Origin of the sequence: Bradyrhizobium sp. 61 (assembly GCF_023073075.1) — a bacterium.
In the GTDB taxonomy this organism is placed as follows: Bacteria; Pseudomonadota; Alphaproteobacteria; order Rhizobiales; family Xanthobacteraceae; genus Bradyrhizobium; species Bradyrhizobium barranii.
This window is the reverse complement of sequence record NZ_JADPIU010000082.1, coordinates 512,819-553,980: the sequence shown is the minus strand read 5'-3', so window position 1 is coordinate 553,980 and position 41,162 is coordinate 512,819. Positions and strand designations below refer to the sequence as shown.

Here is a 41,162-nt window from a genome sequence, read left to right as displayed (position 1 = left end):
GTCAGCCCTCCAAGAGCCGACCACCCATGAATCATTGAAAAATTGATTCGGGAATCCTATAAATCGCGATGAAATCAACAATCTGCCAAAGTAGTGCTAGGACGTGGACTCATTAGCGCGCCGAGCCATAGCCTGATTGAAGCGAGTTGGATGAAGGCGAGATAGTTGGCGGCAAGCTTGTCATAACGCGTCGCCACCCGACGGCATTTCTTGATCCTGTTGAAGAAGCGCTCAGTGCTGATGCACGCGGACGATCGACGTGTCGCAGACGCATTCTTTACGTGGAGTAGCAAGCACCCAGCGTGTCGATGATGCGGCCCCAGAGACCAGCCCGCCACCAACGGATGATTCTCCTCTTCTGCGCCCGGATTTATTCCGACTTCGTCGTTGCCCTCTTCATAGTGCTGTCGCGAAGCGATCGGTGGCGCGCACCAGTTGATCGAGGATGCCTGGCTCCGACCAGGCATGACCTGCCCCCTCAACCAGATGGAATGCGGCATCAGGCCACGCCCTATGCAGCGCGTACGCATATCGGGCTGGACAGGGCATGTCGTAGCGGCCGTGAACAATGGCTCCCGGGATACCGCGGAGGCGGTGAGCGTTGCGCAGAAGTTGCCCTTCCTCCAGCCAGCAATCGTGAACGAAATAGTGGTTCTCCAATCGCGCAAACGCGAGCGCAAATTGGTCGTCGCCAAACGATGTCGAGAATGCTGGATTAGGCAGCAGCGTGATCGTTTCGCCCTCCCAAATAGCCCAAGCCCTGGCTGCCTCGAGCTGGGTGGCTCGATCGTCGCCCGTCAGCCGGCTGCGATACGCCGCAATCATGTCGCCTCGCTCGCTCAGGGGTATCGGTGCCTGGAACTTTTCCCACTTCTCCGGAAAGATCTCTGAAACGCCGAACTGATAGTACCATTGCAGCTCCGCCTTGGTGACGGTGTAGACGCCACGGAGAACAAGCTCGCTGACGCGGTCGGGATGCGTTTCTGCATAGGCTAACGCGAGAGTCGATCCCCACGAGCCACCGAACACGAGCCATTTGTCGACGCCTGCAAGTTCACGCAAGCGCTCGATGTCCGATACCAAATGCCAAGTCGTATTCGCTTCAAGCCCCGCATACGGAGTTGATTGCCCACATCCTCGCTGATCGAAGAGCATGACATCATATCGATTGGGATCAAACAGACGCCTATGTTCAGGGGACAAACCTCCGCCCGGTCCGCCGTGCAGGAAGACCGCCGGCTTCGCGCCCGGCGTCCCCACCCGTTCGTAATAAACCCGGTGACCTTCTCCAACGTCGAGGGTGCCAGCGCTATAGGGCTCGATGGGTGGGTACATGGACCTCAACTGACTCATACGGCCTCCGTTTGGCACCACGAGGTTCGATTAGCACGCCGCGATCATGGTGGTTTCGGTTATAGGAGCAAAGCGGACGAAGCCACCAGTCACATGTCGCACCGGGTTTATAGGTACGCGGCCTAATTCGCCTTGATGCCGGCCTCGCTGATGAGCTTGCCCCATTTCGTGCTCTCGCTCTGAATGAAGCGGCCGAACTGCTCCGGCGAGGTCGGCGCGGGCTCTGCGCCGAGGGTCCGGATTTTCTCGGCCACCACCGGGTCTTTCAGGGCCTTTGTGAAAGCCTCGTTCAGCCTGCTGATGACGTCCGCGGGCGTGCCTGAGGGAGCAACGAGCCCGAACCAGCCTACGGATTCAAAGCCCGCAATACCGCTCTCGGCAAGGGTTGGCACATCGGGCAGGGATGGGAGGCGACGTACCGAGGAGACGCCGACGGCGTTGAGCTTGCCTTCGAGAATCAGTTGCCTCGATGCGGGGATATCCAGCACCGCGAAGGGGACGTGTCCCGCAAGGACATCAACCGCTGCCGGCGCCGTCCCACGATACGGAACGAGCTCCATGCTGATCCCCGCCTTCTGCGTGAACAGCGCGGCCGTCAGATGCATCGCGGTCGAATTGCCGCCATGCCCGATCGACAGCGCGCCCGGCTTCGCCTTGGCGAGCGCGATCGTCTCTGCGGCATTGCGCGCGGGCACGTCCGCGGACGCGACCAGCACAAAGGGAATTTCCGCCAGCAGGGTGATCGGCGCGAGATCCTTTGGGTCGAACGGCATCGACGAATTGAGGTGCGGGTTCACCGTCAGTGCGCCCGCCGGCGCAACGCCGAGCGTGTAGCCGTCGGGCCTGGCCTGGGCCACCGCGGCCATGCCGATATTGCCCCCTGCCCCGGCGCGGTTCTCGATCACCAGGCTCTGCTTGAGCTCCGCGGTGACCAGCGGCTCGAGCGCACGGATGACGGTGTCGGCGCTGCCGCCGGGCGGAAAGGTCACGATGATCTTGATCAATTGCTCCGGATAGGCTGCGCGGCCGGCTTCCAGCGGCAACACGGCGAAAGTCGCGGCCGTCAACACGGCCAGAATGCGGCGCTTTGCAACGTGAAACACGTTATCCTCCCCCATGACGTATTCTTGTTTGTAGGCACGACCAGGCTGCCGTGCCGTTGGCAGCCTGCTATTCGATCACGACGCAGCACCAGTGATGCGCGCAAGCAAGCCTTGCGGATCTTCTGGCGCGACCTGCCCACGCCACGCGATGTGCTGGTCGGGTCGCGCCAGCACCAGCTTCTCGGCATAGGCCCCGTTCGCCTCATCCGGCGCGATGTCGACCAACGCAAGCGGCATGCCGCGCTGTTCTGCGGCAGAGAGCAGCCGCGTCACGTCAATCGCCGGGTCGAACCGCAGCAATGTGTAGCCCGCTCCGAAAGCGTCGTAGAGCGATCGTCCGTCGCGGAGGAACACATGCGGCGCCCTAACGCCCGGCACGGTGGAGGGCGTAAAGCTTCCCATCGCGTAGGCCGGCGGGGTTTCGCCGTCATAGGCGATGATCGGCGAGGCATCGTAGTAGTAGCCGAAGTTGAGGCCTGCGCAGCAATATTGCTGCACGTTGAGATCGTAGGCCGCCCTAGCAAGCGAAGCACGCGCCGCGTGGCCGCGCGGCGTGTCATCCTCGATCTCCGCGGACACGCCGCCGCGCTGCGCCATCATCTTCATCGCATGGTCCATGGCAAAGCGGGACACCTGATCGGTGATGGGCTGGCGCTCCGCCTCATAGGCATCGAGGATCGAAGCCGGCGCCCATCCGTTCAGATGCGCCGACAATTGCCAGCAGAGATCGACGGCATCAGCAATGCCCGCATTCATGCCGTAGCCCGCATAGGGCATCCACAGATGCGCGGCGTCGCCGCAGATGAAGACCCTGCGGTCGCGGAAACGATCGGCCACCAGCCGGCGCCCGACCCAGTCTTCCTTGCTGAGGATCTTGTACTCGAACCGCTCGTCGACGCCGAGGATGGCGCGGATCGACCAGTCGCGATCGATCGAGTCGAATTCGGGCTCATCGGGCTTGAGATGATTATGGATCAGCCAGCGGTCGTGGCCATCAATTGCAACCGTGGTGCCGGAACGTCGCGGGTTGAGCGAGAGCACCATCCAGGCCGGCTTGTGCGCGCCCATCAACTCCTTCAGTTGCGGCGCCTCGATGAAGGTTGATTGCACCCGCTGGATCACCGGCGTGCCGGACAGGCTGGCGCCGATCGATTTGCGAACCAGCGAGCGGCTGCCGTCGCAGCCGACCACGAAGTCGGCTTCGATGCGGAGAGAATTTCCGCTGTCGAGGTTGCGACCTAGCGCGACCACACGATCGTCGTCCTGCTCGATATCGGTGATTTCCGTGCGCGCTAAAATGGTGATGCGCGGCTGAGCGGCGGCGTGGCTGAACAGGATCGGCTCAAGATAGATTTGGTTGATCCGGTGCGGCGGCTCGGGCGTCGGCCACCAGGTGTCGGGCCCGCCGGTGGCGCTGTAGCGGCGCGCGCGCGAGGGAATGTCGATACGACACAGCTCGATGCCGGTCGCCGTGGTCCGGTAGGAGCAATCGTTCGGGAAGTCCGCGGGCAGGCCCGCGTCGCGCAGCTTTGCGGCGACGCCGAGCCGGCGGAAGATTTCCATCGAGCGCGCCGAGACGTGATTGCATTTGACGCTGGGCGGATCGCCGGCGTGGCGGATCTCCGCGACGACGACGTCGATCCCGCGCGAGGCCAGATCCATGGCCGCGGTCAATCCCACGGGCCCGGCGCCCACGACCAGCACCTGTGTCCTCATGCTCGTTTCCATCCCCTCGCATCATCGCGGATTCGCTGCCCGCGCAGCATGCATTTTATTGCAGGCTCTCTTATGCGATAAGTCGGAAAGAACTCATCAATTCATGAGCTTTTCCGATGAATGTCACCTTGCGACAATTGCGGGCCTTCACTGGCGTGTATCGCACGCGCAGCATCACGCGGGCCGCCCGAGAGCTGGGCATCACGCAATCGGCGGCGAGCCTCCTGATCCAGCAGCTCGAAGTGCAGCTCGGCGTCAAGCTGTTCGACCGCTCCACGCGTTCGGTGCAGCCGACGCTGGCCGCCGACGAGGCGTTTCACGCCGCCGAACGCATGTTGAGCGATGCGCTGGGCCTGTCACGGCGCATGCATGACCTCGCGCAGGCGCGCGCAGGCCGCGTCGCGTTCGTCGCGTCGGCGGGTGCCGCTTCGGCACTGCTGCCGCAGGTTCTCGCGAAATTCCGCGCAGGCCATCCCGAGATCGACATCGACATGCGCGACGTCGCCGCCGACGACCTCGTTCCGCGCCTGATCGCAACCGATGCCGAGTTCGCGATCGGCAGCGTCGAGGGTGACTTCGCGGAGATGACGATCGAGACGCTGACCCGCGGGCGGCTGAGCGCGATCGGCCGTCGCACCGCCGACTTCGCCGCACGGCGCGCGCTGACATGGGACGAGCTGGCGCAGCTTCCGACCATCGCGATGCGGCGCGAGACGCGGATCCGCATGCAGATCGATCACGCCCTCGGCGCGCAGGGCAAGCACCTTTCTCCAACCTATGAGGTGACGCTGATCAACACCGCGCTCGCCATGACAGCCCAGGGGCTCGGCCTCGCCATCCTCCCCGCGACGATGCTGCCCGCCGACCAGTTCCCGACACTAATCGCAAGACCCTTGATACGCCCGGCGATCACCCGCCCGGTGTCGCTGCTGCAGCGTCAGGGACGCACGCTGTCGCCGGCAGCGCAGGCGTTTGTGGCGACGGCTCGGATGGTGCTGGCGGGGCCGTGATCAACGCCGCAGGCCGCTGCTCGGGCTACTCCGCGAGATTATGCTGCTGCCAGCGCAACAGATAGGCCTGCAATCGCCAGATCAACGCGGACAGCGCAACGCCGACCAGCATCAGCACGACGACGGCGACCATCATTCCCGATGCCTCCGCCCGCGCCTCGGATTCGATGATCAGGCGCCCGATTCCCCGTTCCGCACCGATAAACTCGCCGACGATCACGCCGATCAGGGCGAAGGAGATCGCGGGCGTCAGCGAGGCAAAGACCCAGGCCATGGTCGAGGGGATGACCACGGTGCGGGTGATCTGCCACTCGCTGGCGCCGAGCAGCCGCGCCGCGTTGACAAAGCCCTCGTCGATCGAGCGCGCCCCTTCGAACGTATTGAAGAACACGAGGAAGACGACCACGATCCACGACGTGACGATCTTCGAGGTATCGCCGATGCCGAAGGCCAGCACGATGATCGGCGCCAGCGCGATGCGGGGGATCGAATTCACCGCCGTGATGAACGGCTGGAAGATCGCGCTGAGCCGATCCGAACGGCCGAGCACGAGGCCCGCCGCAAAGCCGCTGCTGACGCCGGTGACGAAGCCGAAGAACGTGTTCTTCAGGGTGACGGCGGTCGCGATCCAGAGATTGTTCTCGGATCGCGCCATGCAGCGGGCGAATTCACCATTGAACCAGCCGTTGAACACGCCGAGCTTGGACTTGAGGCAGCTCAGGATCAGGAAGTGCTCGAAGATGTCGGACGGCTTGGACACGAAATAGGGGTCGAGCAGATCCGGCACCAGCCAGGGAAGACGGCCGTGCAGATCGTACCCCCACTGCCAGATCGACAGGAAGCCGACGCAGATCAACATCTGCCAGGCCAGGGTTCTGCCGGGGCGGCGCGCGCTCCTCATGGCTTGCGGCCCTTGATGAATTCCTCGCCGAGCGAGTGCCAGATCAGCTGGAACAGCTCCGCATAACGCGGCGTCTCCCGGATCTTCACGGCATTGCGCGGGCGGGCGAAATCCACCTCGAAACTCTCCTTGATCCGGCCCGGCCGCGCGGAAAACAGAATGATGCGGTCTGCCAGCGTGAGGGCCTCGCCGAGATCATGGGTCACGAACAGCACGGTCTGCTGCTCACGTTCCCAGATGCGAAGCAACACATCGTGCATGTCGATCTTGGTGTGGGTGTCGAGCGCACCGAACGGCTCGTCCATCAGCAGAACCTGCGGCTCGACGACCAGCGTTCGCATCAAGGCGGCGCGCTGGCGCATGCCGCCCGACAGCGCCGAGGGATAGGCATTGTCGAAATCCTGCAGCCCGGCTTGCGTCAGGCATGCACGGACCCGATCCTTTCGCTCCGCCGCCGGGACACCCGCCAGTTCGAGGCCGTAACCGATGTTGTCGGCGACGGTGCGCCAGGGAAACAGGGTATCGCGCTGGAACACATAGCCGACATTGGGCGTCGCCTGTCCGGGGACGACGGGCGTACCATCAATCAGGATCTGACCGCTGGTCGGCTTGACCAGGGTTGCGATCATATTGAGGACGGTGCTCTTGCCCGAGCCGGATGGTCCCAGCAAGGCGACGAATTCGCCGCGCCGGACATTGAAGGAGACGTCGCGCACGGCCTCGATGGCCGTACCCGCCAGCTGGAAAGTCTTGCACAAACCGCGCACGTCGATGCGCCGCGTGTCAGGCTGCGCATCGACGTGCGGCGTGTGTAAAGCCTGGATCGTCAAGCCGGATAGGCCTTGCGTGCCGCTTCGATGAAGCTGGTATTGACGACGTCGGCCATCGCGAGCGGCTTGATGCCGGTCATTTCACGGAACCAGACCTTCTGGCCGCGCGCGAAGCTGGCGGCGTCGATGATGCCTTCGTAATCGGTGACCTTCTTCATGACGCCGCTGTCGAAAATATTCGCATCGCGCGAGGTGCTTCCGACGTAAGGCTCGATCATATCATAGATCTCTTCGGGAGAGTGCCCCTTGATCCACAGGGTGGCGCGCCACAGCGCCGTGACGAACGCCTGCATCTTCTGCGGGTCCTTGTCGATGGTCGCCTGCAGCGTGAAATGAGAGGTCACCGGGACCTTGCCGCCGATGTACTTGGCCCAAACCGCCTCGTCCGTTCCATCGAACAACAGTGCGCCCCAGCCCTGCTCGACCGAATCCTTCAGGATCGATGGCGAGTTGATGAGAACATCGACCTGCTTCGTCTTCAACGTGCCCATCATGGTGTCGACATTGCCGGTGCCGATCCAGGTCACCTTGTCGTCCAGCCCCATGGTTTCCATGTAGTAGGACGCCCAGACGTGGTTGGTACCGCCCAGCGACGACACCGAGACGATCGGCTTTCGTCCGTCAGGCCGCTTCCATTTCGCCAGCGCCTCCAGGCTGGTGATGCCCTGGTCGAACAGATCCTTGCGGATGATGAAGATCGCGGCGTTGCTTCTTGTATCGACCGGCATCAGGACGCGCGCGCTGCGGCCGTGATTGCTGAGCTGCATCGGGTGGGTGATGTCGCCGATACCGATATCGCCCTGGGACGACGCGATGATCTCGCGCGTCTTCACGCCGCTGCCGCCCTGGATCAGCTTGCAGTCGAGGCCGGCCTCCTTGAAGAATCCGGCCCGGTCGGCGACGAATTGAGACTGATAGACCGGAATGGCCACCGGATAGATCACGCGGCCCGACGGGGTATCCGCCCACGCCCGCCCTGCCGCCATGGACGCACCGGCGCCGGCGACGATCGTCAACGCGGCCCGTCTGGTGACCCGAGTCCTCATCACGCGTGCTCCCTCTCCTTGCCGACGACCTTGTCGAGCGCGTTCAGAACCGCATCGCCCATCTCCTGGGTCGAAAGTCTTTTTGCGCCGGGTTCGGCGATATCGGCCGTTCTTGCGCCGGCAGCCAGCGCCGTATCCACGGCCTTCTCCAGCAGCGTGGCATCATCGGGCCGATTGAGGGTGATGCGCAACATCATTGCGACGCTGAGGATCGAGCCGAGCGGATTGGCGATGCCCTTGCCCGCAATATCAGGCGCGCTTCCGTGGACCGGCTCATAGAGCGCCTTGCGCCGGCCCAGCCGGTCCGGCGGCCCGAGCGAGACCGACGGCAGCATGCCGAGCGAACCCGACGCCATCGCGGCGCAATCGGAGAGAATGTCGCCGAAGATGTTGCAGGTCACCATGACGTCGAATTGCGAGGGCGCCCGCACGATCTGCATCGCGGCGTTGTCGACATAGAGGTGTGTCAGCTCCACATCGGAGAATTCCGCTTCATGCAGCGCGGTGACCTCCTCGCGCCACAGCACGCTGGTTTCCAGCACGTTGGCCTTGTCGACGGAGCAGACCCGGCCCTTGCGCGTCCGCGCCAGCTCGAACGCGGTTCGCGCCACCCGGCGAATCTGGCTGGTGGTGTATTGCTGGGTGTTGAAACCGCGGCGCTGGCCGTCGGGCAGCGTTTCGATGCCGCGCGGCTCGCCGAAATAGATGCCGCTGGTGAGCTCGCGGATGATGATGAAGTCGACATCCTTCAGCACCGTGGCCTTGAGCGGCGCGGAGTCCGCCAGCGCCGGATTGGCGACAATGGGCCGGAGATTCGCATAAAGGTCGTACTTGCTGCGCAACGACAGCAGGCTTCCCGCCTTGCGCGCTGCCGGAGGGACCTCAGTGGTTTCAGGACCACCCGTCGCGCCCCAGAGTATCGCGTCGGCCTCCTCCATCGCCTCGACGGTGTCGTCCGGCAACACCTTGCCCGTCGCGAGATAGGGGATGAGACCGTATTGCGCTTCGCGCAGCGCCACGGGAATGCTGCGCCTCGCCGAAAACCATTTGAGAATGCGGTGAGACTGGTCGGTCACTTCCGGACCGATGCCTTCACCGCCGACCACGGCGACCTTGATCATGTTCGAGAGCGTGTTCATGCCAATTGTCCTGCCTGATGTCCTGCAAAGTGAATCCACGGCCGCGCGTCGCGGTCGGATGCCTGGAATGCGCGGATCTCGTGGTCGCGCCGCAACGTCAGCGAAATCTCATCTAGGCCTTCGAGCAGACCCGCACGCCGGCGCGGATCGATCTCGAAGCTGTGCCGCACGCCCGATGGCGAGGTGACGGTCTGCTCCTGCAGGTCGACACTGACACGCCCCGCGCCCTGGCTCGCTTCGATCTCCGCGGCGAGGCCGTCGATAACGGCCTTGTCCAGCACCACCGGCAGGATGCCGTTCTGGAAGCAGTTGGCGAAGAAGATGTCGCCGAAGCCGGATCCGATGATGGCGCGGATGCCCATCTCCTGCAGCGACCACACCGCGGCCTCCCGCGACGAGCCGCAGCCGAAATTCGGACCCGTGACCAGGATTTCCGCGGCGCGATAAGGCTCGCGATTGAGGATGAACTCCGGATTGTCCGAGCCATCGGGCAAATAGCGGAGCGAACCGAACGCCCATTTTCCGAGACTGCCGCGGACGGAATTTCCGATCATGCGGTTGATGCTGATGATGACGTCCGTATCGACATTGGTGCGCATGATCGGCGCCGCCGTCGCGGTCAGCTTGGTGAAGGCTTGCGGCATCTAGCGCTCCATCGTTCGGACGTCGGCGATGGCACCGGACACCGCCGCCGCCACGGCCATGGCCGGGCTTGCCAGATGGGTGCGGGCACGCGGCCCTTGCCGGCCGATGAAATTCCGGTTCGACGTCGACACCGAGCGCTGGCCGGGCGGCACGGTTTCACCATTTGCGGCAAGGCACATCGAGCATCCGGGCTCGCGCCATTCAAAGCCCGCGTCGATGAAGATCTTGTCGAGCCCCTCGGCCATCGCATCGCGCCTGACGGTCTCAGACCCCGGCACGACCCAGGCGCGCACGCCCGGCGCCACCTTGCGGCCGCGCGCGACTTCGGCTGCGGCGCGCAGATCGCTGAGGCGACTGTTGGTGCAGGAGCCGATGAAGACCCAATCCACCGGCGTGCCGGCGATCGGCGCGCCCGGCTTCAGGCCCATATAGTCGAGCGCGATCTCGATCGCGCCGCGGCGCGCGGGATCGGCGATATCAGCGGGATCCGGGATGCGGCCATCGACACCTAGGACGTGTTCGGGACTGGTGCCCCAGGTGATCTGGGGGATGATGGTTCCGACGTCGATCGAGACCTCGCGATCGAACATTGCGTCGCTGTCGCTCCGCAGCGTCCGCCACGCCGCGACGGCCCGCTCCCACATCTCGCCTTGCGGCGCATAGGGACGGCCGCGGATATAATCGAACGTCGTTTCATCCGGCGCGATCAGCCCCATCTTGGCGCCGAGTTCGACCGACAGATTGCAGATGGTGAGCCGCCCTTCGATCGGCATGTCCCTGATCGCACTGCCGGCATATTCGACGGCGTAACCGGTGCCGCCGGCGGCGCCGACATGGCCGATAAGAGCGAGGATGAGATCCTTCGCCGTCACGCCGAACGGCAACCGGCCGTCGAACGTCACGCGCATGGTTTTGGGCCGGCGCTGGATGATGGTCTGGGTCGCCAGCACATGCGTGAGCTCGCTGGAGCCGATGCCGAAGGCGAGCGCGCCGAGCCCGCCATGGGTGCAGGTGTGGCTGTCGCCACAGACGATCAGGCAGCCGGGCAGGCTGAGACCGAGCTCCGGCCCGATGACATGGACGATGCCCTGCCCGGGCTGGTCGATGTCGAACAGACGGATGTTGCTTGCCGATGTCTCGGTCCGCAGCGCCGCCAGCAGCTCCCACCCAGTCTTGATCGTGCCGGCACGCCCGGACGCCGTCGAAATCGCATGATCCGGCGTGGCGAAGGTCAGTTCGGGATTGTGGACCGGAATGTTGCGGCTTTTGAGGTTGATCAGGCCGGCGGAGCCGCCGAGGTCATGCAGCAGATGGCGATCCACATGAAGCAGATCGGTGTCATCGCTGACATGGGCGATGACATGCTGGTCCCAGATTTTGGCCAGCAGCGTGCGACCACGCGTGTCCACGATCCGTCCTCCCCTGTTCGGCATCTGATGTGCCGTGTTGCCGCCGATCATGCCGACCGACAGCAATTCTGTGAAGCAGGATAGAAGTCCGTCGCGGAAATGTGCAGTGACGGTTGAGCAGGGTGCCATCGCGGCCGGCGATGGCTGGCCTCTCGCACGAGCGATGCTAGCTTCTCCCGCGCACGACCGTCAGCCGGTCGGAGACGCCGCTCGTGGTGAGACGCGCATCATCATGGGTCCGCAAATGCTCCACCAGCAGCTTCGTCACCGAGGGCAACGACTTGTAATCGCGCACGCCGATGACCAGGTCGCGTCGCGCCCAGGACTCATCGAGCGGGACGGTGACGAGACTGTCGACGCCGTAGCGGTCGCGAACGATCTCCAGCGGCACGATTCCGACCCCCATCCTGGCATCGACGACGCGGAACAGCGCATCGAAACTGCTGACGCGGATGCGCACCTTGAGGTGCTGCCCGAGCGCCGCGGCGGCCCGGACACACAGCGTCTCGATCGAACTGCCCTTCTCCAGGCTGACGAAGTCGAAATCGACCAGCTCGCGGAAGCGAACGCTGTTGCGGCCCGCCAACGGGTGGTCGCGCGTGACCAGCGCGACCAGGCTGTCGCTGCGGTAGGACAGCAGCTCCAGATCCTGTCCGTCGATGTTGCCGCCGAAAATGCCGATGTCGGCCCGGTTCTCCACCACCGCGCGCACGATCGCGGGGCTGAGATCCTCCTCGATGTCGATGTGGACCAGCGGATGCCGCTCCAGGAACAGGCTGAGCTCGTCGGCGAGCGCTTCGAGGATCGCGGACTTGTTGGCACAGATCCGGATCAGCCCGCGCTTGCCCTGCCGGTATCCCGTCAGCTCGCTCTCGAGCTTGCTGAGATTTCCCAGGATGATGCGGGCGTGCTCGAGCAGGGCGAAGCCAGCCGGTGTCGGCTCGATCCCCTTCGAATGACGATGCAGCAGCTCGACCTGAAACAGGTCCTCGATATCCGAGACGCGCCGGCTGACCGCGGACGCGGCAATGTTCTTCTTCTCCGCCGCCTTCGCGATGCTCTGCTCCTCGACGATCGCCACGAACAATTGCAGCGTCAGCAGATCGATTTTAGCCGTCATCCGGAATGATCCTCGGGCGGGTCGTCACGAGGGGCATTGTGGAGAAGCTTGGCAGCCAGTCGCAAGTGCGGCGTCAGATTGCGATCCCTTGGGACAACATCAGGGGCTGCCGCGATGCAGAGAGGCTGTCTTCTTTTGGCGTGGCTTGCTCGACGTCGTTTTATTATGGCGGAGAGGGAGGGACTCTCGGACCAATTAGCTCCCCACCGCCGTTTTCTCTCGAAAATTCAAGGCATCGGCAAGGTTTCGGGATACGGCAAGGACTACAAATAGGACTACTTGCAGGCGCGAGCGGTGCAGCATCGGGCAAGCTAGGAATCCAGTCAACGGAATGCCGAAAAAAAAGCGCCCATGGTTGATGGGGTACTGCAACGAAACGGGGATTTCGGCTCGAAGCCTGTGCTCGTTAGGATCCCTCAAACCGGCCTGAGTGGCGTAGTCAGCGACCTTAGCGTCAATCGCGGCAACGTCGGTTCGGACCGATTTGCGGATGCGGTCAAGGAGAAAAATCGATGCCCACACCAGCGGGGCCGTGGCTCGCGCCTGGGACCCATTTACACAGTAACGTCTGATCATCTGGCGAAGCGGCCTGTAAATCGGCGAGCCATTTGCCTCCGATCGGCTTCCAATGCTCACCCCACCTACGACACCTGAAGCTATTGCTATCACGAAGGAAATTAACGGTGGCCGGGGGTCACGTTTTGGCGCTGATAGGGGGCAAAGTTTGGAGCCGATACACACCCTGAAAAAGCATGGTCGTACGGCCAAGATGGACGAACGCGACCGCTCCGCCGTCGGGATCGGCCGGGAGGTGATCGCCCTCACGATCAAGGTCATAGCCGCCGAGTCAAGCGATCGTCCTGAACACGATCCTGAAACCGACTACAGGTGATTGCAACTTCCCGCTCACTCGTCTCTCGGACGGAACGTGCGTTCCGCCTGCGAACGTCGAACTGACGATTTGCTTGCGGCGCCTCTTCGTGGACAAGGACGGGCCGATCCATTCCCATACTCCGTCCGCAAGATCCTGATGCCCACAAGCGCCGGCTCGTTCCGGATAGATGCCAACCGGTTGAATGGACGTCGAAAACTTCTCTGTGAAGGGCCCGCTCCATCTCCTTACAGCTTGCCCCTCGCCAGACGACGTCTCCGTCATCGCACGCCATTCGCCGAGAGACGGCAGACTAACGATCACTTTCGGCGAGGCGTCCTGGTCGGACCGCATTTGGGCGGCGAGCCACTCGCAGTAGGCCTCGGCTTGCAGCCAATCGACGCCCGTGACCGGAGCGTTCGGCGTGTTCTGTTGCGCGTCCCACATGAGTGGATATCGAATTGGCGGATTTTTCGTCGAAGCCACTAGGCTTCCATTCTGCAACATTTCCTTCAGGAAGCGACCATACTCTTGGACTGTTACGGGAAATCTTCCCAGCTTGGTCTCTCCGCTTGAAGTTCCGAGGGCGCGCCGTATGGGCGGACCGTAGAGCCGGTTGTCTTTTCCCAAGCCACCGAGCGCACGGAGCATCTCGATCCTATCCGGGACGGACATCGCAAGCAGGCTGGCCTCGGAAAGGTCGAGATATTTCTTTGCGGCTTCGTCGATCTGCTTTTCATCGCTAATTGTGAACCTGAAGCCCTGTGACCTGCCGATTTTCAATATTCTCGACAGAAGAGACGTCGCTCGGATGTTCTCGATCGACTGCTTCCCTACAGGCATCTTCTTCCTGAGCAGAATTCCCAACGCCTCGTCGTCGCCGGCGGCGAGCAGTGCGATCAACAGATCGGCGACTTCGCGAAATCGGGGGTCGTATAAGATTGCGTCCATCTCCGGAGGTAGGGATACGCGATCATCATGGAAGCGCCGCATCAACCAGCAGGCCGCGAAGTAATCGCGGATGCTTTCGTGCCAGAAGCCGACGCTACCACCGGACACGACCAAGCAATTGCTTTCGGCGGCTTCGATCTTGAGAGCTTTTTCGGCAGTGCTTGGATCCAGGCCGGCGAGTCTCGCAGCGGCCGCAGCGGCCGCATCCGCGGTCGCTCCGAACCTTATCGATCCGCTTACGAATGAAAACGCAAGGGCTTCAAGCACGACTTTGGTGGTCCCCAGATCGACATTCAGGCTCTCACGGATCGCCGAACGGGAGGTGAGGAGCCAACTGGCTACTTGAGCGAAAAGCCTCGATCGATTCTCGGGAATGTTGCCCGTGCTGATGTAGATCGAAGCCAGAAAAGACACGACCAGCGGAGAATTTATGAAAGGCTGATCGGCGCGCTCCTGCCCGAGCAGCTTGTCCATCGCTGCGAGAAAATCGGCTCCCGACCGACCGTTGTCTGCGGTTATCACCGCGGCCCATTTTCCCGCCAGCTCGTTTATTTCCCGCCGCGACAGGCTGCACATTCGTGCGAGGTCGAATCCTCCGCCCGCGAGAGCTTGAGCTTCGTAGTTCCTGGAGGTCACGAGGAAGTAGCAGTGCTTCCAGACCTGCCGGGCCTTCAGGATCAATTCGATCAGCCTCGACCGGCGGGCCGGCTCGACTTCATCCAAACCATCCAGAACGAATACGACAGAGCCGCTTTCCAACAGAGGAGCGAAATGGCGCATCTCGGCGTCGCGAACCGTCGGCAAGGCGTATCTTATGAGACTCTCGATCTCATCCAGCTTTTCGACGAACCGAAGATCCGTGAGAATAGGGAAGTGTCCATGCTCACCGGCATTTACGCCGAGATGCAGGCTCTGCCAGGACTGATTGCTGCTGCAAGGCTCCTTGAGAAAGTCTCTGGCCAACGAAACGGCGACCATCTTAGAAAGCGTCGTCTTCCCGAATCCGGCGGGCGCTTCGATTGCTACCGCGCGCCCTGCCAGGATCTTGTGCAGAGAGGTCAGTCCCGGTTCAGCCTGCACGAACGAGGGACGTATCCAGATTTTTTCTAGGCGCACGGACTTCGGTATTCCGGGCACGTCAAGGAAGGAGATCTTGTCGAGCAGCACTTGAAGGTGAAGCCTCTGGAATGCTTCTAGGCTGCTATCCGGCTTCGGTTCCGCCGCTTCAAACGACGGGGCGAGACCGAGCTGCGTAAGCTCGGGGCGGCCCCAGAGTTGTGCTTTCAACTCGGCTACGATCGACGAAATCGGAATGCCTTGGTTGAAGTCGTCGGTCCGTCGATTGAAGTCGCCGGGTTTGGAAGTGGGCCCCGCGGCATGATGCAGCGCTACGACGCGCCATTCTCGATTGAAGACCGGCGAACCGGAAGAGCCTCCCTCGGTGTTTGTCCGGTACCGGACGCGATTCCGGTTCGCGGTCGGCTTGCAGCCCGAGGGGCTCTCATAGGAAAACTGCATGGGTCTCCCGTCCGGGTGTCCGACGATGAAGATCGGTTCGCGCTCCTCGAAGCTGTAGGGTCGGTCTTCGAGCGCGTACCAACCTCGCGTGTCGGTCGGACCGGCGTTTGGATTTGAGCCGATCGTCTCATTGCCTACGGCTTCGGAAAGTCGAACCACGGCGAAATCGAAGGTGCCTGAAGGTGGACCGTCGGCACTGAGTTCCTTTGCGGGCGTATCGTGTGGGCTTTTGGCGATCAACCAATGTTCGGCGAACTTTACTCTCCGCCCGGCTGCTGCTTCGGCCCTGCCAGCCATTGTTATCTTGTTGTCGAACACGGCGACTCCGTTTCCCAGGTCGGATACGACGTGCCAGTTCGTTAGGAGGAGGTCCGGTCCGATCAAGAAGCCGGTGCCGTTCGGTGCGCCGTCGATATCGATTCGCGCTGTGCGCAATTCTGCCTCGGTTAATCGGCGCCGAAAGACGGCCGGGTCTGTAAAGCCCGCAACCTCATTGATGATCTTTTCGAAATGCCGGTCGATCTTACGGGTTTCGCCACCTGTCCGCACTTCGATGCTGGACGGAAGCTGTGCCAGGGTTTCCAGCGAAGGCTTTTGACGAAGAGCCGCCGCGACTATTCGGTCTTCGGCGCCCTTTGCGTGTGCCCATAGCTCATCATGGACGGCCTCTCGGCTCGGGTCGGAAAGCACCATGGCGAGCAATTGAGGTAATCGGTTCGAAAGGCGCGCATTTTTTAGGATTTCAGGAATGAGGCCGTCCACCTCTTGGTCGTGCCTCAGCTTAGTGGTGTCCAGACCGACATCCCGTGCCAGGCCGAACGCGGCGCCACTGGAGGAGTAGGCAGCCGACAAGAGTGCGCGGCTGCGCTGCGTCTCGTGCCGCGTCCAATCAAGAGGCAAATCCTCGAACCAGGCTGGCATCGGCTATCTTTGAAAACGGCTCCTCTTATGAGGTGTGAGGATAAGGATACGCAACCAGCTGATCCCTGTCGAGGCCCAGACACCGTTTCCGAAGAATATCAGACGGACCGCCCAACTCCTGCAACTCCAAGCGAAATGGCCGGTGATAAACGAAGTTAATCACTCTTCAGAGCGAACTTTTTCAACTCTCCCTCTTCCAGTTCATGCATGCGCACATAGCCCGCGTACATGGGGACGATAGTTGATGCACTCGCTTCATCACCTCTGGCGAATTCTTGTCTATCGAACCGTAACTGCCTTGCTTAAGGGAAATATGAAGGCACGGAGATCACTAGTGACGAGACTGCTCGCGCGAACGAAACAAAATCAGCCTACTTTTCAGCTAAGCTTAGGTTCGCTCGGCCACCACCCCATTGTGGATATGACAGCACTTGTACGTTCCGCATTCTGGAGGCGATTTGCCGACTATCGATTGAGCCAACTCGCTGTGGTGTGGCCTAACGGACTCGAGCTCGGAAACTGCCGACCCTTCTATGTGAAGGTTCTTCTCGAAAACGTAGCGCTTGATGAAGTTTACCGTACGGGCATCGACCGTAAGGTACGAACCATCGGCATCTGCCTCGGCTATGAACGCATCGAGCAACTTCAGCTCGTCCAGCATCTTGAATAGCTTCATCAATACGCCGATCGAGATCTTAATCGGACGGCCTTTTAGATATACGGGTTCGGTCATTGTCATCCTCCGCTTAGGGGCTTGGAACGAGCACAACGTTATTCCTTCCGAGCTCGAAACGCGTGATCACGCGTTCGATGGCTTTCGCGGCAGACCGCTCGGCAGGGGTTCCCACTGCCGCCACCAGGAAGCCAGGCGTGCTTGGACCGACGAAGTCCAAAGGCGTAGCGGCAGTCGGCAAGGAGAGACCGACGATCAGAGTATGGATGTCCTGCCTCGAAGCTGCGAAAGTGAGGGAAGCATCCGCAACGCGGAGTGCCTGACCCAACGGCGATAGTTCGATCTTGGGAGTCGCCCCACCCGATATCTTGGTCGTGAATTTCAATATATCGCCCATAGTCGGCGGCCCTTTTGCCTTTCTGTCGCCGTCTAAATGAGCAAACAGGGTTAGATCGACAAAGGTGTCGATCATTTCGTCGATGCCTACCCGTCCTGCAATCGGATAAGCGTAGTTCGGACCGCGGATGTACTCCGGGACGCAGTACTGGTCGTCGACCTCCTTCATCAAATGGATGAAAGTATCGGTGATCGTGAAGGTCCGTATGTTCTGGCGCGTCCGATCGATTCCGGCTGTGAGCGCGGCACTGGCCTTCGATGTAGTGAAGGGCTTCAAGAGATCGATCGTAGCATCGACATTGTTTACTTCCGTCATGTCGAAGGTGAAGTCGTATGCAACCGCGGAGTTCTTGAACGTATCGAAGTAGAACTTCGTCAGTCCAGTGAACCATTTCGAATCGATCTTGTAGAAGAGCGTGGAGTTCGCTTCGAGGCGGGCGCTTATTTCTCTGGCGGGTAGATCAGGCTGGCCGTTTTCCAGGATGGCGTATTGGAGAAACACCTTCACTTTCTCCCTGACGGACTTGCGCGCTTCGCAGCGTATCGTCCGAGCGACATCGTAGGTAGAAAGCGTTACGTCGTCTGGCAGCGGATGTATCGAGCAATTCGTCAAGAAACAACATGCCACGCCCATCAAAACGGCGAACGACTTTCGCATCTCGTTATGCCCCTGTGTGACTATTGATAATGCCCACTACAATTGAAGTGCGTAACCATGTCCACTACGGCGTCGGCCCTTTATCGGAAGCCGAATTCCGCCTCATGCGATGGTCTCTTGAAAGGTCCTGATCGCAACGCCGTCGCGATCTTCGAAGTATTCGACCGCAATGGACTGCGGAGACAGAGAGAGCACGGCGAAGCCATGCGCCCAGACGTCTTCGGACTTACCGATCTTGGTGCCCTCGATCAGCGTCGGCGGATCGACCAGATTCTCTACGTCTTCATACGGATCGTCTTCGGAAAAGACGGGTATCGCGCTGTGCCCCAAACACCGACCCTTCTCGAGGTTTAGGTAGGTGTCGTAGATGCAAAGGTTGTGTTCGTGCCCCCAGAACCACGCCTTGATGGGCTTTCCCGTTGCTCTCAATCGGTCAAAGGTTTCCCTGAGCTTCGGATTGAACGGAAGCAACTTGCCATCCGAGCCGGGCTTGCCTATCCGCGAAAATCTTGAAAACAGCGGATGATGCGAGAGCAGGACGGTCTTCCCCGTGAATTCCGCCAGTCGCTGACGGTGCCACTCCTCTTCGTCGGCCTCAAGCCAAGGTACTGCGTCGTCTACAGAAAATGGGCTGTAGTCGTGCAGCCCGGTGTCCATAGCCAAAAACTGCCAGGAAGCGTCTGAAGCGCGGAGGCAGAAGAAGCTTGCCGGTTGCTTGTAGGGGTCGACGTTCAGCTTCTTGATCATTCCGTAGAAGCCGACGCCGCCGCAGTACATGTCGTGATTTCCCGACAGCGTATAGACCTGCGCTCGTTTTCCGGGCTTTCCAAAAACGTCGTCCAGGATCGATGAGAAATTCGATTTGCACTCTTCCGGAGTGCCCGAATAATAGACATCACCGAGATGGATTACGGTATCGACGTTCTGGCTTTTCAGCTGGGTCAGCAGTCTTCGAGCGGGCTCTGCGCCCGTTCCCCAATCGCCGATGACACCGATCCGAGCATTGCTCGCCAGCGACAAGGTCTGCGCCCCCGCAGACGCGGCCCGAATGTAGGGTATCTTTCGCCGGGTACCCCCGGCGCCGAAGAATTTCAGATACTCATCGAGAGTACGAAGCCAACGTGGATCGCAGGTCGCGCCTACGAGCTCAGATGAAATCCGGTCGGCGGTCGCCGTATCCCCTGCCACTTTGGCTTGGAGATACTGAAATCCCAGCGTCGCGCAGACCTTGGCGGTCTCCGTCGGGGACAGGCGTTCCAATTCCCGCACCGTCGGTTGCGCCGGGCTTTCGGTATTGCCCTCATCCCGAAGGCGGGCGATTTCTGCGGCAGCGTCGACCATCGAGGAGCGACCTATCGCCTCAGGCGCCCCCTCCGCACGGACTGCCGCCAGCTTGCGATCGTAACTTGCCGCGGCTGATTGAAAGATCGACAGGAAGTGATCTCGGTGGGTAGTCGGCCCTTCCATATGCTCCCCCACAATTGCCTTGCGTCCGCCCCGCCTCTCTCATTAGACTTGCAATTGACATATAACGCAACCTGACCACCGATGAGGGCTGGATATGGCAGGAGCGGACGGCCACGCGCCCGTCGATATCGGGCGCTATATGGAAATCATGCGGTCGGGCAATCCCGTGCCAAGCATGGACGCGTCCGAGTCCTCCGAAGGGCGCACCGAAAGCGCTGGTCGTCCGCTAGACCTCTCGCCGGGCGCGATCGAACGACGCGTGAGCGTCGCGTCGGAGCAGCTTCATTTTGCTGTATCCGAGCACTTGGACGACTCCAAAGAGCTTCATGGTTTCGTCGACGAGATCGTAGGCGATGGAGCAGAGGCCCTCAAAGCCCTGTCGCAGAACGACGCCAAGAAGTTGGCGACGCAGCCCGGGTTGCTCGCTTCGCTCGAGGCAATCGTTCGGACTGATGGATCCCGCCCCTCCTTCATGATCAGAAACGGAGAAGTAGACCTGACGACGAGTCCGGTCGGAGCCTGGAAGGGTGACATCGAAACCAGCAGGGACTTGCTCGTCAAGGGGTTACAATGCGTCGGCCGGATCGACGTGCCGGGCAGCGAGCAGGGCTTCGAAGGCACGGGCTTTCTCATCCAGAAGAACCTGGTCATGACAAACCGTCACGTACTTCAGGTGATCGCCGAGAAGGATGGCGCCAATCACTGGAAGATCAAAAATGGATGCTCGATCGATTTTGGCCATGAATTCCGCGGTACGAAGCAATACCCCAACAGAGCGCTGAAATCGGTTGCATTCGCCGCGAGCGACGAAATCGATCTCGATGCCCCGGTCAACCACTCGAACCTCGATTTGGTGCTCATCGAGCTTTCGGATCCCGCGACAGCCGCAGACAATCCCCCAGTACCGCTCGGCGTCGACATCGCCGCCGACTGGGCCGATCTTGGTCAGACGATCTACACAGTCGGTTATCCGGGTCGGCCAATTCTGGGAGCGAACCCGACGACCCTTTTGGAACAGCTCTTCAAGAGCACCTATGGATGTAAGCGGCTCGCGCCGGGCGTCGTGGTCAAATCGAAAGTGAACGTCAGACCTTGGACGGTGACTCACGACGCGACCACGCTATCGGGAAACTCTGGGTCCGTGATCTTGGTGGTCGGTCGGGAGCAGATATCGGCCGCGATCCACTATGGGGGTCGTACGGCAGAGCCTCGGGAGAACTGGGGTCACATTCTCGGCCTCACCTTCGACGGCGTGGACGCCACAAGCGGCAAGTCGCTCCGGGATTGTTTGAACGCTTTTGATGTAGTTTTTGTCGACCGCATTGGATGAAATACTTTGCTTTCTACCCCAGATATTGTTCAGTCCCTTTGCGCTACTCGTGCCGAGTTCGCACGGCTCTTTTTGCAAGCGCAGATCAATGTGCCGGCGTCGGGGCGCTTCGCCGCCGAAGCCGTTTCCCAGAATCCGGATCGTGACATCGCGTTTGCAGAGGCTTTGGTCTTCGCCCGCAATCGTGGGTTCCTTCCCGAGTTTCTGAGCCTCGTCGTTCGCCATAAGCTCGAGGACGGTAAGATCGCCAAGGCGCTCGCCGAGGAGGTTGTTGGCGACGCGACTCTCCAGGCAATCAGGAATGCCGCTAACGGCTTCCCACAGCCGCATTTGATCTGGAAAGGGTACGCGGATGCGATGCGCTGGACCTGCGCAGTCGAAGTTGGCGGTCATATCGAAGGAACAGGGTTCCTCGTAGGACCAAACCTCGTACTGACAGCATGGCACGTAGTAAGCTCGTTGTTTACACCGACCATCCAGGCCGGAGGCGAAACGACTTACACGCCGATAAATGGCAGGCAGAACATCCGATTCCTATTTGACGACCTGCTCGTTACGATTAAGCCCGGTCTCTTGGGACCCATGCGCCGGCTCGAAGTCGAGGCGGATACTGCATGGTATGTTGTGCACTCGTCATGCCACGCGGAAGAACTGGCTGACCAACTACCGAACGAGCTGTCGCAGCTCAACGACCATTGGGACTACTGCGTCTTACGGCTGAAGTCGCTGCCGGGACTCGAACGTAGGTGGGCGCAACTCGAAGCAACGGCGGTCTGCCCACAGGGGGCGGAGACTGTTTATCTGTTCCACCATCCGGCTGGCCAACCCATGCGCGCAAACACAAGCGTGCTGAGCGCCTTCAGCACGGCACATGCCGCCGCACAGGACTTGAGATTCCTGCACCAGATGAATTCATTGCCGGGATCGTCGGGAGGACCGTGTTTCGACAAGAGCTTCACGCTATTCGGCATCCATCAGGGCGCCTGGCAGAAAGGTCCGGACGGCGCCAACCGCGGTGTACCGATCACGAAAATCATCCAACATCTAAGCAATAGCGGGGGACTGCCGAACCCCGAGCCAGATAAGGTCCCGCTGCTGAGAGCCGGAGAGGGAGACTATGCGCTTCCTATCGTCGGGCGCGACGATCTACAGGCGCTTGTCTGGCGGTCTTTGGGCAAGACGGAGCCGCCTACCCTTATCGCGATTGGAGGCAAACCCAAGTCAGGCAAGACTTTTTGCCTAGCCATCATTGCGGCGATGTTGCCGGACGGCGATCACCTCAAGATCGTTATCGAAGCGGAAGCTATTGCCAAGAAGTCAGCTATCGATTGCGCGAGAGCGATATGCGCTACGGCAGGAGCAGCGCCCTCGACCGTCCGGCCCGATGAATTTGCCTCGACCGGAGGTGCATTCCAGAAGGATAGTCTCGTCCTGGAGACAATGGATGCCCTAGATAAGATCCGGAACCGTCGCAAGGTCTGGTTGATGTTTAAAGACCTGAACGCCTCCCCCATCGATCGGACCGATGTAAGGGATCTGCTTCTTCTTCTATTCAACCAGACGAAGGAGAGAGATTGGTTCCGAATTGTTCTAGATGGGTTCAAGGACGACGTCCCTCAACAACTCGCCCGTGCGGGCGCCTACAGTGCAAAGCCAGTTACGAAGGACCAGATACTGTCGTTCCTTCAACGCTTCGCCGCCTCCGAAGACTTACCGTCGCTTTCCGCTAAAACGGCGGCCGGAACCATATTCCGGCGTTACGAAAAAGCAGCCGAAGATCCCCTCGCCGAAGATCCCCTCGCCGAACTCTCGGAAGGGGTGATCGACTACATGCTCGAGATCCAGGAGGAAGGCTCCGGTGGATAAGAGGCTCGCTCAACTGGAGAAACTGGCGGCGGCCCGTGCGGCTCGCCGTACGGATCCCGAACTTGGCGCTGCGTCGTCGTCCAGCCCAATTTCGTCGCCGCTTCCGGACCTCAACGTGGTTTCAAAGCGGCTCGCTGCGGCGGTCAGAGATGCAGCAGTTAGCGGGCGCTTCGACCCGCAGCAACTCTTCAGATTGGACGAAGATAAAGACCTCAAGATGACGGTGATGTCTCGCCTAGCGCCTCTCTGCATAATCCCAGAGGACAACGAGACGAAGTGGATGCTGTCCGTCGCGAACCGCGAACAAGCTCTCAAAGACGTGGAAACCCCCGCGAATCTGCTTCACGAGAAGTTGCCCGAGACCGATACGTTCGGCGTCACGTTGAGAACAACGATCGAGTCGGGGGCGGCCGCCGAAATCAGCGTAGACAATCAGAACGAAGCCATAGAGGCACTCGCGGCCGTCAGGGTTTTGCAGGGCATGGGAATGCCGGTGCCCGACACGTCGCCGCTCGAAGCTGAGATAGCGAAGGGCAATTTCCTATCGGATTACAGCTCGTTGCTCGAAACACCGTGTCATGGCCGCTCGCAGCAATTCGAGCAGCTCCAGGAGTTTCTCAGAACGGACGATTCGGACAGCCGGTCGAGCATCGTGATTTCCGGTCTGGGAGGATCAGGGAAGTCCACTCTCGTTGCCAACTTTCTCTCCGATGTCGCAAAGCTGAACGAAGCGACCATTGCTACTCTCGACTTCGATCGACCTGGAATCGATGCATCCGAGCCGCATTTGCTCGAGCTCGAAATAACCCGTCAGATCGGCTATCAACGGCCCGAGCTCGAGGCGGACTTAAAGAAAGAGAGGGAAAAGGTTCGACTGACAAGAGGAAGCTCAAGTCACGACGGCTTCGAGTCGGCCAGCTTCGACAGGGTGACTCGAATCCTGCTCAGGAATGTCAGGAAACTCCTGGAACAGCATCATCTCGAAGACAGACCCATTCTCCTCGTTCTCGATACGATGGAGGAAGTAATTGTCTCGGGCCATGCGACAGTGCTGATGGAGTGGCTCGATGACATCAGTTCGGCCCTCAGGCCAATCAAGCTGAAAGTTGTGTTCAGCGGCCGCCTAACCGGCTCTTACGATGATGACGACGATTCCGAAGCTCTACCCAACGAGATCAAGGCTAAGGAGCCGGTCAAGATCGTGCTCGGCGAGCTTAGCAAGCGAGCCGCCTCCAAGGTGCTGGCCGACCAAGGTGTTTCGCGCGAGGACGCAAAGGTTTTGCTCGCGGAAAACTCGATGCCTAAGCGACCTCTCGAACTTCGATTGCTCGCTCGTCTTCTTACCGACGGCCCGGCGAAGAGTGCCTCTGCTCTGGTGGCGGACCTTCGCGAAGGCGGAACGTTGGCGAAAGGAATGTTCGCCGGCGTCGTCTATCGCCGCGTGCTTCTGCGCATAGGAAACGGCGACGTCAGAGAACTGGCGCACCCCGGTCTCGTTCTCAGGTTTGTCAACGAGGAGATCGTGGAACAAGTCCTGGTCCCCGCACTCGGCTTGAAGATGACGAAGGATCGCATCGGAGCAGCGACGAGGGGCTTGGCCTCCTATGCATGGCTCGCATCAAAGCAGCCGGATGGAACCATTTGGCATCGTAGAGACCTACGTCGGTCGATGCTTAGGGCAATGATTGCGGAAAAGCCCTTGCAGGCACGAGCGATTAACGAGGCCGCCCGGAAATACTTCCGCGACAGAGGCGACGAAATATCTGAAGCGGAAGCGCTCTATCATTCGCTGATGCTGATAGCCGATCCCGCCGACCTCGACTCCTTCGACATGGCGCGGACGAGAAGGTTGGCGAAGTACTTCGCTCCGGATATCGCCGACCTGCCCTATTCCGCACAGGTCTTCGTGCGACGAGCGCAACGTCTTCCGCTACGGACGGAAGATATCGACCTATTGCCCTCCCGCTACCGAGATGCGGCTATCCAAGACGCCGGGAAGCGCTTCGTGGCAGGGAAAGAGTTCGGTAGCGCGGCGGCGCTTATCGTAGGCAGCTCGCCTAATACCTTCCGTGGCACGACTTCGCGGTCTGGAGGTTTGGAAAGCTGGGAAACTGAAGCCTTGTTCGGGGCTGCGGAATGGCGTGATCTCGCTGATAGAGGCGATCAGACGTACGTCCCTAGGCTCGAGTCGCTCAGCGCTCTTGCAGAAACGATCTTCCCACGAGAATTGGCCGCGCCGCTCCCCGTGACGGGCGCTGAATTGGACCGGCTGCTCGACGTGGATTCGATCACGAAGCAGGCAGAAAGCCTGCAGGATGGCGGCGCCGAATTCACCGGCCGGATCGCCTTGGGATTGGCCTTGGTCGACAGCCGCTCCCCAATAGGTCTTGAGTCGGCGCACTTGGCGACGAGATTGCTCAGGATCGCCGAGCAGGCGCGCATTCCTCCCGGCGTCGGTCCCAGACAGGTCCTGCTCATTGGCATTAGCTGCGCAATGGACTGGGTGACAGCAAGGTTCCGGACCTCGCACCTGATACTGGATGAGAGGTGGCTGGAAGACTTCAAAGGAGAGCTGCGGCGCCGCGACAAAAGCTCGTCTGTCGAGCTCATCGACCGCACATTGGACGTTCTGCGATCGATCGGGAGCATGGCGCGTCGTCCCTACATCCGCGAAATATTGGCGAACATAGATGGCGTGGAAGGAAAGCTCAGCGTCGAATTCCCGCTGCATTGGCACCGGTGGAGCATGGACGACGCAATCCGGTACTTGAGAGGACCGGACCCCGAACTTCGAGATCCGCTCCGATATGCGTTGGCAGAATGCGCCGACGAGCTGGGTGTAGAGGCTATCTTTGAGGCGGTCAGTAGCGTCCTGCCGTTTCCTTTCCAAGATGCTGAGGGCCGTTCGTTCCGAAAGAATCTAAGTCGCGACGCCGTCAAGGCGCTCGTCCTGCCTATCGAATTGATCGACAGGAGCGGTCGACGCCCGGAGCTCATAAAGAACGTCACTAGACGACGCCCGATCTCCAAGAAGATCCGTGAAGTGGCCGAGGCGTACGCGCGTCTCGATCGGGCCGTAGAATACATTCTCAGTCGTTTTTCCAACCGAGGTGATTTGTGATGACCGTAGCTTCTCTCGAAAAGACCGCTTCGCTCGATACCATGACTGGTCTTGTGTTCCCTGAGCGGAAATTCCTTCAATCCGAGTTGGAGCGAGCTGGACGCGAGCCGACGACCGATCCCGATTACTTTGCGGGGCGTGAGGGCTATGTCCCCGATTTTCTGGACGGCTGGTCGATAGACTTGCCTTTGCCCAAAGCCGGCACGGATGACGTTCTTGGCCCAAGACGAGGAGGCACAGGCCACGACCTAAAGTACGAGCACTTTTCGGTCGTTATGTCGGGGTCGCGACGGATGCCCATGCTTACGGCCTGCAATATCGACGGGAAGAAGAGCAGATCGTTGCCCCGGATCACGACTTGGAGCTTTGATGGTCGTCTGAACAAGGAAGATCAGTGGGGCGACGCTCTTTATGACGGCAACGAGCTCGATCGTGGCCACATGGTACGGCGAGAAGACCCGGTCTGGGGATCCGTAAAGTCGGCGGGACTTGCAAACGAAGACACGTTCCATTTCACGAATTCGTGCCCCCAGATGGCCCGCGTAAATCAGGTGATATGGCTGGGCCTCGAGAACTACGTGCTCAATCACACCCGCCAAGATGACATGAAGGTCAGCGTCTTCACGGGGCCATACCTTACCAAGGACGATCTCGAATACCGTGGAGCGAGGATACCGTTGGCGTTCTGGAAGGTCGTCGCGATCGTCACGGACGACGGGAGACCCTCGGCGACCGCTTACAAGATCGGCCAGGAGGAGCAGCTGAGCGAGCTCGAGTTCGTCTTTGGCAAGTACAAGACCTTCCAGATCAGCATCCAAAAGGTAATTGACGAGACCGGGTTGAGGTTTGATCCCCTGGTCAAGTACGACGGCTTCAGCGAGCACGAGCGCGTATCGGGCGACGAAACAAAGACGCTCATCGACACATTCGACAAAGTTCGTGTTTGACCCAGCGATGCCGGCCGGCTCGTTGGAGAGTGTTCGCTACCGCACAATTACGCGTTGCGCCTGACTCTCGGAGAGTCTATGATTCGGTGCGTGCTTCGGAGCATCCACCTACATGATGTGGTCCGCTGCCAATGACGAAGATCTATCCGTACGCAGATCAGTCCCAAGTCGATCTCTTCCATCAGTATTCCGCGGCACTTGGCCTCAATGCGGCAAGTTTGCTTCGCATGCTCCTCGTGAGGCGCGTCCGCCCCGGGGGGCTTGTGCCGCAGCAACATGCAGATTTGATCGAAAATCGAACAAAAATACCCGTCGACCTTCCGCCAGACCTTTACGAAGAGGTGGCTAGATATGCCCTGCAAAAACAGGCACCTCCGGCGGAAATCGCCGCCCAAGAGATGCTTTTTGAGCTCCAGAGTAGGTCCTTGGAACGCTTTTTGCTCGGTAACCCTTGAAGATCGTCAGATACCCCTAAATGGCAGTATCGCCCCCAGCTGGCCTCAGAACCATATATCGGTCAGACTGTTCTTCCACGGGCAGTCGTTTGGTGGTCGCGTAACATGAGTACCGTACCAGCGATCAAACACTCCACGAGATTGCGTCCCGTAAGACGAGGCGGCGGCCTATGGATCATTGCCGGGATAGGCGATCCTGTCCGAATGGAAGAGTTCGTCTCTTCTCCCGATACCCTTTATCTGCGGGCCTTCGACGGGCGAGAGGTAAAGCTGCGCGGGGAGGTGGTCACCCCTACTCCGGCTAAAGAACGCGCCCGCGGGTTTTCCGCGCTGCTGCCTCCAAGTCGAGCCTCCGAACCGGCACTGAGCCGACCGGAGATCAGATCCAGGGGATGGCACGCTCTAGGAGAGAACACGGCCAGGTCCCCAGATGGGTCTATCATTGCCGAGCTGATGGAGTTGCTCGCTATAAACAGGCCGAAGGCACCTGCCTGGTTCATGAAAGTCATATCCGCCGCCCGCGCTGAACGTGAAGAGAGCGTCGGATCCGGAAGCTTCTACGAGGGCTTAGTCGCTCGGGGAGTAGCCGCCTCCACGTCGATCGGACTGTGGGGGACATGCGACTTTCAGGAGTGGAAATACAGAAGCGCCGCCCGTTTGATGGATGATTGGGCTATCAAGCTCTTTGCCATTCATTGCCACCCCGTCGATACCCTCGACCGAGGCGACATGATCATGGGCGCCCCTGACATCATCGGCTTGTGCGAAACCGTCGCGCCGGCGGCGTATTTCGTTAGCGTCCGCAAAAGCTCCGTCAGCCGCGAGGGAGACAGAGTCGGTCTCGATCTTGAGGTCGAGGCAGGAAGAGTACCACCTGCGGACTGGATCTCGCCCTCGGTTTCGGGGCCTACCCGTTTCGAGATCGCAGCCTCGGTGGGCGCGAAGGGAAGCTCCACACTCGTGGTGCCGGAGGGGGAGCGAAGCGGGGTCCAGTCTCTGCATTTCGATGTGCCCCGCGGCAACAAGACGGTCCGGGTGACGGTCTACGACGAGCACAAGCGCCGGTACGATCTCCCTATTGATATCTCCTGAAAATTGCGCAAATCTGCGCGCGTGTTACGCGTGTTTCTGATTTAGGCAATTAGTAGTCGATGCCCCCCACATTGAAGATTTCCGTAGAGTCGCACCGGAGCGATAGCTTAGCCACGGGCAGCGTCACCTTCGAGGAGACTGGAGTCGAGTACGACTACGTCAGCGACGAACCGCTGCCGCTGCTGATGAACTATGTTACATCGATCCGAAACAACGTCGAGCACTACCTTCAGCCCAATGCCACGGACGTTCAACGGAAAGGATGCCTCGAACGCATTGCGACTGCTGGATGGATGCTCCTGCAATCCCTCCTCGGGACCGTAAGCCTAGACCAGGAATTGTTGGAAGTCGGTCGCTCGCTTGGTCTACGCGTGATGATCGGGTTGCAGAGTCTCCAACAACTCTCGCGTATCCAGGGCCAGCACGCACCCGCAGAACTCCTTCAACTCATCGGCACTTTAATATGTTTCCGCCTCAATCCTGGCACTGACGCCAAACGCATTTGCGAAGAAAGGCTGACGACAGCTCCAGTGCGCACGTGGACGCAAAATGACAAGACGGGAACCAAAGAGCCATCATCTAAAGAGATCCGCATTTTGACTCAGGACGATCTCTCAAGTCTGAGAATCACGCGCGACGGCGCCCAAGGGTACTTGGTCATAGGCAATGCCGCGTTTGGACTTGAGTGGCCCTTTCCGAATACGCCAATTCAGCGCGAAAGCTCGATCAGGTCAGCATGGATTAGATCCAACTAATGTTAGGTCCTGGATCTCCCGAACATGATCATGCGTCTTGAAACATAGACGCACTGCCAGTTTCACGATCCCGGCAATTCCGCCGATCTCCTCTGGAGAGTTAGATGGACCGCAGACCGCAAGATTGGATTACGACCGCTCTTGAAGGATTTTTCGCTGACGAAGGGCATGAGATGCACGGCGCCATGAAAGGCGCGCTCGTTGCCCAACTGGCGCTGGCCTGCGCGGGCATTCAGGGCGAAGTCGAAATTGAGCCGTTTGAGCGGCTGATGGACGGGGCCTGAGCCGTGTGACCAACTAGCTAGATTGAACATGCGCCGGCCGCCGATCGCTAGGGAGTGCTAACCCGCGGTGGAATATGCGCAGCGTCTATTCGCTTATGAACGAGCGATAACAACGTAAAGACCTCTTCTGCATCGTCTTTATCTACCGCCCAGGAGATCTTGGGAGCGTGCGCAGTCGTGTTGCGGAACATGCCGAAGATGCCCTTCACAATATTCATAAAGCCACGCTGCTCGGATCTTTCGCTTTCGGTACTCAACGAATTTATTGCGAGCAATGGCAGCTCTCCACCCAAACAACGATCAACGAGTGTGCCACCGTCGTCGGTCAGCCCCGACATGGCACGCAGCTTATCGGCCACGCTCTTGGTCGCTTCAAAAACTGCATGGAAATAGTTGTCCTTGAGCAGCTCTTCCTTGCAAAATCGGAGCACATCCGGATGAACCTTACGGAATTCGAGATCGGTCCTTAGCTCGCTTGCGCGGTGTTGCGCCTCCGTCAACGTCTGAGCCCGCTCGACCGACGCGAGCTCGCCGGAGGCATCGAGCGCAAGGCCTGCGAATGCAAGGGCTCGATTTAAGTTAGCCCTCAGCGGCTCATACCGCTGCGGCTCCCTGATGTAGCGCTCGGGCTTCATTGCGTGACGAATGAAGCCTAAAATACGAGTGCGCTCCTGCCGCTCATTCTGCGAATGGACAAAGGCGTTGTACAGTCGGTGGCGCTTCGTTATCTGCGGGTCGGTGTCCAGCATCTTGCATACTGACAGAAGATGCGAAATTTCTGATCCAGTTAACCCCTCAGTCGTGTCGGCCAGCGCATCGGCAATTGCCCGCAGCTGGCTCGATGTAAACATGGCCATGCCCCACTCCCATCAGCTATCCTCGCAAGAGAACGCCTCCCCAAACATTTCTTAGGAACACGGTGATGCTCATCTCCGCAGCCCGATGGATCAGTCTTTGTCACGCCCCCTTAGACGGAAAACTACATGTTCCGAATTAATCCCGGCGCTTGGCCTTATTCTATCGACTTCTCGACAAATCCGAGCGTGTTGGCGTTTTCGATTAGCGTCCGCACCTTTGCACGATCGAGCCCTGATGGAATTTCCGCGGCGATTTCCAGCCGGAGCTTCACTTGGCTACCTGGAAGTGTCGTGAGCTGCTCGACGATTGCCTCGACAATCTGATGAATTTCCCGCGCCGGCCGCTCCGGTGAGATCATCACGGCGCCGGCGAACCGTGTCGGCCTCTTTTCTGTGGGGGTCGGCGGTGCGCCGCCGGCTGGTGGTTCGCCCAAGCCATGTGCTTTCCCATCTGGCCCGGCGGGAGGGCCGCCCGCTCCGAGTTGCGTCGGCGCGGGCCTGTGCGTTTCGGCCACACCCGGCTTGATAATGACGCTGTCGCTGTCGATGACCACCGTCGCGTTTCCGGCCCGTTCGATCGCGAGCCCGAGATAGGTGTTCGTCTTCTCATCCCACCGCTCGGCATACGCGAAGGGGCCGGGCAGCATGCCGCTGACGGCCGACTGGACGGCCTTGATCAGGACGTCCTGGTTCTTTAGGCGCGGGAGATAGATGTAGCGGTTCAGGTATTCCCGCAGGTCCTTCAGTGACAAGTGCGGCTTGCCGTTCCAGATGTATTTCTGGAGGTCGCGGTCGAGCCGTGCCGGACCCAGTTCCGTGAGCAGGCCTTCCTCGGCCGCGAGCTTCTTGCTCGCCCGGGCGAGCAGACCGTCCTGCGCCGGAATCTTGCCCGACACCCACTCTACGTCGGCCTGGGCGCTCTCCTGCGCCGGATAGTGCAGGTAGCACCACGCCTCCTTTAGCCGCGTCTTCATCGTCTCGTTGGCTTCAGACAGCTTGGCTTCAGCGAGCTTCTTGTCACTGTCTCGAAGATCGAGGCGTGCGGACTCTCGGACAATTTCGCCCCAGGCGAGAGCGCCTCGGACGGCATCCCTCAGATTATCTAGCTGGCGCGCCTCCGCGGCGATGAACACCAGCATGTTGCGATAGATGCGCGGCGTGCTGCCGCGCTGCATCAGGATGTCCTTTGCCTCGGTCAGCGCTTGCGAGGAATCGCGCCCGTTGTGCGGATGCCCGACCCCCAGCACTACAGCCCGCACGCCTCCGGCTTCATCAGGCACCTCGGCCGACGAGGCTGGCGCGACTTGCCGGGTGTCAAAGTGCCCCCTGTCTGCGAGACCGTTCACATATTTGCCGAGCTCCGAGTCGATCGTCACGTCGACCAACGCCGCCTCGAGCTGCGCCGCGCGGTCGGCCGCGATGCGGTTGAGGCTAGCCGACATGGAGTACCAGTAGCGGCCAAGATCGGCGTGCATGAACTTGGCCTGGTTGGTCAGCCGCCGGAGCGCGTCGCCGAAGATCGACGGCCGTTCGCCGGGCTGCACGACGCCAAGATTGATCTGCTTGTCGTCCAGGCCGGTGTTTTGCTGCTGATGTGTCGGAGCAGTGCCCATGAAGATCGCGCGGGCGACCCGCCTGGTCGCCGAGTAGCGGTTCAAGTTGGGCGCGGACTGATCGATCTTGTAGGGCGTGGACGTCGTGCCATCGACATCGCCGGCGATAATCGACTGCCAGCTCACGTCGAGATAGTGCAGCAACTCCGGTTCGACGCGCGGAGAGCTAACCGCGACGCTGCCCGGCATGATCATCACCGAGGGATCGCCATTCATCCACAGCTCGTGGATGGCCTGCGCCATCAAGCGCAACACGCCGCGCGTCCGCTGGAATTTTTCGAGCGATCCCCAACTCGTGTAAAGTTGGTCGAACAGCTCGGGATGGATCGGGTAGGCTTTCTCCAGCTTGCGCCGATAGTCCTCGTCCGCGCAGCCCTGCGGGAAGTCGTTGGCGTTCTCGCGGTAGAGCTTCGCGAACTGCTTCAGCGTGTTGTCCCGATGATGGAACTTGTCGCCTGAGATTTCCTTGAACAACCGCCGCCGGACGATCTCATAGCTCTCCTCCTGGCTCGCCGGCCGCCACGAGGACTCGACCCGACTGAAGGTCTGCTTGAGGCGAGCCAACGCCTCCTGGCCGCCTTCGCCGCCGACTTCGATCTGAGATGCCGGCAAGGAGGCGACCAGCAGCGTGCGCGGGCTTGCTTTCACCGCTTCCGTGAGCGACTGCACGAAGGAGAGATTCGCGTCGAACGAGCCGGACGGCAGCCCATCGACCCTATAGATCTGGCGCAGATAGGCGACCCACTCATCGATCAGGATCAGGCAAGGCGCGTATTTCTTGAAGATCGCCTCGAGCAGATTGGACCCCGGCGCAATACCATTGGCGTCGTTCTCGGCGATCATGTCGAAGGCTTCGGCGCCACCGAGCTGCCAGGCCAGTTCGCCCCAGGTCGTGCGAATCTTTCGGCCACCCTCGGCGTTGAGGACGTCCTGCGGCCCGCGCGAAGTGCCGACCAGTACGGCACGATTGATGCCCTCCGGCACGCTGAACCCCTGCTTCTCGAGCAACTGATCCAGCCCGGAGAGGTCCTGGACCGGCGTCGGTCCCGCCATGTGATAGAGGGCGAGCATCGAGTGGGTCTTGCCGCCGCCGAAATTGGTTTGCAGTTCGACCACTGGATCGCCGCCGCTGCCCGACAGCCGCTTGGCCGCGCCGATCAAGACCGCGCTCAGCCCCTCGGTGAGATAGGTGCGGCTGAAAAACTGGCGCGGGTCGCGATATTCGGCAGGTGCGCTGCCCGAATGCACCTTGGCGAGATCGGCCGCGAACTCGGCCTGCTGGAATTCGCCGGTAGCAACGTCCTGGTGCGGCTCGACCACCTCACGCCACGGAAGCAGGCCCGCCACGGTCTCGACGGAGATTTCCAGGCGCTGGGTCTTCCGCCGCTCCTCATTGCGCTGAAGCTCGGTAAACTTCGTGCGCAGGATGGTGTCGCGCATCTTCGAAAGCTGCTCGGCAGTCTCCCCCGCGCTGATCGCCTCCATCAGGCGACGCATGGAGTCGAGCGCGCGCTCGGCGTCGTCATAGGTGAAGGTCTCATTGTGCGAGAGCTTGTTGCGGACATCACCAAGCTCGTTCACCCACGAGCGCTCAGCACGACCGAGGACGGCCTTGAACGACTCGGACCAGAAGCGGTCCATCGCGTTGAACAAGGCCGCCTGATCCCAGCCGACAGCGCCATCGCCGTTGGGGCGCAGGCTCGGCAGCTTCTCCAGAACCTGGACCTGCCAGTGCCCCTTGAGCGAGCTTTCCAGCCGCTTCTCGACGAAGGGAATCAGGGCTGCGGGCAGCAGCTCCATGCCCTCGAAAACATATTGGCGCGTGCTTTTAGCCATGTCCCGTACCCCCTCAGATATCCAGCCGGATCTGACGATCCCCGCTCGTGTCGTGGATCGCCGCCGCCTGCCGCGTCAGCTCCGTCCAGTCGGCTATCAATGCGTTGTAGGCCGTGGCCTCCTTCGCATCCTTCCGCTTGTTGGCGCTGATGTCATACAGGCAGTAGGCAAGGTCCTTCACAGCCCCGGCCTTAGAGTCGAGCTTCTTCAGCAAGACGGCAGTGTCGTGCGAGATGCCGTCCTCCTCATGCTTCCGGACCAAGTGTTGAAGGCACTCCCACACTGTCAGATGGCCATCGCTTTCCGGCTCCCAATCGTCGTCCAGTTCATCGCGCGCAAGGATGCGGACCTTGCCGGCAGCACTCTCGATGATCCCAGCATGCTTCACGCTTTCGACTGAAATACCTCGGGCGCGCGCAAGATTATCCGCGGCGCCATATTCGCCCTTCGCCATGCCGTGCTGCTCGAACCAGGTGATCGCAAAGCGGGTATCGCCATCGAACTCTCCCTGGATGCCACCCAGATACTCATCAAGCTCTCGGTTGATGAGCTGAAGTGCCGCCTTCACACTCATCGGGCTGTCGTCGGATTCCAACACGGCCTTGTAGCGGGAAAAGACACCCATGCCAGGCCCGATCGCCGATTGCGGCATGTCTGCCGGGGCGATGTTGGCAGCCTGAAGCTCGGCAATCGCCGGGGGGAGTTCGCGTTTCAAAGCTCTGATGAACTCGGCGCGTGTAATGACCTCTGCGGTCGCTTCCTTCTTGCGACAGACGAGGACGACTGAGTTGGCGAGCGCGTTAGTGCCCGAAGCAACCATGCGGTTGGACATCTCAGTCCGCGTCGGCCAAGTTCCCACAACAGAGAAGCCCGCTCCAACCACGGCTTGGAGAAAGGTTGCCCAACCCGTCGAGCTTATTCCCTCGTTTTCAACCTCGCTCTGCTTGAAGGCATAGTAGATCGTCGCTGGATATTCATTACCTATTTGAAGCGCTATCCTCTCAATAGCCTTTGTCATTCCATCGAGAAAGAACTGATCAGCCTGCTCTTGACCGCCATGGCGATATCGTGTGGCCACAAGCTCTTCGCGCTTTGGCGTCGACAAAAATCCAAAAATCTCTGGAAATACTTTCCCGCAGTTTCTCTTCATCCATACGTAGAAGAAGTCTGAAAGGTCCGAATATTCGATGTTATCATAGTAAGGTGGATCGGTTGATATTACAGCGTGATCAGGATAGGTAACGGTCTGAGCATCATGTTGATTTACACAACCGCTCGCGGCCGGCACAAGAAGCTCGATAACACGAGCTACCCAGTCCACGTTACTGAGAAAATTCCCGCTTGAATCCGAGAATGGATTACCTTCAGCAAAGTCCCATGTCATGGGAATCGCCTGACGTGCAAATGTGTTTCGGAGCGCCTCCATCTTTGGAGATGAATCCCAAGAGCATATAGTCGAACCACGATCAGCAGAGCGGTCAATTGCGAATGCTAATAGCACTCTGATCGCCTCAGCATATGCATGCGGACCCGCACCGCCCGTTGCCAACTGTTCTTGGTCACCTAGCCAAGCGGTTTGAGCGCAATCTGAAACTATTTGTTCCTGAAGTTCTTCAAGAATGGTGGATAGTGTCGTTAAGGCAGCCAGCTGACGAGGGAGGAAGTAATCCTCGAAATTTTCGAAGCCATATCGCCTGCCCTGAGCGTTGCTTGCAAATGTTCCCCGGCACGGAACATTGAGAAAATTCGTTTCTAGTTTGCCGATTTCTCGATCGGCCAGAGCAACTGCTTCGACTTGAACGGTGGATGGACTGAGGTAAACACGCCCCCGCTGTCCCTCTGCCGCCACCGCAAGCAAGACACGCCCCATCTCGCCGCGTGATGCGGCGGCATCCACATAAGCGCCGGATATTGGAGCATCCGACAGAAGGCACCGAAAGTTCGCTTGTCCTGATTTAGTCCCTTTCTTAGCAGTCGTTATTTCATCCTTCGAGCCACGCCTCTTCACTTCATAAGAAATGGTTTTGGTTTTGCGATCTGGCGAAGCTTCGATCCACGCCTCGCGCCCTGGCTTTGTGCCAAGTGCAAAGCTCGACGCCACCGGCACTTGCACGCCACCGAACGCCGGATCGGGGCTCGGTACCGTGCGCGCCCAGATCCAAGCGATTACCGTGGCTTTGCCACCGCCATACTCCTTCGGCAGGTCGACCTGCGGGTAAAGATGGCCGATGCGCCCCCACGCCTTCTCCCGCATCAATTGGCCGTAATATTTTACATCTTCAGCCAGTCCCTCAGAATTGCGATAAAATGACCGATCCTTGATGCCGGGGTGGATGGGTGGCTTGTCCTTGAACTTAGGCGGGATCTCGATCATCGCCTTGCCGATCATCACCGCCACTGGATTCAGGTCGGACCCATAGGCAGGCAGGCCCAGCCGCTGCGCCTCCAGCGGGATCGACCCACCGCCTGAGAACGGGTCATAAACGGGTGGCAGCACTTCGCCGCAGCTGCGCCGGATTTCCGCGCGCGCGTGCTCCAGCACTTCCTCGTTCGTCGAGTTCTCCCACTTCACAAGCTCTTCGATAATCTTGAACAACCTTTTGCGCTCGATGTCGGCCGCGCAATCCTCAAGCGTCGGCTCAGGCGTGTCAGGAACAATGCCCTGCGCGTCGGCCTTCCTGTCACGCCACGCCTTGAGGCGCACAATCAGGTCTGCCTCCGCCTGCTTGCGGATTTTCGGGTCATCCAACAGCTTGTCCGCATAGCCCGATGGGTCATCGACAAGCTGCGCGAACAGCACCGCCCGGCACGCCGCCAGCGGCCGCCGCGCCCACCACAGATGCATCGTGGACGGATGCCCGTGCCGGATCGACTTCTCCCGGGCCGACGCCGCGTTGATCGCTTCTAGCGGAATAGCGACTTCAATCAGTTTCTTTTTATAGGTCATGTTGCCCTACGTGATGTCGTTTTTCAGATGGCCTGGCAAATACCCGACGACGACACGCGCGGTCTCAGCATCCCAGAAGTAGTATAGGCGGAATCCTAGCCGCCCATCGCGACTGTTACTTCCCTTCAGGTGCCAGTCCAATTCTCGGCTGGACTCCTGATAACGGACGAAATACGACCCGCCGAACTGTTTTGCTTTATTCTCTTGCGCAAAGCATGGTGTGTTTTCCAAACCCAACTCGGCTAACCTTTGGTCGAAAGCGTTCTTATGTGCGATGCCGCCAATACGCCGCATCGGCACATAGAGGTCCCTCATCATGAGAAGTGCGTTGTAGACAAGCGCGATATCCTGAAAATCTGAGTCACGCGCAGCCTTGATGGCCCTCGGGTGAAGTTCGATCTGACCGCTTAGGTGAACCCGCACCCAACTCTCGATTTCCTCTAGGCCCCTGGGTATTACCGGACCAGCGCCTGCCGGTCTCTCTGAGAGGATACCGTCAAGACGCGCTTGCAGTGCCGTGTAGCTGGCTCTGATCTGACGGAGTTCTGAAAGAGCCTGCTGTCGCTCCGCATCGGCGTTGATAGCTAGCTCAAGGCTCGTTTCGGCTTCCTGCTTAGCGGCGCGTAGTTCCTCATCAGCCAGTTTCAGCAGTTCCGTATCGTCCTGTCCGGCAACTGAGGCGCTCTCGCGTGCCTGCTGCGCCGCTATGCGCTTGACGTGCTGAAACGACGGTTGCTCCCGTTCGAGAACGTCGCGCGGACGTGTGATACGCAGCACCTGCTCAACAAGGAAGTCCGTGAAGGTTGATCCAGCGTTGTCACCCCAGTCGGCAATGCGCGCCGCCGTAGCGACCGGATGATCAGTGGATAGATGGGCGCCAGGGTTGAAGCCTGGGTTGTAGGTTCTAATCGCTTGACGGTACACCGAGAACTCCCGACCCAGGCGATCGGTTAATGCGAAGGCGGCGCTGGACGTGACAACGACAGTATGGACAAACCCAACCGTTCTTCGAATAAAGGGTTGGACGGGAATTGCCGTTTCCTCGGGGTTGTGACTTCCCTCCGGGAGAGAGAAAGCGACCACAGGGTGATGACGATGTGGCGCCTCCAAAAAAGCAACAAGCGCGTCTACTTCCTCATCGGAATCCACTAACCAGGGATCAGCCGATGTTGGACGACCGTCGAGATAGGCGTCCTGTGTGAATGCGATACCACGGACAAAATTGGGAATGGATCGCGGAATCGGCTCGGCGTTCCCTCTCTGTGCGCAGATAAGGCGGACGCCGAAGACCGCCTCCGTCGGACTGCGCTCGCCTATTCCGACCTCGGTTGTCCAAATGCGCGACGTATCCTTGAGGCGCTCCCGCAGACGAAACGCCCAGTAGCGCGGCTCCTCTAGCTTGACCGCTTCGGCCTGCTCGGAATTATCCTGATCGATCTCGAACGAATCGCCCTTCCAGGCGCTGTCCGGAATGTTCCTGAGGTTTCGACCAGGATCAAATCCCCACTTCAGAACGCGTTCTTGCAACTCGCGAAAGATATTGTCGCCACGAACGATAAGCGCCACCTGCGAGGCGACTTGAACGAAGATGCGCCGCTCGGCGTCCTGGACAGAGATGTTCTCAGCGGTCTGCCTCATGCGATCCCCGCCTGACACAGCTTAAGCATCTTCTCGTGGATGAGGCTGGCGCGTTTTTCGAGGAAAGTGGGATAGCCGCCGGCGACCATCTCGTCATAAGGAATGAGATGGCTGGAGAGCCGCTGGCGTACTTCGGCCTCGCCCAGAGGTGTGCCCTCCAGTCGCTCGGCCAAATACCGTTCGGGCTCCTTGTCAGAGATGTTTCGATTGGTCTGCCAGGTCACCACCGCGCAATTCAGCGACCGATAGATTTCCGTGTCGCCGAAGCCGAGGCGGCCGAGATGCGCGTCCGGGAACAAATGGTGATATTCCCGCTTGGGCAGGTTGGCGCGGCTCACGGTGCTGCCGTCCGCGAGGTCCAGACCGCCCTGGTGCAGCGCGAGCGCAAGAATGGCGCGGCCCAGGCGATCCTTGTTCGTGGGCCAGCGCGCCGCAATCAGCTCATCGGTATGCGGGAGGGGGTATTGCGCGTCGTCGAAGATGGCCGGGTGCGGCGCATTCGCTTGAGCAATCAGCGCCCGAAGTTCGAAAAAATCCGCGAGCGCCCGGGAGTTCGTCGACTTCTCATAGCGATTGGAGAAGAACGCGCGCCATAGATACTTGCGCAAGATTGTTCGCGCGCGCCCTTCGGCATCGAGCCCCTGCGGCGCGCGCGCCCACAGGGCCGTCAGCACGGGCACCACAACATCCGACGGTAGCCGCTTCGCGTCGAAGACCCGCTCTTCCTCAAGGAACGTCACCATCCGCTGAACGCCGCGGACAAGTTCGTCCCAGTGCGCCAGCAGAGTCTCTCCGAAGCTCTTTGCGAGATAGGTCGCGTTGGTGGGTGGTTTGTCCTGGAGGAGCGCGCTCGCATAGAGCACCAGCTCCTCGGGCTCATAATAGGCCACAACACCAGGGCAGGCCTCGCGGCAAGCGCCGACCAGCTCATGTAGCGACTGGCCCATGACCGCCTCAACTTGCGCGACGACAATGTCGTAGGTCGAAAGCGGCGCCGCTGATGTGTTCATCTTGATGAAGACATCGAGCGCCGTGTCCTTGTTGGTGGTTACCGGCAGCGAGAGATAGGGCATGTTGAACGTGGCGAAGATTTCGCGAACCTTCGATCGGATTTCGCCAACGGTTTCCCGCTCATCGCTGTCTTCGATCGCAGCCTTCGCCCACAACTTGTACCCGTCGTTAGCGGCATCGCCCGGCGCGCACAGGTGGAGCGGAATCATCTTCCGCTTCCACAGTTCCTTCGGTTCATTCGCCCAGAAGGGGCGGACTGCCTTGTCACCTGGCTTCTTCCAGCGCCCGATTGAATCCACATAGAAAGGCGCCCCGGTCTCCTCGTCTTCATTGCAGTAGAGGAAGTAGGTCCGGTCCTCGTAATTGTTATGCAGCCCCCGCCACAGCCCGGTCAGCCTTTGCTGGCCATCGAGCAGATGCTCGGTGATCCGTTCCCCATCGGTAGGCGCACCCACAATGGGCCTGCTGACAAACGGCTCCTCATTGCCGATCTCCAGGATCAACACCGCACCAAGCGGCAGCCGACGCAGAATGGTGTTGAACATCTGGGTGACGTTGGCATGCCCCCAAGCCTCAAACCGCTGGAAGCGCGGCAAGACGGTCTGGCGGGTGCGCACGCGGGCGAACCAGTCCGGCAACAATCTATTTTGAGCATTGATCGTCATTGTCCCCCCTATCCCGGTTTATCCGCCCGTTCGATCAGGCGTCGAAGATCGAATTGGATCGCGGTCTCGAGGAAGGATGGCTCCCTGTCGACGAGCGGCCCGCGCACATAGCGGGGCTCATGCGCGAAGCCGCCGGTGACTGAGACGATCGCCAAAATGAATTTCTCCGGCTCGTGCAGGGAAGTGATGACCTCCTGCCGGGTGACCATCACGGAGTCCGCGCCGTCGATGCGGCCCTTCACCTCGATAAAGCGAAGATGCCCGGACTTCGGATTGTGGGAGGCAATGTCGTAGCCGATCCTCTGAGCGGAGACATCGACAGGCTCATGCCCCAGCGCGCGTTCGGCAGCCATGACTGCCGCCATTGCGGCGAGTTCGATCTCTCGCCGCGCAGCCGGATCCTCTGCGAAATGATTCGGCACGGTCGAAGCCTGGCGGGCGTCCAGCAGACCACGCGGAATGACCACCATGCCGCCGCGTACCCGCGGCGGCTGCGATGAGATGAAACGTTCGCGTTCGAGCTGGTCTATCCGGCGCTTCTGACGCTCGGCGAGATCCTCAGCCCGGCGTTGGGCGTTCTGCCAGTTGAGTCGCGTCTTTTTGCCGGCCTTCTCCTCCTCCTTCAGTTCGAAAGCCCGTGAGTCCCAGTAATTGATTTCCTTCTTTAGGCGCGAGCGCACCTCGCGCTCGACCTTCTCGATTTCAGGCAGCCGACGCGCCTTGACCTCCGCGATATGCCGCTGCGCCAGCTCTACCGTGGAGAAGCGAATGGCCGTCTTTTCCAACTCGGTCGTAAGCCAGTCCTCGTCGAGGAGGTTGCGCACGCTCTCAATCTCTTCCGCCGTGGCGGGCCGAAGATTGAGATGTGGGGCGATACCTGCGTTGGTGGCGCGCCCTGCTTTGTCGATCGCGGCGAACTGGAGCCGCTGCGAAATTACATGCGGCTTGCCGGCGCTCGTCGTGCGGCCGTCCTGGACGCTGTGCTCGAGAAGGAAAATCGCGGACAGCGCATCGCCCG

Annotated in this window: 29 protein-coding genes (1 of these 29 cut by a window edge); 9 read left to right on the top strand and 20 right to left on the bottom strand. The window is 60.1% G+C overall.

Annotated elements, in window-relative coordinates:
• Window positions 1-396: 396 nt before the first annotated feature.
• From pip to IVB46_RS33455, 3 genes are all read right to left on the bottom strand, one after another.
• Entirely contained in the window at window positions 397-1,353 is a 957-nt protein-coding gene (pip, locus tag IVB46_RS33465; protein ID WP_247306889.1) for a prolyl aminopeptidase, read from the bottom strand.
• A gap of 122 nt (window positions 1,354-1,475) precedes the next feature.
• Window positions 1,476-2,456: a tripartite tricarboxylate transporter substrate binding protein gene (locus IVB46_RS33460; RefSeq protein ID WP_247306886.1), complete on the bottom strand. Its 981-nt coding sequence runs from the start codon at window positions 2,454-2,456 to the stop codon at window positions 1,476-1,478.
• Between the two features lie 75 nt (window positions 2,457-2,531).
• Window positions 2,532-4,172, bottom strand: coding sequence for an FAD-dependent oxidoreductase (locus tag IVB46_RS33455; RefSeq protein ID WP_247344386.1), 1,641 nt, complete (start codon window positions 4,170-4,172; stop codon window positions 2,532-2,534).
• A 116-nt stretch (window positions 4,173-4,288) separates the two neighbouring features.
• Between IVB46_RS33455 and IVB46_RS33450 the strand changes: the two genes are divergently transcribed.
• Window positions 4,289-5,182, top strand: coding sequence for a LysR family transcriptional regulator (locus tag IVB46_RS33450; RefSeq protein WP_247306880.1), 894 nt, complete (start codon window positions 4,289-4,291; stop codon window positions 5,180-5,182).
• A gap of 25 nt (window positions 5,183-5,207) precedes the next feature.
• Here the strand turns inward: IVB46_RS33450 and IVB46_RS33445 are convergent, their stop codons facing one another.
• The 11 genes from IVB46_RS33445 to IVB46_RS33395 all read right to left on the bottom strand — a co-directional run bounded on the left by IVB46_RS33445 (window position 5,208) and on the right by IVB46_RS33395 (window position 19,727).
• The gene (locus IVB46_RS33445; protein ID WP_247306878.1) at window positions 5,208-6,083 is read right to left on the bottom strand and encodes an ABC transporter permease; all 876 of its coding nucleotides are present in this window, start codon (window positions 6,081-6,083) and stop codon (window positions 5,208-5,210) included.
• Window positions 6,080-6,913 carry an ABC transporter ATP-binding protein gene (locus tag IVB46_RS33440; protein ID WP_247306876.1) on the bottom strand — a complete coding sequence of 278 codons (834 nt, stop codon included), beginning with the start codon at window positions 6,911-6,913 and terminating at the stop codon, window positions 6,080-6,082. The genes IVB46_RS33445 and IVB46_RS33440 overlap by 4 nt, the downstream gene beginning before the upstream one ends.
• Window positions 6,910-7,959, bottom strand: a complete 1,050-nt coding sequence (locus IVB46_RS33435; protein ID WP_085399693.1) for an ABC transporter substrate-binding protein — start codon at window positions 7,957-7,959, stop codon at window positions 6,910-6,912. The genes IVB46_RS33440 and IVB46_RS33435 overlap by 4 nt, the downstream gene beginning before the upstream one ends.
• Window positions 7,959-9,098 (bottom strand): 3-isopropylmalate dehydrogenase, encoded by a 1,140-nt coding sequence (gene leuB, locus IVB46_RS33430; RefSeq protein ID WP_247306874.1) that lies wholly within the window; start codon window positions 9,096-9,098, stop codon window positions 7,959-7,961. Before leuB ends, IVB46_RS33435 begins: the two co-directional genes overlap by 1 nt.
• Window positions 9,095-9,742: a 3-isopropylmalate dehydratase small subunit gene (leuD, locus tag IVB46_RS33425; RefSeq protein WP_247306872.1), complete on the bottom strand. Its 648-nt coding sequence runs from the start codon at window positions 9,740-9,742 to the stop codon at window positions 9,095-9,097. The genes leuB and leuD overlap by 4 nt, the downstream gene beginning before the upstream one ends.
• Window positions 9,743-11,155 (bottom strand): 3-isopropylmalate dehydratase large subunit, encoded by a 1,413-nt coding sequence (gene leuC, locus IVB46_RS33420; RefSeq protein WP_247344398.1) that lies wholly within the window; start codon window positions 11,153-11,155, stop codon window positions 9,743-9,745.
• Window positions 11,156-11,318: 163 nt separating this feature from the next.
• A complete protein-coding gene (locus tag IVB46_RS33415; protein WP_247306859.1) occupies window positions 11,319-12,272 on the bottom strand; it encodes a LysR family transcriptional regulator in 954 nt (317 codons plus the stop codon).
• A gap of 847 nt (window positions 12,273-13,119) precedes the next feature.
• Window positions 13,120-16,533: a trypsin-like peptidase domain-containing protein gene (locus IVB46_RS33410; protein WP_247344382.1), complete on the bottom strand. Its 3,414-nt coding sequence runs from the start codon at window positions 16,531-16,533 to the stop codon at window positions 13,120-13,122.
• Window positions 16,534-16,921: 388 nt separating this feature from the next.
• The gene (locus IVB46_RS33405) at window positions 16,922-17,266 is read right to left on the bottom strand and encodes a hypothetical protein (protein WP_247344379.1); all 345 of its coding nucleotides are present in this window, start codon (window positions 17,264-17,266) and stop codon (window positions 16,922-16,924) included.
• 13 nt (window positions 17,267-17,279) lie between these two features.
• Complete coding sequence (locus tag IVB46_RS33400) at window positions 17,280-18,110, bottom strand: hypothetical protein (RefSeq protein WP_247344376.1); 831 nt, start codon at window positions 18,108-18,110, stop codon at window positions 17,280-17,282.
• Window positions 18,111-18,362: 252 nt separating this feature from the next.
• Entirely contained in the window at window positions 18,363-19,727 is a 1,365-nt protein-coding gene (locus IVB46_RS33395) for a metallophosphoesterase (RefSeq protein WP_247344373.1), read from the bottom strand.
• 94 nt (window positions 19,728-19,821) lie between these two features.
• Here IVB46_RS33395 and IVB46_RS33390 point away from each other — a divergent pair, with 94 nt between their 5' ends.
• The 8 genes from IVB46_RS33390 (at window position 19,822) to IVB46_RS33355 (ending at window position 29,577) form a co-directional block, all read left to right on the top strand.
• Window positions 19,822-21,057 (top strand): serine protease, encoded by a 1,236-nt coding sequence (locus tag IVB46_RS33390; RefSeq protein WP_247344370.1) that lies wholly within the window; start codon window positions 19,822-19,824, stop codon window positions 21,055-21,057.
• A gap of 6 nt (window positions 21,058-21,063) precedes the next feature.
• Window positions 21,064-22,923, top strand: a complete 1,860-nt coding sequence (locus tag IVB46_RS33385) for a serine protease (RefSeq protein WP_247344368.1) — start codon at window positions 21,064-21,066, stop codon at window positions 22,921-22,923.
• Window positions 22,916-26,044: an ATP-binding protein gene (locus IVB46_RS33380; RefSeq protein WP_247344365.1), complete on the top strand. Its 3,129-nt coding sequence runs from the start codon at window positions 22,916-22,918 to the stop codon at window positions 26,042-26,044. The genes IVB46_RS33385 and IVB46_RS33380 overlap by 8 nt, the downstream gene beginning before the upstream one ends.
• Window positions 26,044-26,991, top strand: a complete 948-nt coding sequence (locus tag IVB46_RS33375) for a DNA/RNA non-specific endonuclease (RefSeq protein WP_247344362.1) — start codon at window positions 26,044-26,046, stop codon at window positions 26,989-26,991. Before IVB46_RS33380 ends, IVB46_RS33375 begins: the two co-directional genes overlap by 1 nt.
• Window positions 26,992-27,122: 131 nt before the next feature.
• Window positions 27,123-27,446, top strand: coding sequence for a hypothetical protein (locus IVB46_RS33370; RefSeq protein WP_247344359.1), 324 nt, complete (start codon window positions 27,123-27,125; stop codon window positions 27,444-27,446).
• Between the two features lie 204 nt (window positions 27,447-27,650).
• Window positions 27,651-28,538 carry a hypothetical protein gene (locus IVB46_RS33365; RefSeq protein WP_247344356.1) on the top strand — a complete coding sequence of 296 codons (888 nt, stop codon included), beginning with the start codon at window positions 27,651-27,653 and terminating at the stop codon, window positions 28,536-28,538.
• 71 nt (window positions 28,539-28,609) lie between these two features.
• Entirely contained in the window at window positions 28,610-29,293 is a 684-nt protein-coding gene (locus IVB46_RS33360; RefSeq protein ID WP_247344353.1) for a TraM recognition domain-containing protein, read from the top strand.
• A gap of 104 nt (window positions 29,294-29,397) precedes the next feature.
• Window positions 29,398-29,577: a hypothetical protein gene (locus IVB46_RS33355; RefSeq protein ID WP_247344351.1), complete on the top strand. Its 180-nt coding sequence runs from the start codon at window positions 29,398-29,400 to the stop codon at window positions 29,575-29,577.
• A gap of 47 nt (window positions 29,578-29,624) precedes the next feature.
• Here the strand turns inward: IVB46_RS33355 and IVB46_RS33350 are convergent, their stop codons facing one another.
• The 6 genes from IVB46_RS33350 to IVB46_RS33325 form a co-directional block, all read right to left on the bottom strand.
• Window positions 29,625-30,434, bottom strand: a complete 810-nt coding sequence (locus IVB46_RS33350; RefSeq protein ID WP_247344348.1) for a TIGR02391 family protein — start codon at window positions 30,432-30,434, stop codon at window positions 29,625-29,627.
• 155 nt (window positions 30,435-30,589) lie between these two features.
• Window positions 30,590-33,883, bottom strand: coding sequence for a DUF499 domain-containing protein (locus IVB46_RS33345; RefSeq protein ID WP_247344343.1), 3,294 nt, complete (start codon window positions 33,881-33,883; stop codon window positions 30,590-30,592).
• A gap of 13 nt (window positions 33,884-33,896) precedes the next feature.
• Entirely contained in the window at window positions 33,897-36,830 is a 2,934-nt protein-coding gene (locus IVB46_RS33340; RefSeq protein WP_247344341.1) for a DUF1156 domain-containing protein, read from the bottom strand.
• A 6-nt stretch (window positions 36,831-36,836) separates the two neighbouring features.
• Window positions 36,837-38,468, bottom strand: coding sequence for a hypothetical protein (locus tag IVB46_RS33335; protein ID WP_247344338.1), 1,632 nt, complete (start codon window positions 38,466-38,468; stop codon window positions 36,837-36,839).
• On the bottom strand, window positions 38,465-40,144 hold the full coding sequence (locus tag IVB46_RS33330) for a DUF262 domain-containing protein (protein ID WP_247344334.1): 1,680 nt from the start codon (window positions 40,142-40,144) through the stop codon (window positions 38,465-38,467). The genes IVB46_RS33335 and IVB46_RS33330 overlap by 4 nt, the downstream gene beginning before the upstream one ends.
• Window positions 40,145-40,152: 8 nt before the next feature.
• A protein-coding gene (locus IVB46_RS33325; protein WP_247344331.1) for a helicase-related protein crosses the window boundary here: on the bottom strand, window positions 40,153-41,162 show its end. Its footprint extends 2,494 nt past the window's final position; 1,010 of the gene's 3,504 nt are visible here — the last part of the coding sequence; the start codon falls outside the window, past its right edge; it ends in the stop codon at window positions 40,153-40,155.

What these genes read in the sequence shown, in the direction of transcription:
- pip (WP_247306889.1), bottom strand. Translation starts at nt 1,353, where the DNA reads ATGAGTCAGTTGAGGTCCATGTACCCACCCATCGAGCCCTATAGCGCT.
- IVB46_RS33455 (WP_247344386.1), bottom strand. Translation starts at nt 4,172, where the DNA reads ATGAGGACACAGGTGCTGGTCGTGGGCGCCGGGCCCGTGGGATTGACC.
- IVB46_RS33450 (WP_247306880.1), top strand. Translation starts at nt 4,289, where the DNA reads ATGAATGTCACCTTGCGACAATTGCGGGCCTTCACTGGCGTGTATCGC.
- IVB46_RS33445 (WP_247306878.1), bottom strand. Translation starts at nt 6,083, where the DNA reads ATGAGGAGCGCGCGCCGCCCCGGCAGAACCCTGGCCTGGCAGATGTTG.
- IVB46_RS33435 (WP_085399693.1), bottom strand. Translation starts at nt 7,959, where the DNA reads ATGAGGACTCGGGTCACCAGACGGGCCGCGTTGACGATCGTCGCCGGC.
- leuB (WP_247306874.1), bottom strand. Translation starts at nt 9,098, where the DNA reads ATGAACACGCTCTCGAACATGATCAAGGTCGCCGTGGTCGGCGGTGAA.
- leuD (WP_247306872.1), bottom strand. Translation starts at nt 9,742, where the DNA reads ATGCCGCAAGCCTTCACCAAGCTGACCGCGACGGCGGCGCCGATCATG.
- IVB46_RS33415 (WP_247306859.1), bottom strand. Translation starts at nt 12,272, where the DNA reads ATGACGGCTAAAATCGATCTGCTGACGCTGCAATTGTTCGTGGCGATC.
- IVB46_RS33410 (WP_247344382.1), bottom strand. Translation starts at nt 16,533, where the DNA reads ATGCCAGCCTGGTTCGAGGATTTGCCTCTTGATTGGACGCGGCACGAG.
- IVB46_RS33405 (WP_247344379.1), bottom strand. Translation starts at nt 17,266, where the DNA reads ATGACCGAACCCGTATATCTAAAAGGCCGTCCGATTAAGATCTCGATC.
- IVB46_RS33395 (WP_247344373.1), bottom strand. Translation starts at nt 19,727, where the DNA reads ATGGAAGGGCCGACTACCCACCGAGATCACTTCCTGTCGATCTTTCAA.
- IVB46_RS33390 (WP_247344370.1), top strand. Translation starts at nt 19,822, where the DNA reads ATGGCAGGAGCGGACGGCCACGCGCCCGTCGATATCGGGCGCTATATG.
- IVB46_RS33375 (WP_247344362.1), top strand. Translation starts at nt 26,044, where the DNA reads ATGACCGTAGCTTCTCTCGAAAAGACCGCTTCGCTCGATACCATGACT.
- IVB46_RS33370 (WP_247344359.1), top strand. Translation starts at nt 27,123, where the DNA reads ATGACGAAGATCTATCCGTACGCAGATCAGTCCCAAGTCGATCTCTTC.
- IVB46_RS33365 (WP_247344356.1), top strand. Translation starts at nt 27,651, where the DNA reads ATGGAAGAGTTCGTCTCTTCTCCCGATACCCTTTATCTGCGGGCCTTC.
- IVB46_RS33355 (WP_247344351.1), top strand. Translation starts at nt 29,398, where the DNA reads ATGGACCGCAGACCGCAAGATTGGATTACGACCGCTCTTGAAGGATTT.
- IVB46_RS33350 (WP_247344348.1), bottom strand. Translation starts at nt 30,434, where the DNA reads ATGGCCATGTTTACATCGAGCCAGCTGCGGGCAATTGCCGATGCGCTG.
- IVB46_RS33345 (WP_247344343.1), bottom strand. Translation starts at nt 33,883, where the DNA reads ATGGCTAAAAGCACGCGCCAATATGTTTTCGAGGGCATGGAGCTGCTG.
- IVB46_RS33340 (WP_247344341.1), bottom strand. Translation starts at nt 36,830, where the DNA reads ATGACCTATAAAAAGAAACTGATTGAAGTCGCTATTCCGCTAGAAGCG.
- IVB46_RS33335 (WP_247344338.1), bottom strand. Translation starts at nt 38,468, where the DNA reads ATGAGGCAGACCGCTGAGAACATCTCTGTCCAGGACGCCGAGCGGCGC.
- IVB46_RS33330 (WP_247344334.1), bottom strand. Translation starts at nt 40,144, where the DNA reads ATGACGATCAATGCTCAAAATAGATTGTTGCCGGACTGGTTCGCCCGC.